General features: G+C 42.6%; 53 protein-coding genes, 1 other RNA gene and 2 pseudogenes (1 of these 56 cut by a window edge). 21 read left to right on the top strand and 35 right to left on the bottom strand.

The features are described 5' to 3' along the window. On the bottom strand, positions 1-1,098 hold the 5' portion of the coding sequence (locus tag IPJ09_09685) for a PP2C family protein-serine/threonine phosphatase (GenBank protein ID MBK7371694.1). It extends 156 nt beyond the left edge of the window; only the first 1,098 of its 1,254 coding nucleotides appear in the window; the start codon lies at positions 1,096-1,098; its stop codon lies off the left edge, out of view. Positions 1,099-1,238: 140 nt separating this feature from the next. Then, positions 1,239-1,907 (bottom strand): polysaccharide deacetylase family protein, encoded by a 669-nt coding sequence (locus tag IPJ09_09680; GenBank protein MBK7371693.1) that lies wholly within the window; start codon positions 1,905-1,907, stop codon positions 1,239-1,241. A 193-nt stretch (positions 1,908-2,100) separates the two neighbouring features. Here IPJ09_09680 and IPJ09_09675 point away from each other — a divergent pair, with 193 nt between their 5' ends. The 5 genes from IPJ09_09675 to IPJ09_09655 all read left to right on the top strand — a co-directional run bounded on the left by IPJ09_09675 (position 2,101) and on the right by IPJ09_09655 (position 6,408). After that, the gene (locus IPJ09_09675) at positions 2,101-3,612 is read left to right on the top strand and encodes a glutamate--tRNA ligase (protein MBK7371692.1); all 1,512 of its coding nucleotides are present in this window, start codon (positions 2,101-2,103) and stop codon (positions 3,610-3,612) included. Positions 3,613-3,925: 313 nt separating this feature from the next. Continuing rightward, positions 3,926-4,117, top strand: coding sequence for a hypothetical protein (locus IPJ09_09670; GenBank protein ID MBK7371691.1), 192 nt, complete (start codon positions 3,926-3,928; stop codon positions 4,115-4,117). 53 nt (positions 4,118-4,170) lie between these two features. Further along, positions 4,171-4,719: a sigma-70 family RNA polymerase sigma factor gene (locus IPJ09_09665; GenBank protein MBK7371690.1), complete on the top strand. Its 549-nt coding sequence runs from the start codon at positions 4,171-4,173 to the stop codon at positions 4,717-4,719. 14 nt (positions 4,720-4,733) lie between these two features. Continuing rightward, positions 4,734-5,312, top strand: coding sequence for a hypothetical protein (locus IPJ09_09660; protein ID MBK7371689.1), 579 nt, complete (start codon positions 4,734-4,736; stop codon positions 5,310-5,312). Next, positions 5,293-6,408, top strand: coding sequence for a hypothetical protein (locus IPJ09_09655; protein ID MBK7371688.1), 1,116 nt, complete (start codon positions 5,293-5,295; stop codon positions 6,406-6,408). The genes IPJ09_09660 and IPJ09_09655 overlap by 20 nt, the downstream gene beginning before the upstream one ends. A 4-nt stretch (positions 6,409-6,412) precedes the next feature. Here IPJ09_09655 and IPJ09_09650 read toward each other — a convergent pair whose 3' ends face one another. Further along, positions 6,413-7,519 carry a sorbosone dehydrogenase family protein gene (locus IPJ09_09650; protein ID MBK7371687.1) on the bottom strand — a complete coding sequence of 369 codons (1,107 nt, stop codon included), beginning with the start codon at positions 7,517-7,519 and terminating at the stop codon, positions 6,413-6,415. Between the two features lie 86 nt (positions 7,520-7,605). Beyond that, on the bottom strand, positions 7,606-7,977 hold the full coding sequence (locus tag IPJ09_09645; protein ID MBK7371686.1) for a cupin domain-containing protein: 372 nt from the start codon (positions 7,975-7,977) through the stop codon (positions 7,606-7,608). 634 nt (positions 7,978-8,611) lie between these two features. Between IPJ09_09645 and IPJ09_09640 the strand changes: the two genes are divergently transcribed. Next, positions 8,612-9,931, top strand: a complete 1,320-nt coding sequence (locus tag IPJ09_09640; GenBank protein ID MBK7371685.1) for a PhoH family protein — start codon at positions 8,612-8,614, stop codon at positions 9,929-9,931. 18 nt (positions 9,932-9,949) lie between these two features. Here the strand turns inward: IPJ09_09640 and IPJ09_09635 are convergent, their stop codons facing one another. Continuing rightward, a complete protein-coding gene (locus IPJ09_09635) occupies positions 9,950-10,393 on the bottom strand; it encodes a GNAT family N-acetyltransferase (GenBank protein ID MBK7371684.1) in 444 nt (147 codons plus the stop codon). 191 nt (positions 10,394-10,584) lie between these two features. On the opposite strand from IPJ09_09635, the pseudogene IPJ09_09630 reads away from it, so the two are divergent. Next, positions 10,585-10,947, top strand: a pseudogene (locus tag IPJ09_09630) (type II toxin-antitoxin system RelE/ParE family toxin). Then, a complete protein-coding gene (locus IPJ09_09625) occupies positions 10,944-11,255 on the top strand; it encodes an XRE family transcriptional regulator (protein ID MBK7371683.1) in 312 nt (103 codons plus the stop codon). Before IPJ09_09630 ends, IPJ09_09625 begins: the two are co-directional and overlap by 4 nt. A 148-nt stretch (positions 11,256-11,403) precedes the next feature. Here IPJ09_09625 and rnpB read toward each other — a convergent pair. After that, an RNA gene (gene rnpB, locus IPJ09_09620) (RNase P RNA component class A) lies at positions 11,404-11,831 on the bottom strand. 127 nt (positions 11,832-11,958) lie between these two features. On the opposite strand from rnpB, the gene IPJ09_09615 reads away from it, so the two are divergent. Next, on the top strand, positions 11,959-15,030 hold the full coding sequence (locus tag IPJ09_09615) for a HAMP domain-containing histidine kinase (GenBank protein ID MBK7371682.1): 3,072 nt from the start codon (positions 11,959-11,961) through the stop codon (positions 15,028-15,030). Positions 15,031-15,098: 68 nt separating this feature from the next. On the opposite strand, the gene IPJ09_09610 is transcribed toward IPJ09_09615, so the two are convergent. Both IPJ09_09610 and IPJ09_09605 read right to left on the bottom strand, forming a co-directional pair. Next, positions 15,099-19,679: a gliding motility-associated C-terminal domain-containing protein gene (locus tag IPJ09_09610; protein MBK7371681.1), complete on the bottom strand. Its 4,581-nt coding sequence runs from the start codon at positions 19,677-19,679 to the stop codon at positions 15,099-15,101. Positions 19,680-19,847: 168 nt separating this feature from the next. Beyond that, positions 19,848-20,804 carry a thioredoxin family protein gene (locus IPJ09_09605; GenBank protein MBK7371680.1) on the bottom strand — a complete coding sequence of 319 codons (957 nt, stop codon included), beginning with the start codon at positions 20,802-20,804 and terminating at the stop codon, positions 19,848-19,850. 211 nt (positions 20,805-21,015) lie between these two features. Between IPJ09_09605 and IPJ09_09600 the strand changes: the two genes are divergently transcribed. The 6 genes from IPJ09_09600 to IPJ09_09575 all read left to right on the top strand — a co-directional run bounded on the left by IPJ09_09600 (position 21,016) and on the right by IPJ09_09575 (position 27,657). Then, positions 21,016-22,023 carry a ketoacyl-ACP synthase III gene (locus IPJ09_09600; GenBank protein ID MBK7371679.1) on the top strand — a complete coding sequence of 336 codons (1,008 nt, stop codon included), beginning with the start codon at positions 21,016-21,018 and terminating at the stop codon, positions 22,021-22,023. 149 nt (positions 22,024-22,172) lie between these two features. Next, positions 22,173-22,739 (top strand): elongation factor P, encoded by a 567-nt coding sequence (gene efp, locus IPJ09_09595; protein ID MBK7371678.1) that lies wholly within the window; start codon positions 22,173-22,175, stop codon positions 22,737-22,739. 5 nt (positions 22,740-22,744) lie between these two features. Next, on the top strand, positions 22,745-23,236 hold the full coding sequence (gene accB / locus IPJ09_09590) for an acetyl-CoA carboxylase biotin carboxyl carrier protein (protein MBK7371677.1): 492 nt from the start codon (positions 22,745-22,747) through the stop codon (positions 23,234-23,236). An 18-nt stretch (positions 23,237-23,254) separates the two neighbouring features. Continuing rightward, positions 23,255-24,601, top strand: coding sequence for an acetyl-CoA carboxylase biotin carboxylase subunit (accC, locus tag IPJ09_09585; GenBank protein ID MBK7371676.1), 1,347 nt, complete (start codon positions 23,255-23,257; stop codon positions 24,599-24,601). A 42-nt stretch (positions 24,602-24,643) separates the two neighbouring features. Then, entirely contained in the window at positions 24,644-26,440 is a 1,797-nt protein-coding gene (locus IPJ09_09580; GenBank protein ID MBK7371675.1) for an ABC transporter ATP-binding protein, read from the top strand. Between the two features lie 62 nt (positions 26,441-26,502). After that, a complete protein-coding gene (locus IPJ09_09575) occupies positions 26,503-27,657 on the top strand; it encodes a T9SS type A sorting domain-containing protein (GenBank protein MBK7371674.1) in 1,155 nt (384 codons plus the stop codon). Here IPJ09_09575 and IPJ09_09570 read toward each other — a convergent pair. Genes IPJ09_09570 through bamD form a run of 5 tightly spaced genes read right to left on the bottom strand, consistent with a single transcriptional unit; the run spans position 27,654 to position 31,546 of the window. Beyond that, on the bottom strand, positions 27,654-28,223 hold the full coding sequence (locus IPJ09_09570; protein ID MBK7371673.1) for a phosphoribosylglycinamide formyltransferase: 570 nt from the start codon (positions 28,221-28,223) through the stop codon (positions 27,654-27,656). The two genes, IPJ09_09575 and IPJ09_09570, sit on opposite strands and share 4 nt — an antisense overlap. A gap of 20 nt (positions 28,224-28,243) precedes the next feature. Then, complete coding sequence (locus IPJ09_09565) at positions 28,244-29,143, bottom strand: DUF4835 family protein (protein ID MBK7371672.1); 900 nt, start codon at positions 29,141-29,143, stop codon at positions 28,244-28,246. Next, the gene (coaBC, locus tag IPJ09_09560) at positions 29,140-30,351 is read right to left on the bottom strand and encodes a bifunctional phosphopantothenoylcysteine decarboxylase/phosphopantothenate--cysteine ligase CoaBC (GenBank protein ID MBK7371671.1); all 1,212 of its coding nucleotides are present in this window, start codon (positions 30,349-30,351) and stop codon (positions 29,140-29,142) included. The genes IPJ09_09565 and coaBC overlap by 4 nt, the downstream gene beginning before the upstream one ends. A gap of 18 nt (positions 30,352-30,369) precedes the next feature. Then, the gene (locus tag IPJ09_09555) at positions 30,370-30,744 is read right to left on the bottom strand and encodes a DNA-directed RNA polymerase subunit omega (GenBank protein ID MBK7371670.1); all 375 of its coding nucleotides are present in this window, start codon (positions 30,742-30,744) and stop codon (positions 30,370-30,372) included. Further along, complete coding sequence (bamD, locus tag IPJ09_09550) at positions 30,704-31,546, bottom strand: outer membrane protein assembly factor BamD (protein MBK7371669.1); 843 nt, start codon at positions 31,544-31,546, stop codon at positions 30,704-30,706. Before bamD ends, IPJ09_09555 begins: the two co-directional genes overlap by 41 nt. Before the next feature lie 188 nt (positions 31,547-31,734). On the opposite strand from bamD, the gene IPJ09_09545 reads away from it, so the two are divergent. Further along, complete coding sequence (locus IPJ09_09545) at positions 31,735-32,145, top strand: CBS domain-containing protein (protein MBK7371668.1); 411 nt, start codon at positions 31,735-31,737, stop codon at positions 32,143-32,145. A 47-nt stretch (positions 32,146-32,192) separates the two neighbouring features. Here the strand turns inward: IPJ09_09545 and IPJ09_09540 are convergent, their stop codons facing one another. The 3 genes and pseudogenes from IPJ09_09540 to thrS all read right to left on the bottom strand — a co-directional run bounded on the left by IPJ09_09540 (position 32,193) and on the right by thrS (position 36,038). After that, complete coding sequence (locus IPJ09_09540) at positions 32,193-32,447, bottom strand: GlsB/YeaQ/YmgE family stress response membrane protein (GenBank protein ID MBK7371667.1); 255 nt, start codon at positions 32,445-32,447, stop codon at positions 32,193-32,195. A gap of 118 nt (positions 32,448-32,565) precedes the next feature. Next, positions 32,566-34,074 (bottom strand): GH3 auxin-responsive promoter family protein, encoded by a 1,509-nt coding sequence (locus tag IPJ09_09535; protein MBK7371666.1) that lies wholly within the window; start codon positions 34,072-34,074, stop codon positions 32,566-32,568. A 41-nt stretch (positions 34,075-34,115) separates the two neighbouring features. After that, a pseudogene (thrS, locus tag IPJ09_09530) lies at positions 34,116-36,038 on the bottom strand (threonine--tRNA ligase). A gap of 167 nt (positions 36,039-36,205) precedes the next feature. Between thrS and IPJ09_09525 the strand changes: the two are divergent. Both IPJ09_09525 and IPJ09_09520 read left to right on the top strand, forming a co-directional pair. Continuing rightward, the gene (locus IPJ09_09525) at positions 36,206-36,751 is read left to right on the top strand and encodes a DUF2384 domain-containing protein (protein ID MBK7371665.1); all 546 of its coding nucleotides are present in this window, start codon (positions 36,206-36,208) and stop codon (positions 36,749-36,751) included. A gap of 3 nt (positions 36,752-36,754) precedes the next feature. After that, positions 36,755-37,234: an RES family NAD+ phosphorylase gene (locus IPJ09_09520; GenBank protein ID MBK7371664.1), complete on the top strand. Its 480-nt coding sequence runs from the start codon at positions 36,755-36,757 to the stop codon at positions 37,232-37,234. 20 nt (positions 37,235-37,254) lie between these two features. On the opposite strand, the gene IPJ09_09515 is transcribed toward IPJ09_09520, so the two are convergent. The 4 genes from IPJ09_09515 to IPJ09_09500 all read right to left on the bottom strand — a co-directional run bounded on the left by IPJ09_09515 (position 37,255) and on the right by IPJ09_09500 (position 39,312). After that, positions 37,255-37,455, bottom strand: a complete 201-nt coding sequence (locus IPJ09_09515) for a dodecin domain-containing protein (protein MBK7371663.1) — start codon at positions 37,453-37,455, stop codon at positions 37,255-37,257. Between the two features lie 3 nt (positions 37,456-37,458). Further along, positions 37,459-37,659, bottom strand: coding sequence for a dodecin domain-containing protein (locus IPJ09_09510; protein MBK7371662.1), 201 nt, complete (start codon positions 37,657-37,659; stop codon positions 37,459-37,461). A gap of 55 nt (positions 37,660-37,714) precedes the next feature. Continuing rightward, a complete protein-coding gene (locus IPJ09_09505; GenBank protein MBK7371661.1) occupies positions 37,715-38,233 on the bottom strand; it encodes a TlpA family protein disulfide reductase in 519 nt (172 codons plus the stop codon). A gap of 122 nt (positions 38,234-38,355) precedes the next feature. Beyond that, positions 38,356-39,312, bottom strand: coding sequence for a tetratricopeptide repeat protein (locus IPJ09_09500; GenBank protein MBK7371660.1), 957 nt, complete (start codon positions 39,310-39,312; stop codon positions 38,356-38,358). Between the two features lie 70 nt (positions 39,313-39,382). Here IPJ09_09500 and IPJ09_09495 point away from each other — a divergent pair, with 70 nt between their 5' ends. Beyond that, positions 39,383-39,907 (top strand): DinB family protein, encoded by a 525-nt coding sequence (locus IPJ09_09495; GenBank protein MBK7371659.1) that lies wholly within the window; start codon positions 39,383-39,385, stop codon positions 39,905-39,907. Positions 39,908-39,959: 52 nt separating this feature from the next. After that, positions 39,960-40,190, top strand: coding sequence for a hypothetical protein (locus IPJ09_09490; GenBank protein ID MBK7371658.1), 231 nt, complete (start codon positions 39,960-39,962; stop codon positions 40,188-40,190). Positions 40,191-40,254: 64 nt separating this feature from the next. Here the strand turns inward: IPJ09_09490 and IPJ09_09485 are convergent, their stop codons facing one another. The 11 genes from IPJ09_09485 to IPJ09_09435 form a co-directional block, all read right to left on the bottom strand. Next, entirely contained in the window at positions 40,255-40,908 is a 654-nt protein-coding gene (locus tag IPJ09_09485; protein ID MBK7371657.1) for an NAD(P)H-dependent oxidoreductase, read from the bottom strand. A gap of 144 nt (positions 40,909-41,052) precedes the next feature. After that, positions 41,053-42,183 carry an MFS transporter gene (locus IPJ09_09480; GenBank protein MBK7371656.1) on the bottom strand — a complete coding sequence of 377 codons (1,131 nt, stop codon included), beginning with the start codon at positions 42,181-42,183 and terminating at the stop codon, positions 41,053-41,055. 182 nt (positions 42,184-42,365) lie between these two features. After that, on the bottom strand, positions 42,366-42,836 hold the full coding sequence (locus tag IPJ09_09475) for a hypothetical protein (GenBank protein MBK7371655.1): 471 nt from the start codon (positions 42,834-42,836) through the stop codon (positions 42,366-42,368). A 20-nt stretch (positions 42,837-42,856) separates the two neighbouring features. Further along, on the bottom strand, positions 42,857-43,189 hold the full coding sequence (locus IPJ09_09470; GenBank protein ID MBK7371654.1) for a winged helix-turn-helix transcriptional regulator: 333 nt from the start codon (positions 43,187-43,189) through the stop codon (positions 42,857-42,859). Between the two features lie 176 nt (positions 43,190-43,365). Then, on the bottom strand, positions 43,366-44,157 hold the full coding sequence (locus IPJ09_09465; GenBank protein MBK7371653.1) for a DUF1835 domain-containing protein: 792 nt from the start codon (positions 44,155-44,157) through the stop codon (positions 43,366-43,368). Between the two features lie 89 nt (positions 44,158-44,246). Beyond that, positions 44,247-44,567, bottom strand: coding sequence for an MmcQ/YjbR family DNA-binding protein (locus IPJ09_09460; GenBank protein ID MBK7371652.1), 321 nt, complete (start codon positions 44,565-44,567; stop codon positions 44,247-44,249). 128 nt (positions 44,568-44,695) lie between these two features. Beyond that, a complete protein-coding gene (locus tag IPJ09_09455; protein MBK7371651.1) occupies positions 44,696-45,757 on the bottom strand; it encodes a sugar phosphate isomerase/epimerase in 1,062 nt (353 codons plus the stop codon). 210 nt (positions 45,758-45,967) lie between these two features. Next, positions 45,968-46,897, bottom strand: a complete 930-nt coding sequence (locus IPJ09_09450) for a mechanosensitive ion channel family protein (GenBank protein ID MBK7371650.1) — start codon at positions 46,895-46,897, stop codon at positions 45,968-45,970. Positions 46,898-47,235: 338 nt separating this feature from the next. Continuing rightward, positions 47,236-47,940 (bottom strand): methyltransferase domain-containing protein, encoded by a 705-nt coding sequence (locus IPJ09_09445; GenBank protein MBK7371649.1) that lies wholly within the window; start codon positions 47,938-47,940, stop codon positions 47,236-47,238. 213 nt (positions 47,941-48,153) lie between these two features. Continuing rightward, the gene (locus IPJ09_09440; GenBank protein MBK7371648.1) at positions 48,154-49,110 is read right to left on the bottom strand and encodes a succinylglutamate desuccinylase/aspartoacylase family protein; all 957 of its coding nucleotides are present in this window, start codon (positions 49,108-49,110) and stop codon (positions 48,154-48,156) included. After that, positions 49,094-49,981, bottom strand: coding sequence for a RimK family alpha-L-glutamate ligase (locus tag IPJ09_09435; GenBank protein ID MBK7371647.1), 888 nt, complete (start codon positions 49,979-49,981; stop codon positions 49,094-49,096). The genes IPJ09_09440 and IPJ09_09435 overlap by 17 nt, the downstream gene beginning before the upstream one ends. A gap of 267 nt (positions 49,982-50,248) precedes the next feature. On the opposite strand from IPJ09_09435, the gene IPJ09_09430 reads away from it, so the two are divergent. Then, on the top strand, positions 50,249-51,544 hold the full coding sequence (locus IPJ09_09430) for an MFS transporter (GenBank protein MBK7371646.1): 1,296 nt from the start codon (positions 50,249-50,251) through the stop codon (positions 51,542-51,544). Positions 51,545-51,763: 219 nt separating this feature from the next. Here the strand turns inward: IPJ09_09430 and IPJ09_09425 are convergent, their stop codons facing one another. The 4 genes from IPJ09_09425 to IPJ09_09410 all read right to left on the bottom strand — a co-directional run bounded on the left by IPJ09_09425 (position 51,764) and on the right by IPJ09_09410 (position 57,432). Further along, positions 51,764-52,426: a 50S ribosomal protein L25 gene (locus IPJ09_09425; protein ID MBK7371645.1), complete on the bottom strand. Its 663-nt coding sequence runs from the start codon at positions 52,424-52,426 to the stop codon at positions 51,764-51,766. A 127-nt stretch (positions 52,427-52,553) separates the two neighbouring features. Then, a complete protein-coding gene (locus IPJ09_09420; protein ID MBK7371644.1) occupies positions 52,554-53,480 on the bottom strand; it encodes a ribose-phosphate pyrophosphokinase in 927 nt (308 codons plus the stop codon). 103 nt (positions 53,481-53,583) lie between these two features. Next, on the bottom strand, positions 53,584-54,705 hold the full coding sequence (locus IPJ09_09415) for a glycosyltransferase family 4 protein (protein ID MBK7371643.1): 1,122 nt from the start codon (positions 54,703-54,705) through the stop codon (positions 53,584-53,586). 9 nt (positions 54,706-54,714) lie between these two features. Next, positions 54,715-57,432: an insulinase family protein gene (locus tag IPJ09_09410; protein MBK7371642.1), complete on the bottom strand. Its 2,718-nt coding sequence runs from the start codon at positions 57,430-57,432 to the stop codon at positions 54,715-54,717. Positions 57,433-57,671: the final 239 nt, after the last annotated feature.

Here is a 57,671-nt window from a genome sequence, read left to right as displayed (position 1 = left end):
CTCTATCTCAAAATATTCGTGCGCAGGATTCACCAGATCCGTCAATCCGTCCGTAAATATCAATAACAAAGAGGGTTCATTTACATGCTCGTAGCCATGCTCAATAAAAGGAAGCTTTTCAAAGGCTCCGACTACAGTGCTCCCGGTAGACAGCAGCTTGATTTCTTTGTGACTATATAGCAGTGGGGAGATGTGACCACAATTGATATAGTGTATTTCACCTCTGGCAGGATCTATCTCTGCAATGAAAAAGGTCAGAAACCGATCTCCTTTGGTTATTGAAAATACAGCTTCGTTCAACTGAGTGACCAGATGTTCTAGTGTAGAGTATTGTTTGGTGAGTTGCCTTAGATTGGCTTGTAGATTAGACATAAGCAGTGCCGCAGACACTCCTTTGCCGGAGATATCTGCCAGGCAGATCAGGTACCGCCCTTTATCGATAGTCAGGCAGTCGTAATAATCACCACCTACATTAAAATGAGGTTTGTAGATGCTGGACACTTCAAAGTTTTTGCCTTTGGGGAGAGATTGGGGGATGAGCAGATTTTGGACTTCTTTGGCCAGTTCTATCTCTTTATTCATTCGCTCCTGCTCCACCTGGTTACGAAACAATCGTTTGTTTTCAATAGCGACAGCGATGATATTCGTGATGGTCTGGATAAACTGAATCCTATGATAGAGGTCCTCTTTATTGGATACCGTCACCAGCGCATACGCTATCGCTTGCTCTTTGTGATAGACCGGGATGACGATGTCAAACTCATGAAGCTGTGGGTCATCTATGTCTTTGACAGTATATAAAGAATGAAATTTATTTAACAGTGGACACAATTTTGGGATATCGTATTCTGATTCTAAGTTGAATTGTACAGCCACCTGCCAGTCCTGACCTTCTTTGATCAGCAGGAGTACTTTGGACATGTCCATCTCAAACCTCAAAAATTCGCGATACATGGCATAGAGGTCCTCGGCTACCATATTATTATTGATAGCCTGTGTGATATTGAGCAGACGCTGGATCTGCATCTGCTTGAGTGAAAGCTGATGCTCAAGATTGCGTAGCTGTTGTACGGCTTGCACGGAGCCTCCTTCTGTCATATAAAGCTAATGTACCAAATAATTTATTGTCGCCTGAGTGACAGGACTTGAATTAATAAAACATTCACAATTGTGTCAGGACAAAAGCCTGATAATCACCTTCGAATAGATATGAATTAATATCGATCAGGTGATAAGCCTTAAGAGTGGGATACCTCTGATTCTTGTTTTTTGAAGATGCCCTGGTGAATCGAATGCTGACTAAGACATTCAAATGTATAGCCCAACCTTGAAAAATAGTCTAAAACTTTAGGCAAAGCATAGCTAAGATTCTTTTTGGCTTTGATGCTGTCGTGAAATACCACAATACTTCCCTCTACTGTATTATCGATTACATTTCTCAGACATTGCTCTTTAGTGATCTCCTGATCAAAATCGCCACTGAGTACATCCCACATGATGATGCGATAATGTCTTTGAAGAAACTGGATCTGAGCAGGTTTTAATCTGCCAAAGGGCGGTCTGAAAAGGGAGGAGAGTACCAGGTTAGCACAATGGCGGACATCATGGAAATAAGGTAAGTGGTCAGTCTGCCAACCATTCAGATGATTAAAAGTATGATTGCCAACAGAATGTCCCTGGTCTATAATCTTTTGAAAGATATCAGGATGTTGTCTTACATTGTTGCCTACGCAAAAGAAAGTGGCTTTGGCTTTATACCTGGCAAGCTCCTCCAGGACCCAGGGAGTGACTTCAGGGATAGGCCCATCATCAAAAGTGAGAAAGATGACCTTTTCTTTTGTGGGCACATGCCAGATAAAATTGGGGAAAAAATTTTGAATTAATTTTGGTGTCTTGATCAAATACATAACTGTCTATTATATGTTCATGAGATAATGAGATTACAATCGTAGGATTAAAAACTAAATTTGTCATAGGTTAAACGCTCCGTTAAGAAAATGCGTTGCCTCAAACTATCAATTTTAATACTGCAACAAAAGTATAATTCGTTTTTCATATTAAATATTTTTTTAATATATTTTTTAACTAAAATTTTCATAGATGTCTGTTCGCGTAAGATTTGCACCCTCTCCAACAGGTGCTCTACATATAGGAGGTGTAAGAACTGCCCTCTATAATTACTTATTTGCCAAAAAAAATTCTGGCATTTTTATACTGCGAATCGAAGATACCGATCAGGGTCGTTTCGTACCAGGGGCTGAAGATTATATCCTTGAATCATTAAAATGGTGTGGCATAGAGCCTCAGGAGGGGTTAAGTTATGGGGGACATCAGGGTCCTTACCGGCAGTCGGAACGAAAGGAAATATATCACCAAAAGGCATTAGAATTGATCCAATCAGGACGAGCGTATTATGCATTTGATACAGAGTCTGACCTTGATCTGATGCGCCAGCGTCTGACAGATGAAGGTATCCAGGCCCCAAAATATGATGCATCAGTAAGAAGCACTATGCGTAATAGCCTCACATTGAACCAAGGGGAGGTGGATGCTCTGCTTGATCTTAAGACACCATATGTCGTAAGATTGCTGGTAGAGCCTGACCAATTGATATCTTTTGAAGACATCGTCCGCGGCGAGGTGACATTTAATAGTACCGAGCTGGATGACAAAATTTTGATCAAAAGCGATGGTATGCCTACCTATCACATGGCCAATGTCGTAGACGACCACATGATGGAGATCACCCACGTGATCAGAGGCGAAGAGTGGCTCAGCAGCACTGCCCATCACCTGTTATTGTATGCTGCTTTTGGATGGAGTCCACCAACCTTCGCCCATCTTCCCTTGCTGATGAAGCCGGATGGCAAAGGAAAGTTGAGTAAACGAGATGGTGCAAAATTTGGCATTCCCGTATTTCCATTGTCCTGGCAAGGTGCTACCGCTGAAGATAGTTTTATAGGATTTAGGGAGTTTGGACTGGAACCTGAAGCCCTGATTAATTTTTTGGCCTTCCTGGGTTGGAATCCAGGCACGGATCAGGAAATATTTAGCCTGGACGAATTGGTAGCAGCATTTGACTTACATAAAGTGCACAAATCGGGTGCTCGATTTGACATTGAAAAAGCGCTATGGTTCAATCAACAATATCTGAGGCAGCTTAGCAATGAATCTATTGCCGATCGGGTAAAATCAGATATTGCAGCCAATGGATGGGAGGTAAATGATCACACGCTGCTTAAAATCGTTGCGCTTTATAAAGAGAGGGTATATAAAGTAAATGAGATCGCTGTGCAGGCAGCTTATTTCTTTGAGGTGCCCCAACATGTAGATCCTGAAGCGATCCAAAAGCATTGGCGACCAGAGCTAAAAGGTAAAATAAAACAATTATTGGCCCAACTGCATTCTTTTGGGATTTATGAATCCGTCACTTTAGAAGCCTCCACCAAGGAGATGATGAAAGAATTAGGGCTCAAACCAGGGGAAGTGTTTCCGCTATTCAGATTGGGACTATGTGGGAGTCTTCAGGGACCTACAGTGTTTCAGATGCTGGAGGTATTGGAGCAGGATGGATTGACGCGAATCGGTCTTTTGATGGACAGCCTCCCTTAAATAATCCTGGCCGGATAGTTTCCTAAATTGCATAGTGATACGTGGAAAAGGATAGAAATTGGAAGGTGACATAAGATCCATTCGGTATCACAAAACCAGTTTCTATAAAACCTGATGGGGTTAAATGGTTATTCCACGAAAAATGGATTTTCCGAATCAGCAGCCATCAGATTAAATACTTGAAAGATATCTTTGACCAAAGTAATACCGTTGCATAGCATTGACAGTCAGTAGTTTGTAATTGACTCTCCTTTAATTTATTGCTCCAAATCACCAAACAATGATATCTTTAGAAACTCTAATGATTTAAAGCATGAATAAGAAAAAAACGCAGCATAAGGTCCACAAAGAAATCAAAGGGTTTGATATAGAGATCAATCCTTTTGGAGAGCTTAAAAGCAATATGAATATAGATGATATCAATGCTTTTCTAAACAAACACCTTCAGGATAAAAGGGTAGAAGATGGCCAGCCCAAATCTGCTCCTGATTCTGAAGAAGAATAATTTTTTTGGGTAGATGCAACCCCTTTAAAAACTTATCGTCCTTATTATTATAAATGTCCACTTTCTCTTGGGGAGATAGACCAGATGAAAAGGCTCTTGTAGAATCCTGCTTATCTGGTCTTCGTTCAGCACAGGCTGCTTTGTACGATCGATATTCGAAAGCGATGTACAATATTTGCCTGCGCATGATGACTATGCCCGAAGAAGCAGAAGATCTGCTGCAAGAATCGTTTGTGGATGTTTTCTCCCATTTGCATTCTTATCGGTACGAGTCTACACTAGGCGCCTGGATAAAGCGCATAGTAGTCAATAGATGTATCAACAAGCTGAAGAGCCGTCGGATGCATCTCATAGAGCTGACTTCACAAGAGCCCGATCCGGAGCCTGATCCATCATTTGATTTTGATGATCAGGATCTGAGGGTAGTAAAGATTAAAAAAGCAATGACTGCCTTGCCAGATGGTTATCGCACTGTATTGACTTTGTATTTGTTTGAAGGATATGATCACAAGGAGATAGGGGAGATTCTGAACATTTCCGAAGAAACTTCAAAGTCTCAGTACAGTAGAGCCAAAGTCAAATTAAAAGAATTAATGTCTTGAAATAATAAATGAAAATGGGAAACGACAAATTAAAAGATTACATAAAGCATCACCGCCAGGAATTCGAAGAAGAAGGTCCTCCAAAGCAGATTTGGGAGGCTTTGGATAAGCGTCTTCCGTCCGGATCTGCCAAAGTGATATCCTGGAAGCGTATTGTGCCACAAATACTTAAAATAGCAGCCTCTGTCTTCATTTTGTTATCTGTTGGCGCTGGCATGGGGGTCTATTTTAGCAGTCATAACAAAGACCTCTCGGCTATCATTCACAATCCAACCGAGCGTCGGGAGTTTCAGGAAGCCACCAGTTATTTTACCAGCCAGATAGATTCCAAACTTTTGGAATTGAAACAATATGAGCCTAACAGTACTATCCTGGAGGATTTTAATCAGATAGATCAGGTCTCTTCAGAGCTCAAGCTAGAGATGCTTAAAAATACAGACCAGGATCAGGATATCCTCATCAAACAGATGATGCGTCAATACCAACAAAAACTAAATGTTCTAAATAAAATCCTGGAAAAGCTACAGGAGTCGAAACAATCAAATTTAAATAAAACAGAAAAAAAACTGACAGATGATACACTTCGTTTATAAAACCTTTTTACTGCTACTGTTTGTACCTCTTTGGGATAGTGATGGTGACTTTACCAAAAACTACCACAAAGAATATGATGTACCCTCAGATGCCACCGTAGAGCTCATCAACAAATACGGATTTACCAAGGTACATGCCTGGGACAAACACATCGTCACCATTGATGTCAATATTGTGGCGAATACCAACTCTAAAGACAGAGCGGAAGAAATATTTGACAAAATCAATATCAATTTTACCACTACCAATACCTATATAAAAGCGGAGACCGTGATCAATAACCCATCAAAAAGCTGGTGGGATTGGAAAAGCTGGATTGGAATAGACAATTCCAATAGTTCTTCGTATAAGATCAATTATGATGTATATATGCCTACAGATCAGTATCTTAAACTATCTCATAAATATGGAGATGCCTTCGTGGACCGCATGGACCGCAACTCAGATATCAAAGTCTCCTATGGCCATCTCCGTCTCGAAGGGGTCAATGCCGACCTGGATCTGGACCTGGCTTATAGCGACGGTACTATCGGGGACATCAAAGATGGCAAAATCAATCTCCGGTATTCAGATATCACTATGGCAGGCATGCAAGATGGGTCACTTAACTTTAAATACTCAGACATCAAGATGAAGGAGGCTGGTGACATCAAAGCTGAGTGTGCTTATGGGGATCTTCACGCTGACAAAATCAAAACCATCGACATTCACAGCAGGTATGATGATATCGTCATCAGGGCGGTAGACGATATATATGCTAATGGGGCGTATAGTGATTTTGACATCGGTGAAGTAAAAAGACAATCTACCTTTACGACTTCTTATGGCGACATTATCATTCGTGATCTGTCACCCGAATTCAAATCCATTGATATCAAATCATCTTATACTGATGTGCGCATCAATTCGGGCGGAGCTGATTACAGACTCGATGCCAATGGTGGTCATGCTGATGTCAAAACTACCGGCAATTTTAACAGCACCTACCTGGTCGAAAAATCATCCTCTACCACGGTCAGAGGTTATACCAAAAATGAAAATTCCGGCGGACGCATCACGGCGACTTTGTCTTATGGTGGTCTGAGGATAGACTAGTGTTTTATAGCTGATAGCTGATCCGGTAGATCACATTGGCATAATCATCTGATACCAGGATGCTGCCATCGGGCATTTGCTCTATATCTACCGGTCTGCCCCAGGCTTTACCGTTTTGAAGCCAGCCTTCTGCAAAGATAGATGTAGAAGTTACCTGTTGGTTTTTATCCAAATTGACGAGCGCGATGCGATAACCCTGAGGTACTTTTCGGTTCCAGCTGCCATGCTCTGCTACCAGTATTTGTTTTGAGTAATTGGAAGGAAATTGTTTGCCGGTATAGAATTCAAGTCCAAGCGGGGCCACATGAGCTCCTAGTTTTTGAGCAGGAGCTATGAATTCACTGCAGTTATGTTTGGGGCCAAATTCGGGATCAGCGATATCGCCCTGATGGCAATAGGGATAACCAAAATTTTGATTATCGCCGGTAGCATGATTTAATTCACAGGAGGGTTGATCATCTCCTAACCAATCACGACCATTGTCTGTAAACCAAAGTTGTTTATTATCAGGATGCCAGGCCATACCGACACTATTGCGAATCCCTTTTTGTACAATCTCCATTTTCTTGGTTTTGACATCCAGGCGGGTGATGGATGCAAAAACTTCTTCGGTGGGCTCACAGATATTGCATGGAGCACCTACCGGCACGTAGAGTTTTCCATCCGGACCGAAAGCAATGTATTTCCATCCATGATGTCCTTCGGTCGGGTACTTGTCATAGATCGTTTCAGTGGCTCCGGGATTGTCCAGTTTACTTTCTATATTGGAGATTTTAGAGATACGGCTTATCTCAGCGATGTATAGGTCGCCATCTTTAAAGGCAACCCCATTGGGTGATTTTAATCCACTTGCCACGGTATAGATCTTGTCCGCTTTATGATCGCCATTAAGATCTTTGATGGCATGGACCTTATCCCCATCCCGGGTACCGACGAAAAGGGTACCATCCGGAGAGAGGGCCATAGACCGTGCATTTTTGATGTTTTCGGCGTAGACTTCTATTTTAAAGCCAGGTGGCAGGATGATTTTGTCTAGCTGGACGGGAGGTGCAGTATTTATCCAATTGCAGGATAAAGAAATCAAAATGAATAATATGGTCATGTTTGTCATTGTTTACGTGATGCAAAAGTAAGTGCCTTAGACAGATGTCAGCTATTTAAGTTGCAGGGCAAGGATCAGGATGCCTTTCTTTAAGTTCAGATTTTTTCTAAAACTACTTTGGTCAGCTCACTCGAGGCGTCGCCGGTATTGAGTGTAGTAGCGGGTTCGAACAACAAGATCGACACTTCGTGTTCTGCCACGGGTCTGTGTTCTACACCACGGGGTACGACCAGCATTTCGCCTGGATATAACTCGATAGACTGATCTCTTAGCTCCATCGTAAACGACCCATGAATCACCAGGAAAAGTTCGTCTTCGTGGTCATGCTTGTGCCAGACGAATTCGCCTTGAAATTTGACCAGTTTGACTTGTTGGTTGTTGAGTTCACCCACGATTCTGGGATTGAAGTAGTCAGAGAATAGGGATAGTTTTTGGTCAAGATTTACTTTGGAAATGGACTGTGTCATGTGTGTAATTTTTTTATCGTGATTAAAATTAAGATCTTTTTTAATTAGGGTTGAGGGCAGGTCAGGGGGAGTTGTAAAGAAAGGTGTGAAGTAAGGTTTCAAAAATTGTCTTCTTTACCCCTGAGCCCCTAAAGGAGGACCTCCTCAAGGCAGAGTACAAAAGTTTTATAGTCGGACTTTGGCTTGAAAAAATAATTGCAATAAATTTTGGTATGCCAAGGTGGGTTAAATAAGATTTTCAACTGCTGCCAGGAACAATGGTTCCCCTTTAGGGGTCAGGGGTAGGTCAGGAAAGAAAGGTGTGAAGTAAGGTTTCAAAAATTGTCTTCTTTACCCCTGAGCCCCTAAAGGGGGACCTCCCGCAAATCAGAGTACAAAAGTTTGATAGTCAGACATGGCTTGAAAAAATAATTGCAATAAATTTCGGTATGCCTGGGTGGGTTAAATAAGATTTTCAACTGCTGCCAGGAACAATGGTTCCCCTTTAGGGGTCAGGGGTAGGTCAGGAGGGAATAGTCACCGAAAGATTTCCCACTATTAAATTTGTATTATTTGATCAAAATTTTAGCTGATATATAATTAATAATACATTATATTTATCATTAATATTATTTTCATCTAAAACTAAAATTACATGCCCAAAATTTATGTTCTGGATACCTCCGTGTTGCTTTTTGACCACAATGCACTGTCTAATTTTCAAGAAAATGATGTGGTGATCCCGATTACGGTACTGGAGGAGTTGGATAATTTTAAGATAGGTAACGACACAAAAAATTTTGAAGCCCGGGAGGTCATCCGGTACCTGGACAAACTGTCAGAAAACAGGAACCCTACTGAATGGATAGCGAGAGGCAAAGGGGTAGGGAGGTTAAAAATATTCAACAGCAATAATGTCGATAAAGCAATCGATGCAGAATTGATCTATGGAGGGGATAAGCTGGATCACAAAATTCTGAATGCTGCGATCGTACTGGCTCAAAGTAGCAAACGATCGAAAGTCGTGCTGGTGACCAAAGACATTAACCTTAGAATCAAGGCTAAGGCCCTGGGCCTCGAGGCAGAAGATTACCGGACCGGCAAAGTAGCAGATTTGAATGCGGTGTCCGAAGGATCACATACCCTCAGCAACCTTGATGCCAGGATCATACAGGACATCTATGCTAAAACTTCTATCAAGGAAAACAATATCCTACTGGGCAATAAAGTAGCCAATGGATATTATATCCTCAATAATTGCACCCACAGTGCCCTGGTCAGATATGATCAACAATCGGACAGTATCATCAAAGTCGAAAAAAATTATGTCTATGGTATCAAACCCAAAAATGCCGAGCAGGCTTTTGCCATCGACGCTATGCTCAATGATGATATCAGGTTGGTTGCCCTCCAGGGAGTAGCCGGTACGGGAAAAACGATCCTGGCATTGGCAGCCGCTTTGGAGCAAATGAATAAATATGAACAAATCATATTATCAAGACCGATTGTGCCCCTGAGCAATAAAGAGATCGGTTTTTTGCCTGGCGATGCGGATGATAAGATCGCACCCTACATGATGCCCTTATGGGACAATCTAAAATTCATCAAATCTCAACACAAGGATACCAGCAAAAAAGGCGCTGTGATGGACCAACTTAAAGAATCCGGCAAGCTGGAAGTCACTGCACTGACCTTTATCAGGGGCCGCTCCCTGAGCAATGTTTTTTTTATCGTAGACGAAGCTCAAAATCTGACCCCACACGAGATCAAGACGATCATCACACGCGCAGGGGAGGGCACCAAAATCGTGTTTACAGGGGATATACACCAGATCGATACGCCTTATATGGATGAGCGGAGTAATGGCCTGACTTATATCATTGATAAATTGAAGGGGCAGCCTTTGTTTGCGCATATCAAGCTGGAGAAAGGAGAGCGATCAGAACTGGCTAACCTGGCGAATAAATTGCTATGAGTACCTCGCATAGCGGTATTACTTCAACATCAGATCACAGTTCTTTTCCACAGCATTGATCTCGGCACCTAATTTTTTATAAAAAGCTATAGCAGGAGCATTCCATTCGGATACCTGCCATCGTACTTTGTGGCAACCACTACCTTTTGCATGGTTGATCACAGCCTGGATCAGTTGTGATCCTATACCCTGACTCCGGTGACTTGACTTGACATACAGATCATCCATATAAATAGATTTGCCTGACCAGGTGTAGTATACGGTATTGTAAGTGGCATATCCGACCACTTCCTCATCAGGCGTCACTGCGACAAAAGCATAAAAATGGTCTTTTTCTGACTCCATTAATTCAAGGGTATTGGTCAGCTGATCAGGCACTTTTTCGAAGAACGATAGCTCGGTGATGAGCGCAAATATTTGGGGAAGTTCAGAAGTTTTGTGATGGCGTATAATTAGGTCCATTGGCTATTTATTTCTATGTAAATCAATTATCTATGCTACTCCAATCGCTCTTGCTGTCGGGACGATAGATAGGCCTGCCAAGACACAAAAATACACCCCCCAAAGCACATGGTAGGGAAGGAACCATATTGGCATCCACACTTTGTTTTTATAGTCTTGACATTATATAACTTTAATGCTATATTTGTACTATGAAGTGGGTGGTAGAATTCCAAGAAGATTTTTTTAAGGAGTTTATGGCCTTTGAAGAAGATGTGCAAGATAACATAGTAGCGAAAGCAAAACTGCTTGAAACATTTGGACCGATGTTAGGAAGGCCTCATGTTGATATTTTGATTGGCGCTTCTCATACCAATTTGAAAGAGTTGAGAATCGATGCCAATCCAGGGGTGTGAAGAATAGCTTTTGCTTTTGATCCAGAACGTAAAGCCATCTTATTATTCGGCGGCGATAAAAAAGGGAAGAACCAGACGCGATTTTATAAAAAACTAATTAAGGTAGCAGATTATAGATTTGAGAAATACATAACCAATTTAAAGAGGAATAAATCATGAGTATTACATTAAATGAAGTAATCAAAATCCTTCCAAAAGACAGGCAAAAAGTCATAAAACTAAAGGCCGATAAAATGATCAGTGAATACAAAACACTGCAAGCATTGAGAAAGGATCTTGGGTTTACTCAAACAGATATAGCTTTTAAGCAAGGAGTAAAACAAGTAAACATTTCTAACCTTGAAAAGCGGCATGATATGCATCTTTCTACACTTAAAAAATATGTGGAAGCATTGGGCTGTAAGTTGGAAATCAATATCAGAATGCCTAATGATCAGATGGTGAAAATTGAAAATCTACCCTTGTAATCAGAGGTCAATTTTCTTGTTATTTTAGTCAAGCAAACTTAAACTTTTGCTAAATGCTTCACTTTTCTATCGATCTGAATCGATTTGGCTTAAATGGGTATATCGCAAAATAACTATTTGTGGTATGAGCATTTAATTTGGAAGAAAAAAAAATTGCAGGCCTGTAAGCCGGATTCTGTCCAAGGCGAGTTTACCTCGCCCCTGATCTATCATTTATCTGGATCCCGGCCTCACGATCGGGATTCTAGCTGCCTACCCTCCATGGATGTGTCAGACACAGTTGAACGGGCCGCCCAACTCGCAGCGACCCCGGTTGCCCGGTATCGCCACCAACCATGGTATACATGACATTTCAACACACAAGGTTTATCCGCCTCATTAGTTACCTGACGAGACCGTGTGCTCTTACCACACATTTTCACCCTTAGCACGGGTTTTACCCCAGGCCGGTTATTTTCTGTGACCCTATCTGTTCTCAAATCGCTTTGAGACCCACGCGTTACGTGGTGTGTTGCCCTGCGTTGTCCGGACTTTCCTCCCCGCCATTGCTGTCGGGACGATAGATCGGCCTGCAAGACACAAAAGTACACCCCTCGAAGCACTTGGTAAGGATGGATACATATTGATTTAAAAAGTATATATAAATTAACAATATAAATAATTGATTTATAAAGACTAATACATATTGATAATATTTAATATATTGCATTCGATTTTAACAGTCATGATCGTCAAATACAGGTATCTGCTCTATTCATTGGCATGTTGGGTGGGGATCCTCCTGGTAAAACAATATGTGGTATCCAGGTCGCCCATAAGCCAAAGTACAGCGTCTATTCAATTGGATTTGGATAAGACCAACCTGCATGCTATGGAGGCGTTGAATCAATTTGGTGATCCGGCTACTTTAGGAGAATGGTATAGTCGTCAATCCATCTTGTATTATGTTGTTGACCATGATTCAATGATTTATTGGAATGACATCACTCCTCCGGGCGAGATCACAGGGGCCTCTCTTTCATCTTCTTTTTTGCCTCATAAGGACTCCTGGTATTTTTTTCAATCCACTGTCAGAAATGATCTAAAGCATATCATCGGCATACCAATAATGAGGACCATAGTCAACGAAAACAACCCTGGTCAAAAATATCAGATCTTTTCGCCGGATCGCAGCCAAAGTCACCTCGTAGACATCAATCAGGATTTGCCAGAATGGCTACAATGGATAGTGGTCCTCCTCTATGTGTTGGGTTTGGTTTTTGCAGTCACGGGGATTAAAAATATCAGCTTAGATATATTGTCACGGCAAGGTATGATATCCTCCCTGTTGATACTGGCAGGAGCGATATTTTCTGTGAGGCTCGGCAGTCTATACTTGCTCCGTTCTGTGACCCTAAATAAAGTGATTTTATTTGATGATCGGGTGAACCCATCTCTGCTGAGCCCTACGCTGGGAGATTTGATGATCAATATTGGAATGTTGTGCACCCTGGTGTGGTTTATCAGATCCTTTGTCAAGCCCAATTATTTTCATAAAGTAGGTAAGTCCAACCTTGGTATAGCCTTGCTCAATTATGGTATGGTCTATCTGTCCGCTGTGGTCATGCTGCATGCATTCAGACAGTTGGTGATGGGCTCCGGACTTTCCTTTGATTTTGAATATATCTTTTACCTGGATGTGCGGAGCATATTGGCTTTGATGGGCATCCTGTTACTGGCGATAGCATTGTTTGTACTGGACTTGCATCTGCTGCGCATCATCCGGCACCTGGGTCTCAGTGCCAAAGAGAGATGGTTGATCAACAGTACTGCCCTATCCCTGGTGTTTGGATTATTGTGGGTATTGCCTGTAAAGCTTCCAATGGGATTATTAATAGGCCTGGCTGCCTATCTGACCTTGCTGGATCTTTTTATAGATTATTTTAAACCTCATGCTGCATGGTACCTGATATGGACCATGACCGGTTCGATCCTGATTTCATCACTCTTGTACCAGTTTCATATGGAGAAAGAGTGGGATCAACGCATACACCTAGCCAATGCTTTAAAAACAAAACTATACCAGGCCAATAATATACCTCCTTCTTACCAGGAGTCATTTTTGAGAAAACAACTCAATCAGCAAGAATCGAGTTCAGCCTACCTGGCGCTCTATGAGTTGCAGTATGTCGATGCTGAAGCCAATCAAAATATTACCCAGGCCAATAGGCATATACCAGATCCTTCCCGACACGCTGTCTACACGAGCCTGGACGACCATACCGGATTTTACCTCTATAAAAAATCAAATCAATTATTTAAAGCGCTGTCTTTTTTTTCTTACATATTTATTTTATTCAATATTCTATTGGTTGGAATAGCCCTGCTCAATAAAAAACTGAAATGGTTTTCGTTTTCAGTGTTCAAGTTTTTCCCCTCACACAAGACGCTAAGGTACCGGATACAGATATCCATGCTGGTCATGAGTATTTGTTCGTTTTTACTCATCGCTGTGGTCATTATATTTTATATCAAGAAAAATGCTACTGTCTGGCAGCCGGATCTCAATCAATTGGTCGAAGGCGATGAATATGTCGTGCGAGATATCCTCACCTCCGGCAATTCTTATAACAATCAGATCCAGGTATATGATGCGCAGGGACTCATGCAGCCTGACCAGTCGGAGCGGATGCCATATAACCAACTCGCAAATGTCAGGCAGGCACAGGCACGCGACCTTGAGGGCTACAAGACCATCCTGGTAGACCATAAGACATATTATTTAAAGAACAATACGCCTTATATCGGGACGCAGTTCAAACGAAGATTAAACGATTTCTTAGGGGCCTTACTCAATGTATATGTATTCTTACTGGTACTGATCGTGCTGATATCCATGATCGTGGCCAATTCAATCGCCAAACCACTGACGATACTCAGTTCGAAGTTGACTCAAATCCAGATCGGCGGTACCAACCAAAGACTTGAATGGAATCATCAGGACGAGCTCGGAGCGCTGATCAGGAACTATAATGAAATGATCCAGGAGTTGGATCGCAGTACCCGCATGCTGGCCCTGACAGAGCGGGAGACCGCCTGGAGAGAAATGGCTAAACAGGTCGCTCACGAGATTAAAAATCCGCTCACGCCGATGAAGTTGATCACGCAGCACCTCCAAAATTCGATTCAACGCACGGAGCAGGATGAAATACCGGCCTTGGTAAAACGAGTGACACAGACCCTGATCGAACAAATCGAAAATCTATCCAAGATCGCTTCTGAATTTTCAAACTTTGCCAAACTGCCTGCTCCTGAAAATGAAAAATTAGCCCTCAACGAAGTAGTCACCTCTACCCACGATCTATTCCGTAAAAGAGAAGATATGGATATCCACCTGCGGGTACCGATTGACGAGATCTATGTGTTTGCGGACAAAAACCATATCATCCGGGTATTGACCAATCTGATCAAAAATGCCATCCAGGCGATCCCGCTTGGCCGGCGGGGTAGGATAGAGATCATGCTCTACAAACAGGATGAACGTGCGATCGTAAAAGTATCTGACAATGGTTGCGGTATCCCGGATTCGATGAAAGACAAAGTATTTTATCCCAATTTCACAACGAAAAACTCCGGTACCGGCCTGGGCCTGGCTATCGTGCGGGATATCATCGACTCATGCAATGGCCATATATTTTTCAATACCTACGAAAATGTAGGCACTGAGTTTTTTATCGAACTCCCCCTTATGCATATGGCAGCTAATTTTCATGAAGAACAGCGGGTAGTCTTATAGGCTTATTTCAATGGAGTGTCGACATGGGAAGTAAAGACCTGCCGGTATAAGCGGGAGGTTGCTGCATATTACCTGATCAAAGTTACATCACCTTTGTAGATCAATCTGACACCATCAGAAAACTCCACATCAATCATATATACATATACCCCAGGTTCAGCAGATGATCCTTTGAACCTTCCATCCCAAATGACCACTCCTCCCGGATCCGGACCCAGGTTTTGAACAGATGATACGAGGTCACCCCAACGATTGAAGATGCGGCCTGCGCGGATCGCGATCACTCCGGACCCACTAAAGAATCTAAAATCCTGGTTGGCACTCAATTGGTCTGGTCTGAAAGCATTCGGTATAAATACAGATCGCCGCTGGTCTACGGTGATAGCGATTTCATTGGTAGCCTTGCAGCCTGATTGATCGATAGCAGTACCACTGAATACAGTACTCCTGCTTGGACTGACGCTGATGAGTGAACAGTCAGCATTAAGACAATTGACTTCGCCGAGGTCTTGCCAATTGACTTTTGAAAGTGGGCTATTACCTACCACGGTGATCACCAGGCTATCGCCAAGCCGAATTGTTTTATCGGGCCCAAAGTCAACATTGAATCGGGTGGGATCGGTCACGGTAATCGTGGTATCCAGCGCACATCCTTTTCTGTCGAATATAGTTAGTTGATACGCCCCGGCTTTGAGCGGAATAGAGTTGGCTATAGGTATACTGCCGCCATTATTGATGGAGTAAGAATAGCTGGCTCCGTTGCCTCCACTGACTGAAGTGACGAAAACATTGGCCGTATCTCCTGCACATCGGGGCATAAAATTAACGGCAAGATTGGCAGTGATGTCAGGAGGAGCAGCCATGGTGATATTATTCAAGGTGTCCTTACATCCTTTGCTGTCACTGACGATGACAGCGTATACACCAGGCACTACGCCACGAATAAAATTGGTATCGGGATAGTTTGGTGTCCAGGTGTGAACGATTGCGCCGGCGTTGCCACCGGCTACCTTGACACCTACCTGCCCATCATCAGAGCCGGGACAGGTGATCGGCCTGGTCTTGATCGAATCGAGGGTCACATTTAATACCGGTGGTTCTGTGATGACTAAGGAATCTAAAAAAGAACAATTATTAAGATCTGTAACCAGGATAGCATACCTGCCGGCGCTTAAGCCAGACCTTATGCTATTGGTATCACTATCATTCCATAGATATTTATAAGGAGAAGTGCCTCCAAAAGCAATATAATTGACGGATCCGTTACTTTGTCCAAAGCAGATGATATCATTGACTGCGGTCCGTATCGGATCACGTATGATAGCGGTGGGTGAGGAGATGTTAAACGAAAGAGAGGTACTACAACCATTGCCGTCGGTGATGCGAACGGATTGATTACCAGCGCACAAGCTATCTGCTACAGCTATGACAGCACCAAGTGATTTCTCTCCCGAAGCCCAACTGATCAAAAAATTGTTTTGCGGATCAGTACCACCTGATACCAGGAGGCGAGCCTGACCGGTACAATCCCCGGTGCCAGCACATTTGACTCCCCTGAAAGCAGTGGTGTCGAAGACCCCCACTATTTTAGGAGGTTCTATAAGCTCAGTATTCACTACCAGGCTGGGGCATTGATTGGCATCTGTGATGGTGATGGTATATTTTCCAGACACCAGGCGTGTATAAGTGCCAAAATTTTGTGTAGGCCCATTATTCATCGTATAGGTGTAGGGGCCAGTACCCCCGTCAGCCAGCAGATTGATCCTGCCCTGATCCAGTCCGGGACATGGATTGTTAAAGATATTAGAGTCTATGAGTGAAAGTCGTTGGGGTTGGGATAAAATAATAGTGTCTGTGCCTTTACAGCCGACCGAGTCAAATACGTTGACCCAGGTCTTGATATTGCCAGGTACATTCTTGGCTGTCTGCAGGGTATCACCGGTACTCCAGACATACGACTTGATAGAGTATTGGGTTATAGGCCTTGCAGTGAGGGTAGCAGTGCCTCCAAAACACAAGATTTTGGTCGTATCAATGGTGACAGGGAAAGTGGGGAGCGTGAAAGAAAATGCCAGCAGGTTGGTAGCATCAAAATTGGCCACACAATTATTAGCATCTGTGATATTGACGCTGTAAGATCCTGAGGTAAGCCCGGTCCTGGTACTTACATCATCAGGAATGTCATTCCACGTATATCTATAAGGTCCGGTACCACCAATCAGTGGTATAGATATCTGACCGTCTTTGCCAGGAAAACATGACTCCGGTTTGACGACCACATTGATGGTGTCGAGTGGATTGGGCTGCACCAGGTTTATCACTGTGTCAACAAAACAGCCTGAACTTTCTGCCACCCTGACATTAAAGATATCTGCCTGGAGATCATTAAAGATGGCTGGTCTCAGGTTATCCGTTTTGACGCTACCGGAGGGAGTAGAGAGGGTCACCTGGTCACCGGTCATGGTAGAGCCATCCGAAAAGCTTCTTCCTATTCTCAGTCGACCATCTGTATTGCCATAACATCGAGGATTGTCTACAGTTAGTGATAGATCTATACGTTTTTGCGGCATCAGGGTAAAATAGGCGGTAGTGTCTGAACAGCCTCTGGCATCATTGATAATTAAGCGAACTGGAAGTTCACCCACCGATGTAAAGGAATTGCCGATTTGTGTCCCTGGTCCTTCCCAATTGGCTAGAAAGGGAGGAAATGCACCTGAAGGATTGGCAAGGACTCTGCCATCATTGACTCCGCTACACCGGGGCAGTCTATCGATGGTATAGGCTGCTTGTACGCCTTCATTGATTAAGGTCACACTGTCCGTTTTTACACATCCTTGCGCATCGGTGATTTTGACAGTATAAGTGCCTGGTGTGAGGTTGGTAATGCGATCACTGACACTATTGGTAGACCATTCGAATCGATACACAGGAGTTCCGCCAGATGCTATGGCCAAAATGCGACCATCCTTACCTTTACAAGAGATATTGTCCCGATTACTGAAATCTATCGAAATATCTGTAATGGCTGAACTGATGGTAAATGTGTCGATCACGGATGAGCCGGTCGCATCTTTGGAGATAAGCTCGTAGGCACCTGAAGCAAGATTAGAAAATATCTGCATTGGTGCGGTAGCTTGGGCAAAATTGACGGTATCCGTGACAGTCGGATTAGCGATCAATTTATAGATAGTGGAGTAGGGGCCGGTACCTCCAAAAACCTGGCCAAACAAAGTCTGTCCACACTGTGAATAATAGGCATCCAGGTTAGAAGAAGGATTGATATTCATGGTACAATCAAAAACACTTCCGGTAGCGGTGGTTAAAGGGATAGAGTTGCCATCTGCATCAGAGAGTTCCAGCCTGGGTAGTGTTGGGCCCGGATTGGGTAATATCCTCACTGTATTAGGGCCGGGAGGACCTTTTATTTTAAAGCATAGCTCCACCAGTGGAGATTCATTGGTAAAATCGTAGGAGTTAAGGTTAAAATCTACCCAGAAAAATTTGATAAATCCCTGAGCCAGGGAATTGGTTACGATTACATTATCTATAGTAGTCTGTAGAATAGGGTTTAAGTTTTTTGCACCAACGTACTCCAAAGCCTGGGGATTAAAACCTACAGTAAATTGAGCGGCGGTAAGGTCAGGTATCCTGCCAATAGAAATCGGATAACATACCTCCTGGCCGATATTTCCATCCATACATCCCAGTTTGATCAGACCGGGATCTTCCATGATGGTGATCCTTTCAGTGATGGAGCAGCCGTTGATGTCTTCTATGAGGATGTCGTAGGTGCCAGGCTGAGGTACGGAGAAAGTCATGGGTTTGCCATTGGTGGCTGGTCCATTGGTAAGGCGACCGATGAGATTGGCGTCCTTGTTATTGAGGATAGAGATTCGGGTATAGTTGGCAGCAGGATCAAACTCAGGCAGACCACCGGTGATGGTGAAAGTACCGGTGTAATTATTAGTTCCATTGTTTTGTGCGGTGACATTGGTCAGGGCCAAGGCATTGAGATATACCACGGAGAATGCAGAGTCTTTGTTGACTGCGATACATGCTCCAGCTACCCCGGCAGCGTTTTTTCCAAAAATGGTATCGTTAGCAAAATTGTCTAAAGTGATAGCGGCAAACCAAAATTGCACAGGTTTGCCATTGTTATAAGCTGCTTGCAGAAAGCCATCATTATTAAATTCTATATTACCATTGGCTTGTCCTTTCGAAATCCACATTCCTTGTTTTTGATTTACCGGTGACCCATTAACGATGATGGGCGATTTTTTATTAAGACATAAATCAGTCAGGACAGTTGTAAGGCTTGGACCATCTATAGTGGGCTTGCAATCATAGAATGCATAACCGATTCCAGGCGTAGTTGAGGGTTTTGGATCCCCCTGAAACAAAACATCCTGATTATGTACGATATTCAATCGATCTCCAAAGCAGAGATACTTAATATTATTAGACTTATTTAGTGTGTTAGGGGTGATTTTGAAGGTGCCGGCACTGGTGCCAACACAAGGGGCAGACCTAAAACCGGAGGAAGTGCCGAGGATGCCTTCAAAGCGCATGGCTTCAGGTCTTTGGGCGGAAACAGAAAAAAAACAAAAAAATAAAATGAATAATAGGTAAAAAGTTGGACGGCTATTCATTGGATTAAATATAATGTGGATCGGGTCGCTGGGATTAGAACCGCAAAGGTAATCAAGCACCCAGACTAGATCCAATTTTAACACAGTATTCTTCTAAACGATGATCGCCTTTACCTTATTATGATAAAAGCGATCTTAAATTTTTTGTTAGTAAAACCTTGTTAGACTTTAAGACTTTGGCTCCAGATCTGACATGTGTCGGATCACGCCATTGACCCCTTTGGCTTTGAGCACCTCTACAAAAGAGGCCGCCTCCTCGCGAGTCGCAAACTTGCCCACGGTGATTTTATAAAGGACCGCATTGGTTTCTTTATTTTTTTGGTTAAAAACCTGCACAGTCTGGTTAAATTCTTTTTTCAATTTATTCACTTCATTAAACACATTGGCAGCATCAGAATACACCCCTACCTGGATTCGATATTGGTCTGCACTGCCGCCATCAGCCGGAGCTGAGGCTACCTTCTTTTTGGGCGAGACAGTTTTAGCAGGAATCGTTGCCGTAGTTGGTTTGGTATTTTTAGCCACTTCAGTTGCTTTAGGGAGACCAGGCTCTCTGTGTACCGTGATAAATGCCGGCTTGGCACTTTCGGTGGTGGTGGTTTTAACAGGTACAGCAGAATAATTAGCCGCATTCTGGCTGGAAGCCAAAGTAGCAGTGCCATTGTTCGTGCCGGATACACCAGATAAAGACTCAGCCTCCCTATAAGCAGACCTATGATTTTGTAATATTTTAAGCAGATCACTGGCAGCCAGGCTTTTTTCATATTTGCCAAGCATATTGCCCTCCCCATTGAGTATGATGATCGTGGGCAGATATTGTACTTTATACTTTTGTTTCCACACAAAGCCATCGATGTTTTCTACATCTACTTTGACGGGTACATAATTGGCATCAACATAGGATGACAAGGCCGTATTTTTAAAAGTATGTTCATCCATCCACTTACATGGGTCACACCATTTCGCATAAAATTCGATGAAATAAAGCTTGGATTCATTCCTGGCTTTCTCCCTGGCAGATTCTACTGTCCCATTGAAGAATATGACCTCTGCTTGTTCTGCAGCCAGATGGCCTACAAATATAAAGATCAAGATCACCGATCCTATCCATTTAATTGTTTTCATGATTGCCTCCTTTGGTTTAAATTATTAATTATGATCGTATAGGTATAAAAACCTCATCGACATTATATCAGCAATTAGCGTACCAGTTTTGGTTATATTTATTTTAATACAATTATAAAATGCTGATTATTAATAAAATATAAGTTATAAAATAATTTAATATTATTTTATCAGATAGCCGGCGAATCCGAATATTTTATACATTTGTGACATGAGTGGAGATATTACGGTGGCCATCACTGGCATTGAAGGGTATGTACCTGATGATATATTGACCAATAAAGACCTCGAAACCCTGGTAGACACCAATGATGCCTGGATCATGGAGCGGGTAGGTATCCGCGAAAGAAGGATCCTGAAAGACCCGGACAAGGCTGCTGCATTTATGGGAGCCGAAGCGGTAAAAGGTTTGCTCAAAAAAACCAATACCAATCCTGATGATGTGGAGTTATTGATTTGCGCGACCGTGACCGGAGATTATGTAGTCCCGGATACGGCCAATCAAATCTGTAAGCTGAGTGGGATCAACCATGCCTATGGATTTGACCTCAATGCCGCTTGCTCAGGATTTTTGTTTGCTTTGGCTACCGGTACACAGTTTGTCAAATCAGGCATGCATCGCAAAGTAATCGTGGTGGGCAGTGATAAAATGTCTACCATCACCGATTATACCGACCGATCCACCTGTATTTTGTTTGGAGATGGCGCCGGAGCCGTATTGCTGGAGCCTTCGCTCAATGATTTTGGGATCGAGGAGATATCGCTCCATGGTGATGCAGGAGGCAAAGATATGTTGCGTATAAAGTCAGGCGGCTCACTGCGACCACCTTCTATCGAAACGGTGACCAATAAAGAACATTATGTGTGGCAGGATGGCAAAGTGGTATTCAAAGCTGCGGTCAAAGGCATGGCGGAGGCAGTGAAGGAAGTGATCAGCAAAGCCGGGCATCAGTCTGCAGATATCGATTGGATAGTTCCTCACCAGGCAAATCAGCGTATCATCAAAGCAGTGGCAGAGATGTTGGATTTTCCCCTGGAAAAAGTCATGATCAATATTCACAAATACGGCAATACGACTGCCGCTACTATCCCATTATGTCTGTGGGAGTATGAATCGCAGCTCAAAGAAGGGGATAAACTCGTGCTCACTGCTTTTGGAGGGGGATACACCTGGGGAGCCATCCTTTTGACCTGGGCTTATGATGGTAAAAAGCAATAAAAAAAACCTGTTTTACTGTTCGAATCAGGTGTAAGTATTTGTAAGTTAATACTTTATTCAATTTATTACCTTATAGGCTTATTCCACCAGCTAATTGGATAATTACCAATCATATTCTTATCTTTGCGGCCGCTAAAAGATAAAAAAATATGGCTTTTACTACAGAAATTAGAAATGGTATGTGTCTCAATCACAACAATGATTTGTGGTCTGTGATCGAGTTTCAACATGTCAAAAGTGCCCGTAGTGCTGCTTTTGTGCGCACCAAGCTCAAAAGTATGACTACCGGTAAGACTATTGAATATTCCTTTTCAGCAGGAACCAAATATGACGAAGTGCGGATGGAGCGACGCAAATACCAGTTTCTTTACAAAGACGACCAGGGTTACAATTTTATGAATAATGAAAATTATGACCAGGTATTGATCCAGGATGGCATGATCGATGGCATCGAGTTTCTAAAGGAAGGTATGGATGTCGAAATCTTGTTTCATGCCGAAAATGAGACCCCACTCAGTGTCAGTTTGCCGCCATTTATGATACTCGAAGTCGTGTATACAGAGCCGGGGATAAAAGGAGACACGGCAACCAATGCCCTGAAGCCTGCTAAATTGGAAACCGGAGCAGAAATCAAAGTCCCTTTATTTGTGAATGAAGGTGATAAAATAAAAATAGATACTCAGAATAGGTCGTATATTGAACGAGTAAAAAACTAGTCCATATGGAGCTTAAAGAAATTCAGGAACTTATCAGGATGATGAGTAAATCAGGCCTGGCTGAGCTTAAAATGAAAAAAGGTGATTTTGAGCTGGTACTCCGAACAGATATGGCCAGAGATACTATCACCTACGCATCTGCACCCAGCCCGATGGTCATGGCTCCGGCAGCTACCACTCAGGCTCCACCAGCTCAACAAGATACGAAAAGTACCAGCCCGGCAGCAGCACCAAGTACGCCAGAGGTTTCCAATAACTATGTAGAGATCAAGAGCCCTATGGTGGGTACATTTTATAGGTCACCTTCACCAGACAAAGCTCCATATATAAAAGTCGGAGACAAGGTGGAGACCGGTCAGGTTGTATGTATGATCGAAGCAATGAAATTATTCAATGAGATTGAAAGTGAGATCTCAGGTACTATAGTTAAAATCCTGGTAGAAGATGCTGCTCCAGTAGAATATGATCAGGTATTATTTTTGGTAGAACCGGCATAATGCCACAGCCAGCTTCATATGTTCAATAAAATATTGATAGCCAACCGGGGCGAAATAGCACTCCGGGTGATTAGAACTTGCAAAGAAATGGGGATTAAGACCGTGGCAGTATATTCTACAGCCGATCGGGATAGTCTGCACGTGAGATTTGCAGATGAAGCGGTTTGCATCGGACCACCGGCCAGCAGCGAATCATATCTTAGTATCCCCAAGATCATATCAGCAGTAGAAATCACTAATGCCGATGCTGTACATCCGGGATATGGATTTTTGGCCGAAAATGCAAGATTTGCAGAAGTCTGCACCGATTATGGGATCAAATTCATAGGTCCTACCCCGGACCAGATAAGGTCGATGGGGGACAAGATCACAGCTAAAGAAACTATGATCAAGTCGAAAGTGCCTGTAGTGCCCGGCAGTGATGGCTTGCTCAAAGATTTGAAACAAGCCGGTAAGCTTGCGAAAGATATTGGTTACCCGGTCATACTCAAAGCGACTGCAGGGGGTGGTGGCAAAGGCATGCGGGTAGTTTGGGAAGAGTCTGATCTGGAGAATATGTGGAATGTCGCCCGCAATGAAGCCAAAGCAGCCTTTGGCAATGATGGGATCTATATCGAAAAATTTATTGAAGAACCAAGGCATATTGAGTTTCAGATCATCGGCGATCAATTTGGTAATGTCATCCATCTCTCAGAAAGGGATTGCTCTATCCAGCGACGACATCAGAAATTGGTAGAAGAATCTCCCTCTCCATTTATGACTGATAAGTTGAGGAAAAAAATGGGAGAAGCTGCCATTGCCGCCGGCAAAGCCATCAATTATGAAGGAGTGGGCACCATAGAATTTCTGGTCGATAAATATCAGAACTTCTATTTTATGGAAATGAATACCCGCATCCAGGTAGAACATCCGGTGACGGAGGAAGTGATAGACCATGATCTCATCAAAGAACAAATCAAAGTAGCCGCAGGCATCAAGCTCTCAGGTAAATCTTATTTTCCAAAGATGTGGGCGATGGAATGTCGCATCAATGCAGAAGATCCATTTAATGATTTCAGACCTAGCCCTGGTAAGATCACCTCATTCCATACACCTAAAGGACATGGAGTGAGGGTAGATACCCATGCGTATGCCGGATATACTGTACCACCCTATTATGATTCCATGATAGCCAAGTTGATCTGCCGTGCGCATACCCGTGAGGAAGTATTGGCCAAAATGGACAGAGCACTTGATGAATTTATCGTCGAAGGGGTAAAAACTACAGTACCTTTCCACCAATTACTCATGGATAATGAAGATTTTAAAAAGGGTAATTATAATACAGGTTTTTTAAACAATTGGGACTTTAAGAATCTCAAATGATCTGGGGGTGCCAGGCTCATCGCGCCTGCAAGGCTATAAGATATGGAGACACTGGTCAAACTATTTGTATACATCAAGCCGTATAAGTCCAGGCTGGTACTGGCTGCTTTGTTCAATTTGTTGTTGGCAATATTTACTGTAGTGACCATACCGGCATTTATTCCATTTTTTCAAATATTGTTTGATACACAAGCGTCTACAACCTCCGTGAGTGCTCCCGGAATCCTCCAGGAAATAAAATCTTTTTTTGGCAATATGATTCTGACCCAGGGCAAACCGGCAGCATTGGTGTATGTATGTCTCTTTATCCTCCTGGCGACTTTTTTTAAAAATCTCTTCAAATATCTATCGCAGTATATGATGAGTCCTTTGCGTACTGGGATCATCCGCGACATCCGCGAAAAGCTGTATGACAAAATACTGCAGCTGCCGCTCACCTATTTTAGCAACGAAAGAAAAGGTGATCTTATGTCGAGAATGACCAATGATGTGACGGAAATAGAATGGTCTGTGATCACAACGGTAGAAGCCTTATTTAGGGAGCCTATCATATTAATAGGTAGCCTGGCCTTTATGATCTATGTCAGCCCAGCTTTGACAGGTATAGTTTTTTTGCTGATGATCGTGATCGGATATCTCATCGGAGGTGTCTCCCGCAGACTAAAAAAACAATCGCAGGAAGCTCAAGATCAACTAGGATTGGTCAATAGTACGCTGGAGGAGACTATCGGTGGTGTGAGGATCATCAAAGGATTTAATGCCGAACCCTTTATGATGAACAGGTTTAAAAAGGAAAATGATGGGTATCGGGTCATGAGTTGGAATATGCTCAAGCGTAGGGATTTGGCATCACCCTTGTCTGAGTTTTTAGGGGTGACCGCAGTGATCGTTTTGTTATATGTAGGCAGCAAACAAGTATTTGCCCATCAAATCTCACCTGAAATATTTTTAACCTTCATTTTTGCATTCTACAGTGTAATCGATCCCAGCAAAGCTTTATCCCAGGCATGGTTTAATCTTCAGAAAGCGAGTGCAGCACTCAACCGGATAGAGCAGGTACTGAATACTCCGAATGATATTCAAAACCAGTCCAACCCTATCGTACCTAATGGGTTTAACCACGCTATACAATTTAAAAATGTTTCGTTTAGATACCAGCAAGATCAATCATGGGTGTTGAGAAATATCAATCTGGAGATACCAAAAGGCAAAACTGTTGCACTGGTCGGTAGATCGGGATCCGGCAAAAGCACTATGGTAGATTTGCTCCCGAGGTTTTACGATGTAACTGAAGGTGAGATCTTGATCGATGGAGTCAATATAAAATCAATGGATTTGAGTGCGCTCCGACAAATGTTTGCTATCGTGACTCAGGAAGCGATCCTGTTTCATGGGTCGATTGAGGACAATATCAGGTTCGGTAGTGAGGCGCCTTCTGACGAGATCAGGGAGTTTGCCCAGGTAGCACATGCCGCAGAATTTATAGGACACGCACCAGGTGGGTATGCATCTCAGATCGGTGATCGGGGTCAAAAACTCTCAGGAGGTCAAAGGCAACGGCTCACCCTGGCCAGGGCTTTGCTGAGGAAGTCACCATTGCTCATTTTGGATGAAGCTACTTCTGCTCTCGATTCGGAATCAGAAAAGCTCATTCAAAATGCCCTGGATAAAGTACTGCCTGATAAAACGGCCATCGTGATCGCACATAGGCTCAATACGATCAAGCAAGCAGATCTCATCGTCGTCCTGGAGGATGGGGCAATTGCGCAGGTAGGCACCCACAATGAACTCATAACGCAAGGCGGAGTATATCATAAAATGCTCGAACAGCAAGTCTGACGCTGTGTTAAGCATATTCGTTTTTTCTGTTAGCTTATATTTGTCTTAAATTATTGTCCGGAATGAAGGTGATTATAAGCAATAAAATTAAATGGCTTTTGATAGGGGTACTCCATGTATGCCTGGGCAATATGATCGTCCTGGGCCAAAACATTGGCAATGAATATATGGTCCCCTTTCCTAATGATACTTTGTTATACATGACTGATTTTTTACCCAAAGGTGTACGCTGTGACAATTTTGGCAGCGATAGCACTAAGTGGGACCTTAATGGAGTCAAAGCGCCTTATATCCGAAAGACTGTGGTCAATCAAGTGGAGGAACCCTCAAGCCTGTTTTTTGGGTCGACAGGCACTATCGCTATCGGGAAAAATGCAGTAGAGTATTTAAAGATTGGAGGAGACTCAGTATCGTCATTTGGATTGGATCGTATAGATCTGTTTGGTGATGGTCATCAGTACTACGGAAAATATATAACACCAAGAATTTATAGACCCCTGGAGACCGCACCGGATCACCAACCGACTTTGCTATCCAATAAACTAATCTACCAGATCGATTTGACCAACCTGCCACCCTCCTTAAAAAGTCAGCTGCCTTATCCTCCGGATTCGGTCAGGGTCATCACCTCAATTGAAGAAAGAACTATAAGCTTTAAAGACATCACGCTTGATCTCAATCTGGAAAGAAACAACACGATTCTATATCACAAACTCATCGTGTTAACGACCATACTCGAGACCCGCAAATCCAATCTGGACTGGCAGAATATCACCAGGTTTGTAAGATATCCTTCCTTGTTTAAATCAGATACGATTAGAAAATCATCTTTTTATACTCAAGCCACTCAAGAGCATGTGGCCACCATTTTTTACAAATCGCTCACAGAGCCTGATCGTATCATCTATAAGGCACCAGATACATTTAAAGATTTGACGATCATCCAGGATTTTAACTCAGGATTATACTTCTTTCCTAACCCTTATACGGTGGGTACGCTTCGATGTGAACTCAATATACCTGCAGCAGGATTGTACACGCTGAGGATTGTCAATTTAGTGGGGACCGAAATTAAGCGAGAAAACTACTATCTCGAAGCGAATAAAACATTTGATTTGGATCTCACTGCATTGTCCAAAGGCACATATTTCATAGCGCTGGAACAGGATAAAAATCACGTGATTTCGACCAAAAGATTATTGGTGATCAAGTCTTAGGCTTTAAAATAAGCCTCAATCACAGTAGGATAGTGTTCATACTCCAGTAGGTGTACTTTACCGGCGATGTCGATAGGCGTGTCTAATTTATCCACTTCACATTTTGCCTGAAAGATGATGCGGCCTTCATCAAATCGTTGATTGACTTCATGGATCGTGATGCCGGTATATCGCTCCTCGTTTTTCCATACTGCCTCATGCACATGCATGCCATACATGCCTTTACCGCCGTATTTAGGCAATAAAGCAGGGTGGATATTGATTATTTTTTTATCAAACCTGGCTATTAAATATTCCGGCACTAACCATAAAAAACCAGCCAAAACGATGCCGTAGATGGCATGTTCTTTGAGCTTCTTTAGTAGGCTTTCTCCTGATCCATAATATGATTTTCGATCCAGCACCAGGTAGGGTATACCTGCTGATTTGGCTATGTCCAATACGCCAGCTTCTTTATGGCTGGACACGATAAGTCCTATTTTTATAGTAGGATGCAGTTTAAAATGGTCGATGATTTTTTTAGCATTGCTTCCTTTGCCTGAGGCAAATATGGCTATTGATTTCATGGATGGGTGAGAGGAGGTACCTATTGCAGCAAAGGCTTAAATTTAGAGGCTGAAGATGGGTCTAACCTGCTGAGTATATTATGAATGCTCTGTTGTTGAGGTTTATCTCCCTTCTTAAAGATCTCCACGATCTCGGTCGATTTTTCATCTACGAATATTTGTATCCATAGTGAGGTGGGATAATTTCTTTTGGCAATATCGATGGTCTCCAGTGCTTTGGCTATTGCTGCCCGACCTTCAGTACTATTCTGAGACATGATGTCCAGCCCTTGACGATGATAAGCGTACCAGGCGGTGCGCATAGACCTTAATCTGGGGCTCATGATGTTTTCCAAGAGCCAGTATCTATTGCGATTGTCGTCACCGGGTAGCCACCCTTCTCCAGACATCGTGCTGGGTATGGTATTTACTATATTTTGACAAATCAATAAATAATCATTGCCGCCATTGGTAGCGAAGCTATCATAGTCAAGTCCAAGGATCAGATGAGCATAAAAAGCCAGTAAAGCGGTCAATCGATCAGAAAAAGCATTCTGCACATAGTTTAAAGGCCTGTTTGGTTCGTAATTGAAGACCACGTTACGATCCATATAATTGAGGATGGTCGTTTCGTAGGTGCTGCCAAAAGTGGGCCTGGAGGCAGACACGGTCAAGTCGGCTTTGAAAGTAGATCCATTGACTTCCTCGCGAATGGTAAGTATAAAATTGCACTTGATCCGCTCATGCAATTGATATTTATCGTTTGTCCACGCCCTGCTATTTATAAATTTTTTTGCGTCGTCTTCGAGACTCCTGAATACTTTTGGATCAGTGGTCTGGAGTTTGGGCGTATTGACTTTGAACTGTGCGCTAAACTCCTGGGAATGTCCTGCCAGGCCACAAACCATTAAAATTATTGCCAGAAAAGATTTTAATTTCATTTTTTTTCATTTAATAAGGTAAGGATGGCCTGGAGTATATCCTCCGCTACTGCTGATTTAGCTTTTAACTTAAATTTTCTGGATTTATTGTTTTTGAAAAAGAAGGTGGTTTTATTTGTGTCACCACCAAATCCAGCTCCCGGATCTAAAAGTGAATTGAGCACCACCATATCAAAATTTTTCTTTTTAAGCTTTGCTTTTGCATAGGCTTCTCCTGAGGTACTTTCTAACGCAAAGCCCACATGAATTTGATCGGGGTTTTTGACCTTGCCAAGCTCATAAGCGATATCAGGATTTTTAATGAGTTTAAGATCAAGTTCATTGCCTGTTTTCTTAATTTTTTCCCTGGCGGTGGTGACAGGTCTATAGTCTGCTACGGCGGCGGCGAAAATACAGATGTCTGCGGTAGCATGATGTGTAGAAGTAGCATGTAACATGTCCAGTGCGGACCTGACTCGAATCACCTCTACGCGAGGAGAAGCAGGCATTAACGAAGAAGGACCTAATACGAGGGTCACCTGCGCGCCCTGATCAGCCATTGAATCCGCCAGGGCTATTCCCATTTTGCCTGAACTAGCATTGCCGATGTAGCGGACAGGGTCTATGGATTCATAGGTGGGACCAGCCGTGATCAGAACATGCTTTTTTGAGAAGGAGGAGGATTTTTTGAAAATGTATGTTGCCAAATAGGCTACGATCTCCTCTGGTTCTGCCATTCGGCCTTCACCAGTCAAGCCACTGGCCAGGTAGCCATCTCCTACCGGGACGATCTTTACCTCACGTTCTGTAAGGGTCTTTACATTTTGCTTTGTGGCGGCATGATGCCACATGTCCATATCCATCGAAGGCGCCACGATCACAGGGCATCTGGCAGCCAGGTGGCAGGCAGTCAGCATATCTTCAGCCATACCATGGGCTATTTTGGCAATAGTATTGGCAGTAGCCGGTGCTATCAGGAAGGCATCAGCCCATAAACTTAATTCGATATGATTGTTCCAGGACTGTTGATCAGAAGTATTCCAATAAACAGGGTGGTGGGTGATGGCTTCAAAAGTAAGTGGTGTCACAAAAGTAATGGCCTTGGCGGTCATGACTACCCTGACTTCGGCTCCCTGTTTTTGCAGGGACCTTACCAAAAATACAGATTTATAAGCAGCTATACTTCCACTGACACCAAGCAGTATTTTTTTACCTGACAGATCACCCATGGGGAGGATGGGTTAAGATTATTCTTTATAACTACCTTCAGCTAGGCCAGCTATATCTTCACGGCTAGGCAGGTCAGCGTAACGATAGTTGAGAGCACCTTCAAGAAATTCCTCCGTTGCGAGGATGGCAGAATTAGGAAGTTTTTCGTAGAATTTTGAAATCTCGATTTGCTCTTTGTTTTCATGTACTTCTTCAATGGTATCTGAACTGACAGCAAATTCTTCCAATTTAAAATGGAGTTCTTTTTTTATCTCCATGTTTAATTGATTGGCTCGCTTTGAAATGATACTGATCGTCTCATACAAATTGCCAGTCTTTTCTGCCATGGCTTTTATATCCCGGGCTCTTACATTAGGATCCACTCCCTGCACTTTGTTTTTGATGTCCGACATTTTTTAATTGTTTTAATTTACTTTTAGAAATTTGAATATAGTCCTGCACTTCCTGCTTGTTGGTACTTTTAGGAAACTTAGATATAAAAAGGCTGGAGAAAGTAATACAGTCATTGTACCGGTCCTCTTTCTTTTCAAAGATGCTTTTTTCAGCATATAAGAAGCTTGATTTGCAGATAAGAAAACGAATCTGCTCCACATCTTTACTATCAGGATAATCTTTGAGCACATTGCTGAATGTGGTTATAGCCGCCTGATATTGTCCCATATTATAATATTGCTCACCCTGGCTAAATGCTTTGGTCTCCAGTTTTTTCCTCAGGCCCTCGATCAGTTTGTTGCATTCTTTGGCTCTGTCAGTAGTGGGGTAAGTATTGACAAATGTCTGCAGCGCATCCATCGCTTTTGTGGATGGCTCCTGATCTAATCTAAAATTGGGCGATTGTAAGTACAAAGAGTAGGCGTGCATATACTCCATCTCCTCCTTGTAGGGACTATAGACGAAGGTGGTAGCAAAGTTTTTGAAAGCAGAAGCTGCAAGTGTATAATCCTTTTGATAATAATAGGTATAAGCAAACATATAATTGAGTTGCTCAAATTCTTTTTTGCCGCGGAAAGAGCTGACTATCAATTCAAAAAGTGTTTGAGTTTTGGAGTATTCTTTGTTTTCAAAATACTCCACTGCTTTCTTATACATGGTATCAGTGTCATTGCTGGTCCTGATTTTTTCAAACTCGCTTTTACACGAAATGGTCAGAGCAACACAAAAAACCAACAGTACCCGGATAAAGGATTTAAACATGGGCGGCAAATTTACGATTATTTCACATTTAAAACGATATTTTCTACTCACAGTGGCTTGAATTTCTGTAGTTTATCTTTACCAATATGTTAAAAATACAAGTTTGATCGTGATCAGATTAATTAATGCCTTAGATCATTTTGATTAAGATGGAGTAAAGATTAGATTTACCGGATAAACTATAAAACATGGATTTAAAAGCAAGCGTATCGACTTTAATGAAAAAAGAACTGATCACCGTTTCTGAAGAGGATAGCCTGGAGCGGATCAAAGAAATATTCAATCTTTATGATTTTCATCACATTCCGGTGGTGCAGTACAAGAAATTGATTGGTTTGATCAGTCTTTCGGATATTTCATTTTTGATCGATCCGTCGGTGATTGAACTAGGGAGCCTGGAAGCCGCCGTGTTTGATACCACCTGGATCAAAGCCAAAAATGTGATGCGTACACGCTTGGGCAAACTTGAACCTGATGATAGAATCGAGGTTGCTATTGATATATTTTTAAATAATAATTTTCATTGTCTACCTGTGGTAAAAGGTGACGAATTAGTAGGCATGGTTACTCCGGTGGATATATTAAGGGCTTTGGTATAAAAAAGCTGCCCTTGCGACCGGTATTCCATTATTGATGTAGGTTAAGCTCAGGCGCGCTTGACCAAGCCTATGATCCAAAGCAATACCAAAGCTCCGATCACTGCAGTCAGTATAGTCCCCAATAATCCACCTCCGAGAGACAACCCTAATGCCCCAAAAAGCCACCCGCCAATATAACTGCCTATAATGCCTATTACAATATTACCCAGAAGGCCAAAACCGTAGCCAGATTTGATCAGGCCAGCGAGCCATCCAGCCACTGCGCCAATAATGATGGGATAAAGCCAGGATAAATTATTCATTTTAAATTAGTTAAATGATTGATTAAAAGATTGCTAAATCTAATCAAATGCCAGCACATTTTAGCATTTTAATCCAAATAATAGTGGGGATCCAAGGAAGGACTATAGGGGATTACCCTTAACTTCTCAAAATGTATTTGATCAGACCATCAGCCAGTTTCCGATCATTGCGCAAATGGGGGATTTTGTTCTGACCTCCTAAAAGGCCGACTTCCCGCATATAATCCCTAAAAGCAAGCGATCGCATGACATTTAATTGGATGGGTTGTAAAATATGCCCTACTATCAAATCATCATAATAGATATTTTGCTGGCGCATGGCGGTGTCAAGATCACTGACGAAGGTGGTCAGGTTCTGTGGGTGATGTTCAAAATCGATAAACCACTCGTGGTAAGGCTTCCCTCCATCCTGAGGACTCACCTGTGGTGCAACAGTAAATTCATTGACTGAGCATAGGTGTTTTTCACAGGTTTGCAGCAAAGCAGACTCCACTTCTTTTTCAATCACATGCTCCCCAAAGGCTGAAATGTATTGGCTGATGCGCCCATTAATTATGAATAGATAAGGATCCAGGCTGACAAACTCGATGGTATCCCCGATATTGTATGCCCACATTCCGGCATTGGTAGACAATAAGATGGCATAGGTCACTCCTGGCTGTACCTCTGAGAGTTTGAGTCGCTGGGGATGGTCTTTTAATAATTCATCCGGGGTGACGAACTCAAAAAATATACCACCCTGTGTGTTTAATAATAAAGCTGCGTCAGCTTGACTATATTGAAACCCTATAAACCCTTCTGAAGCAGGGTAGGTATCTACTCTAGGCATATCCGGACCAAACAACCTGGAATAATGACTTTTATAAGGGGCAAAATTGACACCTCCGCTGACCAGCATCTTAAGGTTAGGAAAAACATCAAGCATATGGTTTCGGCCGGTTCTGGCTAAAATCTTTTCTGCAAACATCTGCACCCATGGAGGGATACCGCTGATCAAACGAAGATCCTGGCCGATACATTCATCGATGATGCGTTCGACCTTGGTGTCCCAGTCTTCTATACAATTGGTGGCAAAAGAAGGCAATTGACTTTTTTTAAACAAGGACGGGATATGCAGATTAACCAGGCCTGATAATCGTCCTGCCTTGATCTCCCCAGCCATCGATGTCTCAGGGCTGCCTGACAGAAATATAAGTTTGCCATCCAGGTAGGAAAAATCATTGAATTGACTGGCATAATTCATCACTGCATTGCGTGCTGTAGTAAAATGGAAGGGCATGCTCTCCCTGGTGAGTGGAATGTATTTGATTCCGGAGGTAGTGCCGGAGGTCTTAGCGAAATAGAGGGGTTTGCCTGGCCAAAGTACATCCTGCTCACCATCTTTGATCCGGTGGATATAGGTTTTGATGCCTTCATAGTCCCGAATCGGTACCTCATCCTTAAACTGGTCATATGATTTAATATGTTGAAATCGATGGTCTTTTCCAAAAGCAGTGTTGGCAGCTTTATGGAGCAGTTGGTCAAATATCTTTTGTTGATCCTTCAAGGCATTGGATGCCATGGAAGTGACAGATCGGTGTATCCAATGACCAAAGGGTTTTACGAGGGTAGATTTCCATGCAGACATCACAGCGTAAATTTATTCAATCTGGCCTGATAAGCTGGAATTTATGCCACCAGGCTATTTATTTTATCTGCAAATTCCACTATAGTGAGGCTGCCCTGATCACCTTTACCATGTTCACGTAGGGAGACATTGTGGTTGGCCACTTCTTTTTCACCGACGATGAGGATGAATGGAATCTTTTTTAATTCATTGTCCCTGATTTTTTTACCAATGGTTTCGCTGCGATCGTCGACTGATCCGCGTAGTCCAGCAGCTGCCAATTGATCTTTGATCTCATGACAGTGTGCATTGAAACGGTCGCTGATCGGGAGAATCACATATTGTTCCGGAGTCAACCAAAGCGGGAAATTGCCACCACAATGCTCTATCAACACACCAACAAAGCGCTCCATGCTGCCGAATGGTGCACGATGGATCATCACCGGTCTGTGACTGGTATTGTCAGCACCGATATATTCCAGTTCGAATCGTTCGGGCAGATTATAATCCACCTGGATGGTGCCGAGCTGCCAGTTTCTACCAATGGCATCTTTGACCATAAAGTCAAGTTTAGGACCATAGAAAGCTGCTTCACCCAATTCAGTTACGGTGGGCAGACCTACCTCAGCAGCTGCTTCTATAATTGCAGCCTCTGCTTTATCCCAGTTTTCATCAGTCCCAATATATTTTTCTTTATTTTGGGGATCTCTCAATGAAATCTGAGCTGTAAACTTGTCGAAGCCTAATTTATTCAAAACAAACTTTGTCAAATCGATCACTCCAATGAATTCTTGCTTTAACTGCTCAGCTGTACAGAATAAATGAGCGTCATCCTGAGTAAAACCCCGGACTCGGGTCAAACCGTGTAATTCACCACTTTGCTCATATCGATAGACTGTACCAAATTCTGCAATCCGAATGGGAAGTTCTTTGTAGGATCTGGGTTTGTAGCCGAAGATCTCACAGTGGTGTGGTCAGTTCATAGGCTTCAAGAAAAATTCCTCCTCTTCATTGGGGGTATGGATAGTCTGGAAGCTGTCTTTGCCATATTTGGCATAGTGACCTGAGGTGATGTATAGTTCTTTGCGTCCGATATGGGGGGTGATAACCGGTTGATAGCCACGTTTGATTTGTTCTGCTTTGAGAAAATCTTCAAGCCGATTGCGCAAGGCTGTACCTTTTGGGAGCCAGATAGGCAACCCTGCACCTACTTTCTCCGAAAACATAAACAGATCGAGCTCTGCGCCAAGTTTACGATGATCACGCTTTTTGGCTTCTTCGATCATCGTAAGATATTCTGTCAGTTCTTTTTGCTTGGGAAAGGTGATGCCATAGATCCGCGTCAGTTGTTTTCTTTTTTCGTCCCCGCGCCAGTAAGCACCAGCCAAGGCAGTGAGTTTGACGGCTTTGATAAATCCAGTGTCCGGAATATGCGGTCCACGGCACAAGTCAGTGAAATTGCCCTGGCTATAAAAAGTAATCTGACCGTCTTCAAGATCTTCTAATAACTCGAGTTTATATTCATCATTTTTTTCTTTGAAATATGCGATGGCATCGGCTTTAGAGATCTCTTTTCGTTGATAGGCATTGTTTTGACGAGCCAGTACCTGCATCTTATTTTCAATTGCTTGTAAGTCTGATGAACTAAGTACTTCATCACCTGTGTCTATATCATAATAGAATCCTTGTTCGATAGGAGGACCGATACCAAACTTGGTGCCCGGATGCAATGCCTCCAGGGCTTCAGCCAAAAGATGAGCAGACGAATGCCAAAATGTGGATTTTCCTTCTTTATCATTCCAGGTAAAAAGTTGCAAACTTGCATCGGTATTGATAGGCCTGGTCGAATCCCAAATCTCCCCATTTACTTTGGCGGACAATACATTGCGAGCCAACCCTTCTGAAATGGATTTGGCTATGTCTAAAGCGGTCACTCCAACTGGATACTGTTTTACAGCTCCATCGGGTAAGGTAATATTGATCATAGTTTTACTTAAAAGAGGTGCAAAGTTAGTTTGATAATCAGAAATAGCCATAGGATATCACTTATATAATCGGTTTATAGAATTCATCGGTCTTCGAATAAAAAATATAATTGCAGAATAGGTGACATATAGGTTTTTTTATTGCCAAAAAGGCATATATTTGTTGTGTGAAAGAAAAACAAAGAATCAAATCATACATCAATCCCTCTAAAATTGATCCAGATAAGGGGCTCGTGGCCCAAGATCTGAGTGCGACTTACAGTCCCTTGCCTACCGTGACTGATACGCCGACTTTGCGTGTTATATTAGGATCAAAAGCGATTTCGACCGAGCTCGACAGTGATAGTGATTTAAGCTTAATCTTTCATACCAGAGAGGGCCTTACCAAAGATGTGCTGAGTTCATTGTCCAAATTTCTCGGCGTCACGCTTGAGCAGCTTGCTATATTATTGCACAGCTCCTATCGCAATCTGGCGCGCAAAGATGGTAGTGATTTATTGGACTCATATAAAACTGAAAAAGTCCTTGAAATAGCCACTTTTGCCCAGCGTGGCGTGGAGGTGATCGGGTCACACGCTGGTTTTAAGCGTTGGTTACAGAGCCCGATTCTGGCTCTTGGTGGCAAGGCACCCCTTGAGTTTTTGGATACTTCATTTGGTATTCAGCTATTGCTCAAGTTGCTTGGCAGGTTGGAGTATGGTGTTTATTCCTAATATATGGAGTGCTTTAGAATAGCCCAGGCGCAGTATGCCAGGGATTTGACTGGCACAGGTGCCCGATTGTATGGAGGTCGCTGGAATAGTGAAGGCCACCGTGCCATTTACGCTGCTTCATATCGTTCGCTCGCCTTGTTAGAGGTGTTGGTTCATTTGGATTTAAATAGTCTGCAGGAACGCGTCTACGAAATGGCCATCTTAAGTTTATCTGTTCAGGCTTCCAAGAGCATGACCAAATTGGAAACAAAAGATCTCCCTGCTTTATGGATGCAGCCCGAAAATCAATCACTCACTCAAAAACTGGGTGACCAGTTCCTTATGGAAAACCTGACTTTGTTGCTCCAGGTCCCCTCTGCCATCATGCCTGAAGAGTATAATTATATCATTAACCCGATGCACCCATTGATGAAAGAAGTCAATATTAGCAATATCCGTACACTGAATCTGGATCAACGACTGATCAAACAAACAAAAAAGTAAGGCTGAGTTATTGTTGACTATTACTCCAGACCAAAAGTCAATTTCAAATTGACCCGATATTCTTTGATTTTGCCATTTTCGACGGTGACACTCATGTTTTCCACATTGGCAGAACGAATATCTCTTATAGATTTACTGGCTTTTTTAATAGCCTGATCGGTAGCATCTGACCATGATTTGGGTGAGCTCGAAAGTATCTCGATAACTTTTACTGTAGCCATAATTTAAGTAAGTTCAAAGGTGATTTTAATATTGACCCGATATTCTTTTATCTTTCCACCGTCTACCGAAACGCTCATGTTATGTACATTGGCGGAGCGAATATTTTTTAGGGATTTGTCAGCTTTTTTGATTGCTTTTTCAATCGCATCTTCAAAGCTCTTATTGGAGCTGGAGAGCACTTCGATTACTTTAAGGACTGCCATATTATTAGTTTTTGAATGATTAAAACAACATGCACTAAGTTAACATTTTTTATGATCAGGACTTAGCTGCTTCTTTAATTTGTTCGAAAAGCATAGCTTCATCACCAGGAAGAAAGCCACGTTTGGACCAGGTCATTTTGCCGTGTTTGTCAAAAATAAATGTTTGTGGTAAGCCATTCAGGCTGCCAGGCATCAGGCTTTTAAACTGGCGGCTAAAATCCCAGTAAGCGGCGAAAGGCCATTTTTCATTGGCTATTCTTTCGACAAAAGCAGGGTAATTTTCTTCCCGATCTTCTGACATGGCTACCAGGTGAAAAGGCACTGTTTGTTGCCATTGGTCAAAATGCTGTGTGATTGATTTTAATTCTCTTGCACAAGGATTGCAGGTAGTCAGCCAAAACATCATCACGGTTGGTTTATCGGGTTGGGGCAAAATATGGTCTGTGCTATGCGCCTTGTTTTGGTCATCTTTGACCGTGACTGCGTAAGGATATTCAGTAGTGGGGTTTTGCTGTGGCTCCATTGGAGAAGTCAAGGTTACTGTAAGATCTGCCGTATTCCCGATCGATGTCAAATTAGGATTTTCCTTAGACTTGCAATTGCAAAAAACGGCCACAACCAAAAGAAACATTAAACGCATAGTAGAAAAGAATTTAGCCCAAAGTTAAGGACAATTCCTGAGCAGAGGAGGGCCATCTATTGGCCGAGCTTTTCTAAAGCCTTTTTAGCTTCGGTATAATTCGCATCCAGTTGCAAGGCCTGATTATAATCGGATCGGGCACCTTCGATGTCATTGATAGCCTCTTTGGCTATACCGCGATAATAATAATAGGTCGGCTCGGTCGGGCTTTGATGGCAGGCAATATCAAAATGTTGCAACGCCTGAGCAAAACTGTCGATGGAAAAATACAAAATACCACTGTTGAGAAAAGCGTCTTTGTAAGCAGGATCCAGCAGGATGATTTTGTGATAGGTGGATAGCGCCAGGAGCGGATCGGACTCATGAAAAAACTCAGCATAGCTGTGGAGTGTCTGGGTATTGGTAGAGTCGACCCTCAGGGCGTTTTCTATACATTGCCTGGCATATACCGGATCTGTAAATTGTACTAATTGACTGAGTATGATCCAGGCATCTATGAGGTGATCGTCGTAGGAGGTTGCTTTTTTAAAGCTTGTGATCGCCTGTGCCGTATCCCCCAGGTCCCGATAATTGATGCCGGCCATAAAATGAGCCTCTGACTCCAAAGGATTGAATGTCAAAATACGATTGATCGTGGCGAGAGATTTGGATTCCTGTTTGAGAAGATTTTGATATTCGCTCAATTTAAGCAGGGTAGGGATGCGCGTTGGAAACAATATGCCGGCTTTGACCATCGTAGACAGCCCCTCATAAGAATTGCCTTGCTCCATATAACAATCTGCCAACAAATGGAAATATCTTGCCTGCAAGGAATCCAGGCGAATAGCATAGCTAAGATCTTTGATCGCTTCGTCATAGCTATTTTGAGCGTAGTAATACGTAGCCCTCGCAAAATATAAGCTATCCACAAAAGGGGACTGTTCAATGAGTTGATTGAAGTATTCAAGTTGTGGGGTGACTTCTTTTTGAATGGAATTATTTGATTTACAAGCCAGTTGAACCAGAATTAACAAAAAAAATAAATGTCTATACCCAAACATTGGACAAAGGTCTGCAATTTAGCAGCAACAAAAACTAAGAATTATGAAATGGCGTAGACCAAACAAGGATGAAATGGCAGGATATTTTGAACGATATGTCAGCCAGGTACCTGAATCAGACCCCGTGGAAGTATTAAAAATGTTAAAAACAGATACCCGGGACATGATGCTTTCACTTTCTCTAGACCAGTGGGATCATCGGTATGCGGATGGCAAATGGACGATCAAGGAAGTATGGGTGCATGTGATGGACACCGAAAGAATATTTGCCTACCGGGCTTTGAGATTTGGTCGTGCGGATGAGACTCCTTTGCCCGGGTTTGAACAGGATGACTATATCCTTCCTTCCAGGGCCAATGACCGGACGATAGCGGGCATTATACAAGAATACGAAGCAGTTAGAAATGCGAGTATCACCTTATTTGAAAATCTGCCTGCAGAAGCTTTAGATCGAACCGGAAAAGCTGCCAACAATGTGATCAGTGTTCGTGCATTTGCATTTTTGATAGCCGGGCATGAGCGCCATCATATCAAGGGTTTGAAGGATAATTATGGGGTGAAAGTTTGATATGCCATGTTCTGATATGTAGCAGGATGAGTCTTTTATTCTATATTTAATCATGATAAAACTGCCAGATATTAAGATTATTCTCCTGGCCTGTGCCACCCTGGGGTTGGCACCGTTTTTTCCAGAACCTCATGTCTGGGGAAAGTTGAGATGGGTCCTGGGTGGAGCTCATGGCATGCAATGGCTCGACTGGGGAGATTTAATGATGCATGGATTACCTTGGATGGCATTGATATGGTATGCTTGGAGACGCTGGGTCCTGCCGGTGAAAAGTCAATCGTAGTCTGACGGGAGCAGGATAGGCAGTTTTTATTCGCAACTAAGGTTTATAAAAATTGAAACCAAATCTAGTTAGTCCTTTCCGCCATCAGATCAGTTTTCTCACCCATAAACTCTATCCAGGCCTTTTTGATACAAGGATAGTGTTTTGATGATTCTACCAGGCTCATAAAGGCCACCAGGTTTTCTTCAAATCGTTTTTGTAGGGTTTCGTCTGCGATATTGCCTTCCGGAGAGAAGGCTTTGTGAGCCATCGCCAAGGAAAACATATTGGGAAACACCCTGGTACCGAGGTGTTCCAATGGCATTCTAAGTGACCAGAGCGCCCGATTGCCACCTGCCATCGAAGGAGAAGCCGACATTAAGAGGGCATTTTTTTCATTGAATGGCTGAGGTCTGACCCTTGATACCCAATCAATTGCATTTTTGAGCACTCCAGGTAGGGATCCATTGTATTCAGGAGATGATATGATAAAAGCATCATTGGACTCTATCCTTTGACGAAACCGTTCAGCCTGATCCGGATAGATGCCTTTTACCTCCAAATCTTGATTGAAGGATGGGCTGTCAAACTCACTCATAGTGGCATAATCTACGATTCCACCATTTTTGGTGATGACACCGGCTGCTAATTTGGCCAGGCGGGTATTGAGTGAATCTTCGCGTAAAGAAGCAGAGAAAACGAGATATCGTAAAGGTTGTGGAGGCGAGGTCATCTGCATTGAATCATTCATAGTTTGATAATTTAATTTATTTCATTGTATTTAGCAGCAAGCTTAAGCCCATTGAGGACAATGTAAACAAATAACGAGGTCAGGTTGTTTAATGACTTCTGCTTTTTTTATTTCGTTGTGGAGCCGATAAGTCTATCCTGGCGGAGTAGCAGGCATACGCGATTTTATGACCAAAGCTGATACCAGCGTGAGTCCGCCGATCAGATAAATGGCATACTCAATTCCTAATAAATCAGCCGTCACACCCGAGATGATGGCTCCAATCGCATAGCCCAGGTCTCTCCATAATCTAAAGATGCCTATGCTTTCGGCACGCTGTATGGGGCTGGTAGCTTGAGCAATGGCCGATAAAAATGTAGGGTAAACAAGCGCTGTCCCCAGACCCAGTGCAGTCGATATACTACCGAGTCCGATAAAAGAGGTGGTCTGGGGAATCATTAAAATGGCCAGGCCTTGCAACAGCATACCTATGAACAACATTCGTTTTTTTGAATAGATATCTGACATTTTACCTGTAAAAAGTTGTCCGATGCCCCAAATGGTAGGATAGATAGCTGCTAGGATTCCAATGTCTTTGGTATTGAAGTGGAGCGACAATAATAATACTGGCAGCAATCCCCAGATCATGCCATCGTTTAAATTATTGACCAAGCCTGCTTGTGTGACTGCACTCAAAGTTTTGTTCTTGAAACTGGTCTCTATAAAAATATTTTGTAATGGCCCGGTATGGTCAGTTAAGCTCTCATGTTGCACAAATGCCCGGGTATCTTTCACCAATATTAACGTAAGTAGCAACCCAGCCATAGAAATAAAAATGCCTATATAAAAAGGATAAGGGGTGATGCCATATTTGTCAGCGATCCACCCAGACAGAAATGCCACCAACCCTACTGCGACATAACCGGAGAATTCATTGAGTCCCATGGCAAGTCCCCTGTCTTTTTCACCAACCAGGTCGATTTTCATCAGCACAGTACTACTCCACGTAAGGCCCTGACTTATGCCCAAAAGTATATTGGCGAGTATAACCCAGTTCCAATGGTTGGCATAAATTAATATAAAAGGAATCGGTATAGCTACCAGCCAACCTGATACTAACATATTTTTTCTACCAAATCGATTGGCCAGTCGTCCCGTGAAATAGTTTGTAATTGCTTTGGTCAAGCCAAAAGCAGTGATGAAAGACAATAGGGCAGTCTTAGAAGCCACTCCAAATTCGATAGTGGCAAATTGAGGGATAATCGTCCGCTCCATCCCTATCATGCCTCCTACAAAGGCATTGATGATCACCAGGATGGTGAATTGTGGCCAGTTTTCTTTTAGACCAAGCTTGATAGGATCTGTGCTCACCCGAGTTATATATGTTGAATAAGCCAGTTACTGATCTGGTGCCTGGCCTTTTCCAAACAGCAATAGTTGGAATGAAGCGCTAAATATATTTTTGCTTAGCAACATCCGGCTCCAGGTGTGCATCCGGGGGATAGCGTCTGTAATTCAACAAATTGGCTTTGAGAAGTTTTGACTGGTATGCCACAATGGTCATCCGCCAAACAGGCAGTTTGTTTTGATATGAGCTCAAAATCTTTACCATTATATTCCAATCCATATTTTCCAATGGTATCTGTTTGATATTCCACTTCGATTTCCAGGTCATCGATCTCAAGGGCTTGTTCAGAGAGTGCTATAATATTCAGCAATTTGCCGGGTTTTAACCGATGGTCATAATCGTTGGCATCCCAAAGTTGGAAGTTGACTACTTTTTCAAGTCTTATAGTTCCGCCGCAATCTATAAAATGTTTTGTCACCAGGCCTATTTCGGTCACATGGAAATGTTCTGGAACATACTCGCCATGGGCTAATCTAAAATTTACAGATTCAGCTGTGCTCAAATGATGTTTTATTTCTGATAGTTTCATAAGATTGGGTTAAGTGATATTTAACAAGGAATATTTTTTTTCTTTTCAATTTTGGCGGAGACCTTTAAAAAATAACTATTCAATTTTTCAAACACTTTTTCGTCTAAACAATAGCAGATAGCATTTCCTTCAATATTTCCTTTGATGAGTCCAGCATTTTTTAGTTCTTTTAAGTGCTGAGACACAGTAGGTTGTGCCAATGGCAATTTATTGACGATATCGCCACAGATACAGGTATCGACCGAGAGCAGGTATTCGATGATAGCGACTCTGGCGGGGTGACCAAGCGCTTTAGCAAGATTGGCGATACTGTTTTGTTTGTCTGTAAAATGATCAGTCTTGGTTGCCCCCATTACTTTAATTTAATATTGCAATATTACGATAAATATATGACTTTTTGGTCTAATATTATCTGGATTTACTCTCATCTACTCAGAAGGACTGGAGATGTGTAGCATAGAAAGCGCGCTAGGCAAATAAGGGTTGCCTGGGTATAGTTTGATTTGTATTAAATCATTTGCCACTTTTATCACTTTGCATCACGTTCTGAAATTTTGGCTTCAATGATTAGTTGGTCATACATCCTTTTTACCTGGGTATCACCAAAACCATAAATTCCTGCCATGGCAGAGAATGCATTAAATGTTTGATAGAAGTCATTTGGCTTGGATTTAATAATACCTTGCAATATTTTTTCCGGCCTGGGCAAATCGTTGCCAACGGGAAATCGATCAATATGGGCCTGGCAGACTTCTTCTAATAGCTCAAAACAAGGTGAAGGAGTAGGAGAAATAGATTTCAGTTTTGATAAGTCCCCATTTCTAAATGCCTTCCAGAGATTTTGGCCTAAGTCAATGTCATCAGGTTGAAACAATATCTTTGACGAGTAGGCGAGGACCAAGGTCTCAGTATCGTCTACTCCAAATCCTTTCCAAAAGTCTCCTTTGTTTTTTATAATTGGGAACACTCTATATATTTTCAGATTGGGTCTTGTAGAAAGAACTGACAGCATGAACCACATATTGGCCTGGCAAAACAAATCATTTTCAAACCATAGGCATACCTCTGCGTGATCAGGTATGCTGGCCAGTTTGTCCAGTTCTTTTACGACCTTCTCAAAATATTCTGCCTGCGGAAGATGAAAGGTTTCTGCAATAAAATCAGCGCGGTTGATCCAGAACGCTTCAAGAGTGGGTGCTTGTACCACACCATCCATCAGGCATTCTCTACAGATAATAAAATTATTGAGAGGAAAAGATTGGTTTAATTTATCAGCTAATGCGTCGCCATTCAGTAGGTGATAAGTCAGCGTAGGATCCATTCTCTATGTAAAAAGTTTAAATTTTTCAGAGTTTATTTTGGCGATTTGCTAAAATGTTACGCTAAAAGTATGCCTTGAAGAGTTAAATCTTATTTTTTTCTCAACACATCATGATACGCAGAAATCAGTGCCTCCATCACTATCTCCTGTGATACTCCATTCAGATCAAAAGTAGTTGCCCCTTTATCCCCCCATTTGTTTGGCACAGGATAGATGTTTTGGGGATCCATTTCACAAAATACTGTTTGCTCTATTTTAGTTAAAAAGATGTTTGCGGTATTGTTTTTGGCCAGGTAGGTAGCAAACATCCGTTTCCCGATGATACTAAAGCCTAACCTATCGAAATGTGGTCTTTGTTCTGTACCGGAAAAGGACAGTACTAATTCTACAAAAGTATCACCTGCAATCATATTTGGTGTAGGTCAGCATTTAAACAGCCTATTACTTCCAAAAAAATGCTTAACTGTATTAAGCAATTGTCTAAGGGCGGCCATTTAAATTTTACTTTATGAAAAACCTGCTTTTTCTTTCTACTTCCTCACAGACCCATTACTCTCCAGTTAAATGCATCATCAGCCCCTGCTCCTGCAAAGTCGTCAAAGGCCCGCTCAGTCACTTTTATTATATGATCACTGATGAACGGTGCGCCTTCGGCAGCTCCCTGGCCAGAGTCTTTGATGCAGCACTCCCATTCGAGTACCGCCCAACCATCATAGCCATACTGAGCCAATTTGGAGAAGATCGCCATAAAATCTACTTGTCCGTCGCCCAATGATCTGAATCTGCCTGCACGGTCTACCCAATCAGCATAGCCGCCATAGACGCCTGATCGACCTGTAGGATTAAGCTCAGCATCTTTGACATGGAACATCTTGATATGTTGATGATAGAAATCGATGTATTGTAGATAGTCGAGGTGCTGGAGTACGAAGTGACTGGGATCATAGAGGATATTGCATCTTTTATGGTGGCCGGTAGCTGCCAAAAAGCGCTCAAAGCTGATGCCATCATGCAAGTCTTCGCCAGGATGTATTTCGTAGCACAGGTCCACGCCGCAGGCATCAAATTCATTGAGGATAGGTACCCATCTTGCAGCAAGTTCTTTGAAAGCGGCTTCTACTAGACCTTTGGGTCGCTGTGGCCAGGGGTATACGGTATGCCATATCAGTGCCCCGGAGAAAGTCGCATGGGCATTAAGCCCGAGGTTCTTGCTGGCGTGGGCAGCTTGTTTTAATGTTTTAACCGCCCATGCTGTGCGGGCTTTGGGATTGCCTTTCACTTCATCAGGTGCGAAGGCATCGAAAAGTTCGTCATAGGCGGGATTGACGGCGACCAATTGACCTTGGAGGTGGGTTGAGAGCTCGGTGATTTGCAGTCCGTGAGCGGCTACTTTACCTTTTAGATCATCACAATAGGTTTGGCTGGTCGCCGCTGTCGGAAGGTCTATGAGCCTGCCATCCCAGGAGGGAATTTGGATGCCGATATAACCAAGATCCGCAGCCCATTGGCAGATAGTGTCCAAAGAGTTGAAAGGAGCCTGATCTCCCATAAACTGTGCGAGAAAGATGGCCGGTCCTTTGACATTTGAAAGTTTGCTCATAATGATGATTTATTTGTTGTTTTTGGTAAAATATATTTTGGAGAGCTAAAATAGTGAAAAGACATGGAACCACAATATTGACCATGCACCCTATGAACAATCGAGACTCGGACATCTAGAAACTAACCAATCAGGACAGTAGAGAACGGTTTTTTTGACCAAAGTCTGACTGTTTAGGTCTTTTTTATTCTTATGCTTTTTTAATAATGTTTAAATGTTGTCGTGACTGGATGTGTCTTGTGTTATATCTATTAAAGGTATTCGAACTATTTCGACAGTTGTCGAAGCAAAGTTGACTTTTCCATTCGATTCAAGAAATCTTTTGCCAATAAGTTCATTGAGAATATGTTTGGTGTATCTGCGTTTTTTATAATCCACGATATAACGAAGATTGAATTCTATCCAATTATCAGTCATGGTGATAGCCAGTGTAGGATCAACCTGAGCATTTTCAATATAATACTTGTCTACTACTTTTTGCCAATCTGCTTTGGAATCGGCTACGAATTGAGATAGATTTTCGCTGGCTATTTCGATGACTATAGATTTTGCTAAGTCAATATCAGACCCATACCTGATAGGAAGATTGAATTCATCCCAAACAAAAGGAAAGTCCTGGGAATAATTATAGACAGGTCCTTTAAAAACAAAGGAGTTGCTCAATTTTACGATTCGCCCACTGTAATTATCACTTGAAACCCATTCTCCTATTTCCATCATACTCGTATAAATACTGTCAATGTCGATGACATCACCTTTGATGCCATTAATTTCAATTCGATCGCCTGGCTTATATACCCTTACAAAGAAAATATAAAACGATCCGGCAATGCTAAGAATCAATTCTTGCAAAGTGATGGTGATACCAGCAGTCAATAACCCAATAGCTAAGCCAAAGTCATTAATACTGCCTGTGAAATAAGAAATGGTAATAATGATGATAAATAAATATCCGATTATTTCAATTCCTTTTTGCGATTTATATCTCAATGATGAGTCAGGAAATTTGTTCCTTAGAAACCGTCTGATAAAAGCGATCAGAGAAACGATCAATACTACCCATATTAAATATTCCAGGAAGTTAGTGGCCGTTGGATTTTTCAACATCCAGTTTTTTAAATTTTCGAAATTGTCCAACATATTTCTGATTACATCTTTGAATTAAAAGCCGGAAGAAATGGGGCAATTGAAATGATAAATGCCAGCACCTAACTATGATTAAATAAAGATAACAAATATTTTGTTCACCTTTTTGGCTGCGTAGTCGTATAGAGGCTCATCTTGCTTTGCTTAATTCAGTATAAAAAACAACGAAATCGAATCATATGGGTATGATCATTGATATGATGGTCGTGCTGGCAGGTATGCGTCGTGACCATTACGATTAATATATGCAACTTCAATTCACCGAAGATCAATACGCTTCCTCACGTAGGTTGACAATTTATCTTATTTGATTTGACAATCTAAAGTCACAGCTACTTCTCCGCTGTCACGATATATTGATACTGCAATTCCTGGTCATCCACTACTATATGGTGATAGCCGGCCTGATACAGCAGTTCTTCGACCACATCAGGTGCAATACGCTGGGATTTGGGAGGCGCAATCTGAGCAGGGAGTCGATTCATCTTGAAATCTACGATGACTATTTTGCCACCTTCTTTGAGTTTAGTTTTGAGGAGGTTAAGGTATTTGGACCGGTTTTGAATGAAAGCAATCGTATTGACGATGAGGATGCCATCGACTTCGGCAGCTCGCAGATTTGGGTCATCGGGTCGGGCTAGTCGTGTAGTGATGCGTGATTGGCGGGTACTATCGAGGTTGGCTTTTTCTTGTTCGATGTATTTTAAAGCTTCAGGATCGATATCAACAGCGATGACATCAGCACCTTCCTGGGCCATCCAAAAAGTAAAAAACCCATTGGGTCCGGCTCCAATATCGGCGATCTTTTTGTGGCTGAGTTCTTCTGACAACCTATCTAGGATAAGGCTCGGTTTTTGCCAGGCGACCCGGCTCATGATAGGTACTATCGGCTCTGTATCCGGAGCGACATTCGTGTCATGGACCTTGACGGGTGCTTCAACGATTTCGAGGGGTTTTTCATTACGATCAATGCAACCTATGGGTAGACAGGCAAATATATATAAAAGAAAGCAATATATCCGATGGGTTGATTGCATGAGATGGTCTCAAATGTACGGCGTGGTATCGGTAAGAAGAAATCTAAAATGGGTAAGAATTGGACTTAACGACATACAATGATTGAAAGCGATATGATGGAAGCAAAGCTCAGGGATAATCCGGCGACCAATCGGAATAGTTTCCATCGGTACCTTTTAATGTTAACCTTGTGAATATTAAGAAGTAATTCGTACCGCCATTGCCACTCTTGGTCAGGGCTGACCCGTATGAAATAATGCGTCACCTACGTGGACGACAGGAGCATTGTTATGACCGATGAGGTACCCGCTCTCCTTAGCTTTGACATATTGGAGGCGGAGGTTGTCCGGATCAGAGATAGTGCCTAATATCTCACCTTTGCTCACATACACGCCTGAGGCACGGTTCCACACAAAGATCCCGCTATAGGGGGCTCTGATCCATTTGTCCTCGGTGATGATGACGGTCTTATGAGGTGGCAGGATCATCTCCTCTATCATCCCAAGATCATGCAGTACATTTTTGATGCCCATCAGTGCTTTATCAATGCTAAATCCGTCAAATCTACTGGCTTCTCCTCCTTCAAAGGTGAGATTGGCGATTTTGAGTTTGTGGGCATATTGTCGCAACGAATTTTGCCTTATAGTTGATTCGATGAGGAATGGGGCACCAAAGGCCTTTGCCAATGCAAAACTTTTCTTATCATTTTTTGTAAATCTAACCTGAGGATAGTTATAGCGCTGGCCCCCACCCGTATGAAAATCGATCAATGCATCGATGCCAGGTAAAATGCTTTTATAAAGGATATTGGCAATCCTGGAGGCCAGAGATCCTCGTGAGCTACCAGGAAAACTGCGGTTGACATCTTTGCCTTCGGCAACTTCCCGGGTGAAGTGAATAAATCCGTATACATTGAGCAGGGGAATGGTGATCACTGTCCCTTTTAGTATATTCCTGGATTTAACCCATTCACTCGCTCTCCGCACGATCTCGGTTCCATTGATCTCGTCGCCATGGATGCCTCCTATGAGTAAGATGGTGGGCCCGGGAAGTAAAGATTTATTGACGAAGATGTGGATATAAATTTTGTTACCTGAAGGAAGGTAGCCTACTGGTAATTTGATGAGTTTTTTTTCACCCGGTTCTATAATTTCCGAATCCAATATGGTGATTTTATAACTCTGCTCCATGGTGGGCTTTTTGCTCGATCATTTCAATTATTTTTTCAGAGATACTGATTTTGGTGGTTTGTTCGATCCCTTCCAAACCGGGTGAGGCATTGACTTCCAACACCAGTGGCCCCTTGTCCGACCGTAGAATATCTACCCCAGCTACACTGAGTTGGAGGAGCCTGCTGGCATTTAAGGCAATAAACTCTTCGTCAGCAGTGAGTTTGGTGGGTTTGGCGGTAGCTCCCTGGTGTAGATTGGATCTGAATTCATCTTTTTTAGCTTGGCGCTTCATGACGCCGACGACTTTGTGATCCACTACGAGCACGCGGATATCGCTGCCCCTGGCCTCCTGAATAAACTCCTGGATGATCACCTGTTCGTCAAGTCTCTGAAAAGCCTCGAGGATATTTAAGGCCTGGCTTTTGTCATTGGCTTTGACCACACCCATGCCCTGGGTACTTTTGAGCAATTTGATAATCAAGGGGAAACTAAATCTACGCAGTACATGATCATTAAATTCTGAATTGAAATGAAGGCAGGCATCTGGCACAGCAATACCATTGGTAGAGAGGAATTGACTGCATACCCATTTGTTTCGGGCTTTGAGTAGGGAAGCAGCGGTGGTTGTAGTATATACACCTGCTGCAACAAAATGATCTATCACAGAAGCACCTATCTCGGTAGCGGTAGCTCCAATGCGGGGGATGATGGCATCCAACCTGGTGAGCGGCTTGGACTGATAATACATCCTGGGTTGACTATTGAGGATATATTGTGAGCATTGATAGGGGTCGAGCACCAGGATTCTGTGACCTCTTTTTCTCCCAGCGATGACAAGACTTTGAGTGGAGTATAAACCCGGATTGCGGGATAGGATGCCTATGATCATGGATTAAAAATAAGAAATGAATTTGGGATGAATGCGATCTCTACAATTTGTGATTAGGCTTGAAAGATAGCCATGTATTCAATTTTTAATAGAAAAAAGAATGCCAGAACGTAAACCGGAAAAATCTTACTCCTTTCATTTTTAGAACTGCAAAGAAGCGCACTCAGCGCCAAGGGCTATTTGAATTGCTAGAAGGTTGTAATTGCATTTCTGCTATAAAACGTGAGAGTTAGATCCTTACAGTCAGGCAATCACTATATTTGACGCATGCAAACCACTTTTGTAAAAAACGATGCCAAAGTCATTAAAAGCTGGGCGATGTTTGACTGGGCCAATTCCTCCTATTCTTTGGTCATATCTTCAGCCATTTTTCCAACTTATTTTCTGAGCGTAACTAATGCAACCATCCATGTAGGCAACACCGATATGCCTAATAGCTCTTATTTTTCTTTCATCATATCGCTTGCCTACGTTTTTGTGGCGATTGGATTGCCTATACTGAGTGGGATCGCTGATTATAGTGGCAAAAGGTTGTATTTTCTTCGTTTGTTTACCATCATAGGTTCGCTCGCCTGTATTTCCATGTATTTTTTTAGAGACATGAACACCTTATGGATCGGTACTGCGGGATTTATGTTGGCCAGTATCGGATTTACAAGCAGCCTGGTCTTTTACAATTCCTATCTGCCTGTCATCGCTACGGAAGATAAATATGATAAAACCAGTGCCAGAGGCTTTGCCTACGGATATGTAGGTAGTGTCATCTTGCTGATTGTCAATTTGTTTGTGATCGAAAAAAAAGAATGGTTTGGGATCACTGAGACCAGCGTGGCAGTCAGACTGGCTTTCGTCATGGTAGGATTGTGGTGGTTTTTCTTTGCGCAGATCCCTTTTCGAAAATTGCCTGCAGATACAGTGGGGAAGTTTGGAAAGGCGATATGGAGAAAAGGCTATCAGGAATTGAGAAGCGTATGGAGGCGACTACAACATCAGCCTCACCTCAAACGGTTTTTAATGGCGTTTTTTTTTTACAGTGCAGGCGTACAAACTGTGTTATATATGGCCGCCACGTTTGCAGATAAAGAATTGCATTTTGGAGGCTCCGAGCTCATCATCATCATCCTGATATTACAGTTGGTAGGTCTGGTGGGGGCCAATTTTTTTGCTTTGGTTTCCCGCTGGAAAGGCAATAAGTTTTCATTGTTGGTGATGCTGACATTATGGATCACGGTATGTGTCTTTGCCTATTACACTTATACAAAGACCCAGTTTTATCTCATTGCCTCCGGTGTGGGGCTGGTGATGGGGGGCATACAAGCTTTGTCCAGGTCCACTTATGGTAAATTATTGGATGAGGATGAGTTAGACATTACCTCTTATTATAGTTTCTATGATGTCCTGGAGAAAATCGCGATCGTAGTGGGCACTTTTAGTTTTGGATATATCGATCTGATTAGTGGAGGAATGCGCAACAGCGTACTGATATTGATCGTATTTTTTGCTATTGGGATTGCTATCCTGTCGACAGTCAATATGGATATGGCCGAGCGCGATACCCGCTAAAAGCTCACCAAAATCTAGCTTTGGCAGATACAAAACACGATTGGAGTAATATTCAATGATTGCCTTATCTGGTGTGGGTTGGTAGGTTGAGCTTCTACCAATGGATCAGGCAAGCATCAATAAAAAAGAGATCCTACTTGCGCAAGACCTCTTTTTCATCTTTATTAAAAAAATTATTCGCTTTCTATTGATTCAAGAGATGATGAACTGCTCGACTGCTTATTTTTTAGGAGCGGCAGCTGGAGCTGCTTTAGCCGCCGGGGCAGCTTTGGCAGGAGCAGCTTTAGCAGGTGCACCCTTTGCAGCTGCAGCGGCTGTCTTCTCTTCTTCTTTGAGGGCTCTGGTAACTGATACGTTGGCAACCGGTATGGCGCCATCTGCTATACTTCGAACACCTTTTGGTAACACGATGTCACGGATCCTCATCACGCCACCTACCTCGATATTAGTGATATCCGCTCCAATCTGGTTGACCAGGTTTTCGGGAGTACTTTTAATTTTGATTTTACGAATGCGTTGGATCAATTTACCACCAGCTTTAACACCCACAGAATATCCTTCTAATTTAACAGGGACTTCAACCTGCACTTCTTTGCCAGGTACCAGCTCCATAAAATCAATATGGGAGATGGCATCACTGACCGGATGAAACTGAATATTTTTGATGAAGACCTTGATAGGACCATCTTGCGTGTTTAACAGACCTATTTTAAACTCAGGTGTGTACACCAAGTTTTTTATTTCGGTAGGCTCCACAGAAAAATGTTGCGTGGATTTGCCTCCATACATGACACAGGGTATCAATGATTTGGCTCTTTCATCTTTGGCTCCACGAGTACCATTAAGTAAACGTGCATGTGCTTTTAATTCTACTACTTGCATACGGTCTGCTTTTAATATTGGGCTGCAAAGATAAAATTATTTTTATTGTCAGCGACTTATTCTTTTATTTTTCGGCCATTAAGTATCAATCTGTTAATAATCAAGTATTTGTGTATAAAAAGATTGATCAATCCACGTAGAGCGCGGCGATAGACCTGTGTTCGTGGACTGTAAGGATGGCTTTGGAGAATAACTCTGCAGAGGACAGTACTTTGATTTTATCAATTTGTTTCTTTAACGGCAAGGTGTCTGTCACATAGAGTTGAGAGATAAATGAGGCCTCTATCTTTTCATAAGCCGATCCGGAAAGCACAGGATGCGTACATATCACTATAACAGAACTGGCTCCTTTGGTTTTGAGAGCCTCTGCCGCTGCGCAAAGCGTACCGGCTGTATCCACAATGTCATCGACCAATATGACTTGCTTATCTTCGACTTCACCAATGACCATCATTGATCCAATTTCATTTGGTTTTGATCTGGATTTGTCACAAATGACCAACTCGGTATTAAAGTATTTGGCATAATTTCTGGCGCGCTTGACGCCTCCGACATCAGCACACGCAAAAACGGTATTTTCATTGACCAGTTTTTTTAAAAATGGCTTAAAAATAGCTTCGCTTCGAAGATGATCTACAGGTATATCAAAAAAACCCTGGATCTGATCGGCATGCAGGTCCATAGTCATGACCCGATTAGCTCCTGCGGTGCTCAAAAGATTGGCTATGAGTTTAGCAGTGATCGGTACCCGGCTTTTGTCCTTACGATCCTGTCTTGCAAATCCAAAATAGGGTATGACAGCCGTGATATAATCTGCACTGGCGCGTCGCGCGGTATCTATGAAAAGTAAAGTCTCGAATAAATTGTCCACAGGCGCACCGGTAGATTGAATAAAAAAGACAAAAGCTCCTCGTACTGATTCATTGATAATAGGATGCATCTCGCCATCACTAAATCTCTGAAGTGACATATCACCTAATGGCTGACCATAGGCCTCCATGATTTTTTCTGATAAATATCGTGACCCGGTACCTGAAAATACTTTAACTACCATTTCTGTGGATTGAAGGCTAAAGGTAATAAATGTAGTCAAGTAGGCCACGGTTTAGTCAAAGAAGTGTCAGACTCATCGTTGGGGTACAAAGGTAAATGGAGGCTTATCTCGACAATGGACGATAGACTTCGTCTAAATATTGGAGTGCTATTTTGTTTCTATTAAACTTTTCCAGGTGAATAGTCCGGGCAGTTGGCACCTTACTGTTGGCATCTCCGAAAGGTGATTGTCGAATCATGGAAGCTAATTGTTCAGGCTGCGATGGATCAAAATAGTTTGCAATGTCCCCTCCAGCCTCCGGCATGGATGATCTATCAGAAGTGATGACGGGTATATGACTGGCTATGCCTTCCAAAACAGGCAACCCAAAACCTTCGCCGAGTGAAGGGTAGATCAGGAGGTGTGCCCCGGAATATAAAATACGCAGTGTCATGCGCGGAAGGCCAGGTAGAAAATGGATGATATTCTGAAGCTGACGCTGCACTATATACTGCCTGATGAATTTTTCATATCCTGTGCCTTGGCCTGCTACCACCAATGGAATACGGTCTTTGGCAGGCAGCATCCATAAAGCATCTATAATGACTTTAAGATTTTTTCGATGTGTGATAGAACCGACATACAGAAGATAGGTTTTGGGAAGCTTAAAAGTGCTTAGTACTTCTGCCAACTCCGCCTCTTCAACAGGGATATTGAATATTGGATCATAAGATTGGTAGATGATCCTGATCTTTTCTTCAGCGGCTTTGTAGAATTGAATCAAATCGTTTTTAGTCGCCTGGCTGATAGCAACGATGATATCAGCTTTCTGAACGGCTGATTTGGTCTTGCGATCGTAAATTAAGCGATCATGCCAGGGAAAATCCTGCTTAAAAGATTTAAACAATATATCGTGGATAGTCACGACCCTGGGTATTTTTTTCGTATCGCCAGTCAATGGCAGTTCGTTGCTCAACCCATGGAATACCTCTATTTGATGGCGAAGCAGATAAGGGTCCATGTTGACACTCCGGGAGTACCATCCTGGAGATCCAATCGTTGCGACAGTTACTTTTTCATTAGAAAAATATTTATCAGTCAATTCGGTTTTGACTGGGTGAGCATCAAAAAGCATTGCCTTAAAATCAGGAATAGTCTCTACCAGGCTATGCACCAGGGTGCGGCTATAATATCCTAGTCCAGTACTGTTGTGAAAAAGCCTTTTTGCATCAAAACCAATGACCATGACTTGGTGCTAAAAGATCGTGTCCATTGTAGTGCCGTCACTGTCCACGATGATAATCCGATCAAACCCGAGTGATTTCATATCCTCCAGAATAATATCCTTATTGCTGACTAAAAACCACATCAGCTTGGATGAATCTATCAATTGATGGCCCAGAGACTGAACCTCTTCGAGAGAGAGGGATTTAACCTGATCAGAGTAGGTACTCCAATAATCATCTGCAAGCTGATACTTGATGAGTTGATTGAGTGATCCAGCCACAGCAGCGTTTGTCTCCCAGATACCGGGCAGGGACATGACTTGATTATTTTTCGTTTTTTCGAATTCCGCAAAGGTCAACGGTTTTTCACCTACGATCCAATCGTATTCTTTAATAATCTCCTGGATAGATTCTTTGGTTTTGTCTATTTGTACCTGTGTATAAGTGATGAATGGTCTGGGGCCTTTGGCCTCCCGAATAAACACCCCGGCTCCATAGGTCCAGTGTTTGTCTTCTCTCAGATTGAGGTTGATCCTGGATGTAAAGTCACCACCGAGCACATTGATCAGGGGTTCTTTGGCGATCTCTGACAGCTCACCATATGGGGCTATTAAATACCCGGCCATGATCACGGTCTGCTCGACTTCAGGTTTATGCATAAGGTATAAGATCTTTGAGGAAGGTAGGGTGACGACCGCGTCCGGTTGGATTGGAATCGATGACCCGGTCCATTCGGCCAGCCTGGCATCCAGCATAGAATGTATTTCATCCATAGAGAGGTCTCCAACTACACTGAGGCTACTGCTGCCTGGCCTAATCCAGGTATAGTAAAAATCTTTGACATCCTCTAAGGTGATAGAAGCTACGCTTTCTTCAAATCCCATTCCGGACATAGGCAGACTGTAAATGTGATCTGTACCAAATAAAAACTTGGGCATGACCCGAAGAGCCATTTGGACAGGATTCATTTTTTCTCTTTGGATGCCTGATATCTGCAAGGTTTTGAGTCGTTCAAAATCGGCCTCTGGAAAAGACGGGTGCAAAAGTATCTCCATCAATAAATCCAGGCTGGGTTCAAGGCTGAGTTTCAGACATTCTAATTTGATATAGTTCTGATCCAAATCAGCAAATGAGGAGATTGAAGCACCCAATAAACTCAGTTGTTCACTAATCTGTAAGGCATCAAGATGTCTTGTGCCTTCATCCATCATATTCATGGCCAGGGCTGCCAATCCTGGTTTTCCTGCTACTTTATCGCTACTAAAACCGCCCTGCATCATCAGAGTGATCACCACAGTTGGCGATTCAGGTCGAGGAGCAAGCGAGATTGCCAGGCCATTTGGCAAAGCAGTCCGTTGTAAAATGGGAAAAGCCGAGGCTGGGGTATGACCCACAGGGGGTAAGGCGGCACGGTCTGCAAGGATGGCTTCGGTCTCGTATTCAGGAAATGGTTTGGCCAGGATCGTATGGGAACCTGTGTTTAGCCATTCAAAAGCTATATTTTGGAGATCGTGGAGCGAAGCATGTTCTATATACTCATTATAAGTCCTGTAATATTCCGGTGTGTCTCCGAAAATCTCGCTTTCTGCCAGGACATCGGATTTGCCACCAAAACCTCCAATCCGCTCGATCCCCTTAATAAAACCGGCAAAGTATTTTGATTTTACTCTCAGGAGTTCTTCTTTGGTGGGTCCATTGGCCAAAAAATCGGATAGAACTGCATAGATTTCCTGTTCAACCATTTTTTCATCTACTCCTTTTTTGATTTTGCATTCTATCAAAAAATTGCCACAGATTTCCCTGGAATAATTGTGAGCAGAGGCAGAAGTCGCCCACTGATTTTCATAGATAAGTCTTTTATATAATCGGGAGTTTTTATCTGACCCCAGGATAGCAGCGATCAGGTCGAAGATGGCAGCTTCCCGGGTGCCCCACTGTGGAATGTTCCAGGCGATAGTAATCTTTGATTCAGGGACACGATCTTCAAATTCCTGTCGCGTATTGCTTTGTCTTATCGGGATATCGACTTCGGAACGAGCGATCATCGGTCCACTCGGTATATGACCAAAGTATTTTTTGACTTTTTCCAGAGCTTCTTCCACTTTGATGGCTCCGGCGATCACCAGGATGGCATTGGCCGCGCCATAATATCCCTTAAACCACTCATGTACATCAGCTACTGTGGCTCCTATCAAATCCTCTTCAGATCCAATGACAGTCCAGGAATACGGATGTCCTTTTGGAAACATGGCTTCTGTGAAAAGATCATCTTCTTTGGCATAAGGCTGATTTTCGCCTTGCTTTTTTTCATTAATGACTACACCCCGCTGTTCGTCAAGTTTGGCCTGGTCGATAGCGCCTGTGAGATGCCCCATGCGATCTGATTCAAGCCAAAGTACCTGTTCCAGGGCGCCTACGGGCACATTTTGAAAATAATTGGTCCGGTCATTATTGGTAGTGCCATTGAGGTCTGTTGCACCAATCGCTTCCAGTGCCTGAAAATAGTCCGTGTTAAAGTTTTCACTGCCATTAAACATAAGGTGCTCAAAAAGGTGGGCAAAGCCACTTTTCCCCTGCTTTTCATTTTTGGATCCTACATGGTACCATATATTTACCGCTACGATAGGCGCTTTAAAATCTTCGTGGACGATTAGACGCAGTCCATTGGAAAGTATATATTTTTTAAAAGGGATGTCGATGTCTGAGGATTTAAAGATGAGTCCGCTTGGAGAAGGCATGCTAGTCATGGATGGATAAAGTGATTTAAAATTTTGGATACAAATATCCGATTTATATCGGGAATGATGGAAGTTGTCTGGAGTTTAGATAGCCACTTTGCAATACAAGTACCGAGTACATAAATATATTCATTGAGCCTTCACTTCTCCATTATGATTGGAGAATACATCAAATATTCTCTTTGTGCCTATCGAGAGGGCTCTGAAGCGTTCATTGTATGGTGGTTTGCTTTGCGATTCATATGAAG

It is taken from the genome of Saprospiraceae bacterium (assembly GCA_016709995.1).
GTDB lineage: Bacteria > Bacteroidota > Bacteroidia > Chitinophagales > Saprospiraceae > JADJLQ01.
The sequence above is the reverse complement of the archived record's forward strand: the minus strand, read 5'-3'. Positions and strand labels throughout refer to the sequence as shown.

Coding starts and splice junctions, on each gene's coding strand:
- IPJ09_09460 (MBK7371652.1), bottom strand. CDS start 44,567: ATGATTGCAGGTGATACTTTTGTAGAATTAGTACTGTCCTTTTCCGGT.
- IPJ09_09665 (MBK7371690.1), top strand. CDS start 4,171: ATGTCCACTTTCTCTTGGGGAGATAGACCAGATGAAAAGGCTCTTGTA.
- IPJ09_09475 (MBK7371655.1), bottom strand. CDS start 42,836: ATGAAACTATCAGAAATAAAACATCATTTGAGCACAGCTGAATCTGTA.
- accB (MBK7371677.1), top strand. CDS start 22,745: ATGGAGCTTAAAGAAATTCAGGAACTTATCAGGATGATGAGTAAATCA.
- IPJ09_09660 (MBK7371689.1), top strand. CDS start 4,734: ATGGGAAACGACAAATTAAAAGATTACATAAAGCATCACCGCCAGGAA.
- IPJ09_09435 (MBK7371647.1), bottom strand. CDS start 49,981: ATGATCATAGGCATCCTATCCCGCAATCCGGGTTTATACTCCACTCAA.
- IPJ09_09480 (MBK7371656.1), bottom strand. CDS start 42,183: ATGATAGGGATGGAGCGGACGATTATCCCTCAATTTGCCACTATCGAA.
- bamD (MBK7371669.1), bottom strand. CDS start 31,546: ATGTTTAAATCCTTTATCCGGGTACTGTTGGTTTTTTGTGTTGCTCTG.
- IPJ09_09605 (MBK7371680.1), bottom strand. CDS start 20,804: ATGAAAACAATTAAATGGATAGGATCGGTGATCTTGATCTTTATATTT.
- IPJ09_09640 (MBK7371685.1), top strand. CDS start 8,612: ATGCCCAAAATTTATGTTCTGGATACCTCCGTGTTGCTTTTTGACCAC.
- IPJ09_09635 (MBK7371684.1), bottom strand. CDS start 10,393: ATGGACCTAATTATACGCCATCACAAAACTTCTGAACTTCCCCAAATA.
- IPJ09_09555 (MBK7371670.1), bottom strand. CDS start 30,744: ATGTCGGACATCAAAAACAAAGTGCAGGGAGTGGATCCTAATGTAAGA.
- efp (MBK7371678.1), top strand. CDS start 22,173: ATGGCTTTTACTACAGAAATTAGAAATGGTATGTGTCTCAATCACAAC.
- IPJ09_09425 (MBK7371645.1), bottom strand. CDS start 52,426: ATGCAAGTAGTAGAATTAAAAGCACATGCACGTTTACTTAATGGTACT.
- IPJ09_09420 (MBK7371644.1), bottom strand. CDS start 53,480: ATGGTAGTTAAAGTATTTTCAGGTACCGGGTCACGATATTTATCAGAA.
- IPJ09_09455 (MBK7371651.1), bottom strand. CDS start 45,757: ATGAGCAAACTTTCAAATGTCAAAGGACCGGCCATCTTTCTCGCACAG.
- IPJ09_09680 (MBK7371693.1), bottom strand. CDS start 1,907: ATGTATTTGATCAAGACACCAAAATTAATTCAAAATTTTTTCCCCAAT.
- IPJ09_09570 (MBK7371673.1), bottom strand. CDS start 28,223: ATGAAATCAATAGCCATATTTGCCTCAGGCAAAGGAAGCAATGCTAAA.
- coaBC (MBK7371671.1), bottom strand. CDS start 30,351: ATGGGTGATCTGTCAGGTAAAAAAATACTGCTTGGTGTCAGTGGAAGT.
- IPJ09_09440 (MBK7371648.1), bottom strand. CDS start 49,110: ATGGAGCAGAGTTATAAAATCACCATATTGGATTCGGAAATTATAGAA.
- IPJ09_09545 (MBK7371668.1), top strand. CDS start 31,735: ATGGATTTAAAAGCAAGCGTATCGACTTTAATGAAAAAAGAACTGATC.
- IPJ09_09515 (MBK7371663.1), bottom strand. CDS start 37,455: ATGGCTACAGTAAAAGTTATCGAGATACTTTCGAGCTCACCCAAATCA.
- IPJ09_09580 (MBK7371675.1), top strand. CDS start 24,644: ATGGAGACACTGGTCAAACTATTTGTATACATCAAGCCGTATAAGTCC.
- IPJ09_09655 (MBK7371688.1), top strand. CDS start 5,293: ATGATACACTTCGTTTATAAAACCTTTTTACTGCTACTGTTTGTACCT.
- accC (MBK7371676.1), top strand. CDS start 23,255: ATGTTCAATAAAATATTGATAGCCAACCGGGGCGAAATAGCACTCCGG.
- IPJ09_09675 (MBK7371692.1), top strand. CDS start 2,101: ATGTCTGTTCGCGTAAGATTTGCACCCTCTCCAACAGGTGCTCTACAT.
- IPJ09_09465 (MBK7371653.1), bottom strand. CDS start 44,157: ATGGATCCTACGCTGACTTATCACCTACTGAATGGCGACGCATTAGCT.
- IPJ09_09495 (MBK7371659.1), top strand. CDS start 39,383: ATGAAATGGCGTAGACCAAACAAGGATGAAATGGCAGGATATTTTGAA.
- IPJ09_09650 (MBK7371687.1), bottom strand. CDS start 7,519: ATGACAAACATGACCATATTATTCATTTTGATTTCTTTATCCTGCAAT.
- IPJ09_09610 (MBK7371681.1), bottom strand. CDS start 19,679: ATGAATAGCCGTCCAACTTTTTACCTATTATTCATTTTATTTTTTTGT.
- IPJ09_09485 (MBK7371657.1), bottom strand. CDS start 40,908: ATGCAGATGACCTCGCCTCCACAACCTTTACGATATCTCGTTTTCTCT.
- IPJ09_09565 (MBK7371672.1), bottom strand. CDS start 29,143: ATGAAATTAAAATCTTTTCTGGCAATAATTTTAATGGTTTGTGGCCTG.
- IPJ09_09430 (MBK7371646.1), top strand. CDS start 50,249: ATGCAAACCACTTTTGTAAAAAACGATGCCAAAGTCATTAAAAGCTGG.
- IPJ09_09450 (MBK7371650.1), bottom strand. CDS start 46,897: ATGTTGGACAATTTCGAAAATTTAAAAAACTGGATGTTGAAAAATCCA.
- IPJ09_09470 (MBK7371654.1), bottom strand. CDS start 43,189: ATGGGGGCAACCAAGACTGATCATTTTACAGACAAACAAAACAGTATC.
- IPJ09_09670 (MBK7371691.1), top strand. CDS start 3,926: ATGAATAAGAAAAAAACGCAGCATAAGGTCCACAAAGAAATCAAAGGG.
- IPJ09_09625 (MBK7371683.1), top strand. CDS start 10,944: ATGAGTATTACATTAAATGAAGTAATCAAAATCCTTCCAAAAGACAGG.
- IPJ09_09540 (MBK7371667.1), bottom strand. CDS start 32,447: ATGAATAATTTATCCTGGCTTTATCCCATCATTATTGGCGCAGTGGCT.
- IPJ09_09510 (MBK7371662.1), bottom strand. CDS start 37,659: ATGGCAGTCCTTAAAGTAATCGAAGTGCTCTCCAGCTCCAATAAGAGC.
- IPJ09_09645 (MBK7371686.1), bottom strand. CDS start 7,977: ATGACACAGTCCATTTCCAAAGTAAATCTTGACCAAAAACTATCCCTA.
- IPJ09_09410 (MBK7371642.1), bottom strand. CDS start 57,432: ATGACTAGCATGCCTTCTCCAAGCGGACTCATCTTTAAATCCTCAGAC.
- IPJ09_09575 (MBK7371674.1), top strand. CDS start 26,503: ATGAAGGTGATTATAAGCAATAAAATTAAATGGCTTTTGATAGGGGTA.
- IPJ09_09600 (MBK7371679.1), top strand. CDS start 21,016: ATGAGTGGAGATATTACGGTGGCCATCACTGGCATTGAAGGGTATGTA.
- IPJ09_09535 (MBK7371666.1), bottom strand. CDS start 34,074: ATGTCTGCATGGAAATCTACCCTCGTAAAACCCTTTGGTCATTGGATA.
- IPJ09_09520 (MBK7371664.1), top strand. CDS start 36,755: ATGGAGTGCTTTAGAATAGCCCAGGCGCAGTATGCCAGGGATTTGACT.
- IPJ09_09445 (MBK7371649.1), bottom strand. CDS start 47,940: ATGCAATCAACCCATCGGATATATTGCTTTCTTTTATATATATTTGCC.
- IPJ09_09415 (MBK7371643.1), bottom strand. CDS start 54,705: ATGGTCATTGGTTTTGATGCAAAAAGGCTTTTTCACAACAGTACTGGA.
- IPJ09_09490 (MBK7371658.1), top strand. CDS start 39,960: ATGATAAAACTGCCAGATATTAAGATTATTCTCCTGGCCTGTGCCACC.